Here is a 48,560-nt window from a genome sequence, read left to right on the forward strand (position 1 = left end):
GAGCACGCCACCCGAGCACGTCACCGGGCGCGGTTGGAGCGGGCTCGGATGAGGTGATCCCGGTTGGGCCGGGCTCAGTTGGGCAGGGCTCGGTTTGATGGGTTCGAAGCACCTGGGCGCGGACATGAACCTCGCCTGGCCGACCGCCCAGATCGCGGTGATGGGCGCCCAAGGTGCGGTGAACATCCTGTACCGGCGTGAGCTGGCCGGTGCCGAAGACCCCGAATCCCGCCGGCAGGAGCTGATCACCGAGTACGAGGACCAGCTGGCGAACCCGTACATCGCGGCCGAACGCGGCTACATCGACGCCGTCGTCAAGCCGAGCGAGACCCGCGCCGAAATCGTCCGCGGCCTGCGCCTGCTCCGCACCAAACGCGACACCCTGCCCCCGAAGAAACATGGGAACATTCCCCTGTGACCACCATTCGCGTCGTCAAGGGCGATCCGACGCCTGAGGAGCTCGCCGCGCTGATCACGGTCATCGCGGCCCGGGCCGCCGCGCCCGCTCCTGCCGCTGCGCCAGACCGGGCCAGCAACTGGGCGACGTACTGGCGAAACGCGCGAACCCCGTTCCGCCCCGGCCCGGGACAGTGGCGCGCAAGCGCTCATCCGTAAACACTGGCCCCATGGCTGACTACGCGGTCAACAAAGCAGCGGTCGAGTACGCACGAAAGCTGATCGACGGGCGGCAGTACGTCCTGGACAGCGACTGGGGTGAGGTGCAGCCGCGGGCGGACGACCAGAACGCCTTCCTGGAGAAGCACAGCTGGGAGGAGTACGGCGCCTGGCACCTCGGCCTCACCGACGGTCCGGGCGACGAGACCAAGGCCCGCTACGCCTTCGTCTTCGGCGACTTCCGGCGGATCCACCGCGTCGGGCTGATCGCCTGCGTCTACCGCGCCGCGGAGTGGCGCCACAAGGCGGTCGAGCTCGCCGCCCACGACCTACTCCAGCAACTCGACGCCAAGACCGGCCTGAAGGCCTAGTGCCCTCCGACGCAGGGCACTAGCTCCGCCGGAACCGGACGAGCGGGTAGACCGGGGTCTCGTCGTTCGTACGGCGTGGGCCCGGGAAGGTTGTCGCGCCGTCGAGGACCAGCCCGTGACGGGCTGCCGCGGCGACCAGGTGGGTCAGAGCGTCCTGGGACCGGAGCTCGTTCGGGCCGCGGCCGTCGGCGTACCGACCGGCGTCGCTCTTCTCGGTGGTGGTGATGAAGACACCGCCCGGCCGGAGGACGCGCGCGACCTCGGCGACGATCGGCTCGCTGTCCTCCAGCAGGTGCAGCAACCAGATCGCCACGACGGCATCGCACCGCCGGTCAGCGATCGGGAGCGTCTTCGCGTCCGCTGCCGCAACGTGCCCGGGCAGCCGGACCCGCGCCCGCTGCAACATCGCCGCCGACAGGTCGACCCCGTGCACTAGGTTGCCCAGAGCAACAAGCTCCGCGCCGACACTTCCCGTCCCGACGGCCAACTCCAGCAGCCGTCCGGCGGACGGGAGGAGGGACTGGACGGCATGGGCCGCGGCCTCGGCGCGGGCTTCTCCGCCGCGGGTCTCGTCGTACGTGGAGGCGACGGTTTCGTCGTACTCGTAGGTGTTCGACAGCTGCCAGAGGGCCGGCCACGGAATGTCCACCTGGGCGAGCATGCGGCGCAGCAACGGTAGGGAGAGGCCGACCACGTTGTGATAGTCGCCTTCGACGCCCGTGACGAACGGGCCGCCCAGGCCGTCGACGGTGAACGATCCGGCGACGACGAGCGGTTCTCCGGTGGCGACGTACGCGTCGATCTCATCGTCGGTCAGGTCGGCGAAGTGGACCGTCGTCGACGCGAGCTCGCGCTGCTCGACCTTCGCGTTGGTGTCGATCAGGCAGTGGCCGGTGTGCAGCACGCCGCTCCGCCCGCGCATCGACCGCAGTCGCTCCCGCGCCGCGTCCGGCGTACCGGGTTTGCCGTACGCGACGCCGTCGAACTCGAGCACCGAGTCGCAGCCGAGGATGGTCGCGTGCTCGGTCAGGTTCGCCATCACCGCCCGCGCCTTCAGCGTGGCCAGCAACCGGGCGAGCTCGCCCGGGCTCTCCGCGGTGATGTTGTCCTCGTCGACACCGGAGACGATCACCTCCGGCTCGACGCCGGCCGAGCGCAACGTCTGCAACCGGGCCGGCGACGACGAGGCAAGGACGAACCTCACGGGATCGGGCTTCACAGCTTCGCGAGGGCTCGGCGCAACGGGTCGAGACCGATCGACCCGAGGTTCAGCGCGTCGGAGTGGAACGTGCGCAGGTCGAACGCGGATCCCTTGCGCTGCTTGGCCTCCTCGCGCGCCTGCAGCCAGATCCGCTCACCGACCTTGTACGACGGTGCCTGTCCGGGCCAGCCGAGATAGCGGTTCAGCTCGGCCCGCAGGAACTCGACCTCCATCCGGCAGTGGGCGCGGAGGAACTCGAACCCGAGCTCGGCGTTCCACCGCTCACCCGGGCGCCAGCCGAACGGGTTGTCCCGCGGGACCTCCAGCTCCAGGTGCATGCCGATGTCAACGATCACCCGCGCCGCCCGGAATCCCTGCGCGTCCAGCATGCCGAACCGCGCGCCCGGGTCCTCGAGATACCCCAGTTCCTCCATCAGGCGTTCGGCGTACAGGGCCCAGCCCTCGCCGTGGCCGGAGACCCAGCAGGCGATCCGCTGCCAGCGGTTGAGCAGGTCCGTGCGCAGCATCGTCTGCGCGCACTGGAGGTGATGCCCAGGCACACCCTCGTGGTAGACCGTGGTGACCTCACGCCAGGTGGCGAAGTCCTGTACGCCGTTCGGCACGGCCCACCACATCCGGCCGGGCCGCGTGGTCAGGTCCTCGCTCGGCGGGGTGTAGTAGATCGAGCCGTCCGAGGTCGGCGCGATCATGCACTCGAGGGTCTGGATCTCGGCCGGGATGTCGAAGTGCTTGCCGCCCAGCTCGACCACGGCCGCGTCGGACATCTGCTGCATCCAGTCCCGGAACGCCTCCTTGCCGTGGATCTTGCGGGCCGGGTCGTTGTCGAGCAGCGCGGCGGTCGCCTCGATGCTGCGGTCGCCGCCGTTCAGACCGGCCGCGATCGTCTGCATGTCGGTCTCGATCCGGGCCAGTTCCGCCCAGCCCCAGGCGTACGTCTCCTCGAGGTCGACCTTCGCACCGAGGAAATCGCGCGACGCCAGCTCGTACACCTCGCGACCGCACGCGTCCCGCTCCGGCGCCCGCGGGGCGAGCTCGGCGGTCAGCCACGCACCGAACTGCTCGTACGCCTTCCGCGCTGAGGCAGCCGCAGCCTCGACGGTCGCCTTGACCGGGCTGTCCGACGCCTGCGCGGCGAGGCCGGCGAAGAAGTCGTCACCGTCGGCGCCGGTCCAGCTGGCGATCCGCGCGGCCAGGTCATTCACCTGGCGCAGCGCCGAGACGCGGCCCTGACCGGCCTGCTCGAGGACGGTGTCGCGGTACCCGTCCAGCGCCGTGCCGACCTGGTTGAGCCGGATGGCGACCGTCTCCCAGTCGCTCTCCGTTGCCGTCGGCATCAGGTCGAACACCTGCCGGATCTCGGCCGGGACCGAGGCGATCGCGTTCAGTTGGTGCTGTGGGACACCGGCCTCGTAGCGCTCGAGCTCCAGCCCGAGGCGCTCCAGGAACGCGTCCTTGGCGACCTCCTCGCGCGGGCTGCCGGTCTCGGTCGCGCGGGCCTCAGTCACCGCGCGCTGGGTCAGCTCGATCAGGCCGTCGAACCCGGACGGGGAGTAGTCAGGTAGCTCGTGATCGTGGCCGGCGATCCCCATGAAGGTCGCGGAGGCCGGCTGGAGGGCGACGTACTCCTCGAGATAACGCTCGGCGAGCTGGTCGATCGGGCTGTTCGGCGTACTGGCCGCGGTGGTCGCTTCGGTCACGTGACCGACCCTATCGCGCGGGGTCCGCGCGACTGACCCGATTTGTTGCCGATACTGTGCAGGTCGCTGTCCAGTCGTGAGGCAGCCCATTTCCTGGAGGAAGGGCACGGCGTTGTCCCAGCCACCGTTCGGCGGTCCCCCCGGCCAGAACCCGCCGTACCAGCAGCAGCCGGGGCCCTATGGTCCGCCGCAGGGCCAACCCGGTCCTTACGGTCCTCCGCAGGGGCAGCCGGGTCCGTCCGGTCCGTCTGGTCCTTATGGTCCTCCGCAGGGGCGTCCTGGGCCTGGGCCTTACGGGCCGCCGCAGGGGCAGTACGCCGTACCTCCGCAGTACGGACCGTCCTCGATGGCGCCGCAGCAGGGGCAGGGGTTCGGCTGGGGACCCAACTTCGGGCCGCCGGGTCCGGGTGGGCCCGGGTTCCAGCCGGGCTGGCAGCCGCAGCGGCCGCGGAAGAAGTCGAAGGGACCGCTGATCGCGATCCTCAGCGTCGTCGGTGTGGCCATCGTCGGCGCGTGGATCTTCGGCGTGATCAAGAAGAACGCCGACAACGACTACACGCCGCCGGTCAGCTCCCGCCGCTACACGCCGGAGCCGACCACCACGTCGGAGCCGACCTCGGGGCCGACTTCGGAGCCGACCGAGGAGCCCACGGAGCAGCCGACCTCGACGTCTACCTCGACCGAGTCGCCTTCCGAAGGTCCGTCGGACGCGACGATCGTGGGCAAGAACGCGCTGTACAAGGTCGGCCAGATGCGGACGGTGAACTGCAAGGAGCCGAACGTCCGGCCGACCACGACCCGCCTCGCGGCCGAGTACTGGGCCAGGATCAAGCCCTGCCTGGACAAGTCGTGGGCACCGCTGGTGGCGAAGGCCGGCTACACGTTCAAGGCGCCGGCGATGACGTACTGGTCCGGCACGAGCACCACCACACCGTGCGGCGACGGCCCGGTCAGCGTGCCGTTCTACTGCCCGAGCAACCACATGATGTACATGAAGGTCGACGTGTTCGCGAAGACCTACAACGAGTACCCGGACGCGGAGTCGAAGGCGTACGCACGGATGTGGTACTCGCGGTCGATCGCTCACGAGTACGGGCACAGCGTGCAGAACATGACCGGGATCCTGGCCGCGTCCAGCCGGCTCCGGTACGAGCAGACCGACTACGCGGGTCAGATGCGGATGACGCGTCGCTCGGAGCTGCAGGCGAACTGCTTCGCCGGTGTGTTCCTGGCCGCGAACAAGCGCAGCTACCCGATCAACGGCCTGATGCTCGCCGTCTGGAAGAAGTGGGTCGTCACGGCCGGCGACAAGCCCGAGCAGGGTGACCACGGCAGCGTGGCCAGCCAGGCGCGCTTCATGGGCAAGTCCTTCACCAATGCGAATCCGGCGTCCTGCAACACGTACTCGGCCTCACCGGCCAACGTCAGCTAGGTCAGCTCGGGCGGTCTGGGCAGCGCAGGCGGTCCAGGTCAGCTCGGGCGGTCTAGGTCAGCTCGGGTGGGGCGACCTGCCGCCAGGAGTCGACGAGGATGTCGTGCAGTTCGTCGGCGTCCTCGAGCGCGTCGAGGCGGGCCCGAACCCAGTTCGAACCCGCCTCGTGCGGCGGAACCCAGAACTTCCCGGGTTCCGCCGCGATCAGCTCTTCGCGCTCCAGCCGCGGACACCGCACCGCGAACGAGGTCTGGTCGTCCGGCACAGTGACGAACATCCGTCCGGCCACATCGAACGTCGGGTGTCCCCACCGCTTCTTCTCCACCGTCTCCGGAAGAGACAGCGCAATCCGTCGTACGTCGTCAGCGTCCAGCACCCCGATACCTTAAGCGGCGCGCTTCCGGCCCGGTAGCAGGAGCGCGACGATCGCGCCGACGGCGACAATCGCCGCACCCGTCCAGACCGCGGGGACCAGACCGGCGGCGTACTCCGTCGGCGACTCGTAGGACCCGGCCGACGCGAAGACCGACGCCAGTACGGCGACGCCCATCGCGACTCCCACCTCGCGGATGGTGTTGTTCGTACCCGACGCCACCCCACGGTCCGCGTCGCTCGCACTCGCCATCACCACGCTGGCCGCCGGCGCGAAGGTCAGTCCCATGCCGACTCCCGCGAGTACGAACGGCAGGACCATTTCGCCGTACTGCGTTGTCGCGGTCGTGATCAGCGCGAGCCAGCCCAGCGCCACTGCCAGGAGGACCTGACCGGTGGCGATCAGTGCGCGCGGTCCGACTTTGTCAACAATCAGACCAGCGATCGGCGCGACCACCATCGGCGCCATCGTCCACGGCATCGTCCGGATGCCCGACTGCAGCGGGCTGTAGCCCTGCACGACCTGGAAGAACTGCGCCAGCAGGAACACCGAGCCGAACACGCCGACCGAGAACGTGAACGAGGTGATGTTCACGACGCTGAACGCCCGTACGGAGAACAACCGCAGCGGCAGCATCGGAGCGGCGGTCCGCCGCTCCCAACCGACGAACGCGGCCAGCAGGGCCACACCGGCAACCAGCGAGCCCAGCACTCCACCGGAGGTCCAGCCGTCGTCAGCACCGTGCACGACGCCCCAGACGATCGACAGCACGCCGGCAGTCGCCAGTACCAATCCGAGCAGGTCCAGGCGCTTCGCCGTACCCCTCGACTCCGTCAGGACGCGCGCGGCGAACAGTACGGCGACCACGCCGACCGGCACGTTCAGCCAGAAGATCCATTGCCAGTTGAGGCCGTCGACAACGGCTCCACCGACCACTGGACCGACTGCCACGCCTAGTCCGGAGATGCCACCCCAGATTCCGATCGCGGCGCTGCGCATCTTCTCGGGTACGGCGCCGGCCAGCAACGTCAGCGACAGCGGCATCACGGCCGCCGCACCTACGCCCTGAATCGCGCGGGCGCCGATCAGCATCCACGGCTCGGTCGCCAGCGCACAGGCCGCCGAGGCCAGCGTGAACAACGCGATCCCGGCCAGGAAGATGCGCCGCCGGCCCAGCTTGTCGCCGATCGCCGCTGCGGTCAGCAGGAGGGCGGCGAAGGACAGCGTGTATGCGTTCACGAACCACTGCAGGTCGGACAGCGACGCACCCAGCTCGGTCTTGATCACCGGCAGCGCGTTCGTCACGACCAGGTTGTCCAAAGTGACCATAAAGGTGGGAATCCCCACCGCGGTCAGGACGGCGCCGAGCCCAAACTTCCGGGTCCGCACAGCCCGCGTTTCCAGCTCATCAAGAGCGGTCGACGTCATCTCTACTCCTAGTTGTAATCCACTGATAACAAGTTCGTGAGACCAAAGTATGCATCCACTGATAACATGTCAAGTGAACAGTCGGACGAACCGAGGAGTGAGCATGGCGACCAGGGTGCGGCTGACGGCTGCTGAGCGCGGCGAGGAGGTGCTGCGGGCGGCGGTCCAGGCCTTCGGTGCGTCCGGCTACGAGGGCACGAAGACCGACGAGATCGCGCGGATGGCGGGCGTCTCCCAGCCGTACGTGATCCGCCTGTTCGGTACCAAGCAGCAACTCTTCCTTGCCGCGGTCCAATCCGTCTGCGAACGAATCGAGCAAATCTTCCGCGAGGCCGCCGCCGAGTCCCCCGAACTCCGCAGCCTCGGCCACAACTACGAGCGACTTCTCTCCGAACCAGAACTCCTGCTGGTCCTGCTCCACGGCTTCTCCGCCAGCGGCGACCGCACCATCGGCGACTGCGTCCGAGAGCGCTTCGGCGCCATCTACACACTGGTCCGCGAACTAACCGGCGCAACTCCACAAGAAGCCCGTGAGTTCCTAGCCACCGGCATGCTCCTAACCGTCATGTCAGCCATGCAAGTCCTGGGCCCCAACGCCATCCCCCTCCCCTGGGCCCAAGAACTCCAATCCACCTTCGGCAACGACAACGAGTAGCACCGGGTCCACCCCACGCGTGCTCCCGCAGTCGCTCCTTCGTCGCGCCTACTCCGCACGCTCCCACCCACCCTCGAGCGCGCGCTGCCGCGCTTCTTTACGCGCTGTCGCGCTTCGTCGACTGCACCGCACTCCCGGCAACTGCGGTCAGTTGAGCCACACCAGATGAGCCGTGGCCACAGGTCCTCACACAGCCGCCCAACGGATACCGCACGCTAGCAACGGCTGGCCAGATTGAGCGCCCGGAAGGCTGGCATGATGTCAGCCATTTGGCTGGGTGAACTGGGCGTATTTCGGTGCGGCGATAGCGAGGATTTCTCTGCAGGCGTCCGTTACTGGTTGGGGGCCGGTGAGGGCTTCTCCGACAAGGAGCCAAGCTCCTGCGGCAGCGTTCTGGAGGCAGCGCTTGCCTAGGTCGTCGGCTCGGTAGCTGGCGCCCTGCACGAGGTGGAAGAGCAGGTCCAGTACTGCGATGCGTACGTGTTGAGGGCGTTCGTCGATCAGCGCTGCCAACAGCACGGAGATGCTCGGCTCAGCGGCGGTGAAGATGTCGTCCTGTGCAAAGACCTGATTCTCCAAGCTCGACCAGACACTCTGCATCGCACTCGGCGGCCAGCTGGCAACGAACTCGGCCAGGACTCGACCGAAGTCCGAAGCAGGACCACCGGCCAGCTGATACGTCGGCCAATCCACCCCCTCGATGACCAAGTCTGCGACGGTCAACGCATCCTCCTCCGAACACCTGACAGCCGGCCGCAACCTGCGCCAGCCGGCCAACGCCACGGCCGCTGCCACCGCTTCAAACCGTTCTCCTACTGTGGCTCGGGCTCTCGTCGGCGATGAACCCATTCTTCGCCAGGACCAAGTTCGCGCGCGCGGTCTGGTGGAACCAAGACTGCGGTGAATCGGACATCGACCGGTGGACGGAAGTCTGCGAGCACGTACGTTTCAGCTTCAGCTGGGACGAGAAGTTCCTCATCTCCTGCGGACTCGTAGATGAATCGAGCTTCGGTCAGTGGGTAGGACGGCCGCACCGCGACCGCCCGGAGTCCTGGCGTAACCAAGTCCCAGAGCGCCCTCTGGAACGACAAGAGCACCTCGGTACGGAACGCGGCGAGATCGGTTCTCATTGCCCGCCCCGGAATGAAGCCAACGCTTCTGTCGTCACGACCACGCTTTGATGGTATTCCGGCTGCGGGCTCGACACCCATGCCCCTCCAGCTGGGCGGAGATGACTATGGCTAGCAACTCGGCTGCGAGTTCCAAGGCGGGCCGGAACAACTCCACCGGGTCGAATCCGGCGCGATCTACGACAGTGGCCGTTAGGGTTGTTGGGGTGGTGGGGTCGACTGTGGGGAGGGTCGGGGCTCGTGGGTGGAGGTCGGTCGGTTGCCGAGGTTTACCGGGGGTTTGGGGAAGGTGAGGCTGCGAAGGGTTCGCCTTTGTATGGGCGGATTGCTGTTGCGGTGAGCGAGTCTGAGGTGGCGCTGCGAGCTATTGAGAAGGTGCCGGTGCGGAAGCGGCGGCCTGGGGTGGTGTTTGCGGCTTTGTATTACCTGGCGCTTGCTGGGCGGGCGCCGGAGTTGGCTGCGGCGTACGCCGCTGGGGATGGGGATGCTGCTGTGGGGGCGGCGATTGAGGCGTTGGTGGGGATGACTGACGCTGTTGCGGAGGTCGCTGTACGTCGGCCGTTGCGGGGTAACGAGGTTGGTCACGGGGCCGTGTTGTATCCGGCTGTTGCTGAGGTTGCGTGGCGGGCGGGGGCGGGGGCGGTCGGGTTGATTGATGTGGGGTGTTCGGCTGGGCTGAATCTCTGCGTGGATCGGGTTGGTGTTGCCTATGGCAACGGACAGTCGTTGGGGGATCCGTTGTCGCCGGTGCAGGTGGTGGCTTCGGTTGTGGGTGATCGGGCCATTCCGACGCGGGCGATGCCCGAGGTCGTCGTGCGGGTGGGCATCGATCGTGGGCCGGTTGATGTGACCGACTCGGATGAGGTGCGTTGGTTGCGGGCGTGTGTGCCGCCGGATCGGGTGGAGCAGGCTGCGCGGCTCGACGCGGAGTTGGCGTTGGCGGCGGCGGATCCTCCGGTTCTGTTGCAGGGTGACGCCGTCGAAGTGTTGCCTGAAGCGCTCGCTCGGGTGCCTTCGGACGTCCTGCCGGTTGTCACGACTACGTGGGCGTTGTCGGCGTACTCGCTTGAGGATCGTCTGCGATTTCTGCAGCGCCTCGATGAGGCGGCGACTGATCGGGCGGTGGCGTGGGTTTCCGTGGAGGGGGTTGGCGTGGCGCCGGCGGTGCCGACGTTTGGGGATCGGCGTGCTTCTGGGCACAGCATCATCGGTACGGCGGTGTTCGATCATTCGACGCTGCGGGTCGAGGGCGTTGGGCGCAGCTGGTCGCAGGGCCGGATGCTGTCGTGGCTGGCGGACTCAACTGTCCGAAGCTGTTGAAAGGGGGTTGAAACCACAAGCCCCTATGGTCGCTACAACCGGCGTACTGGATTTCCTCGAAGGAAGCCCTGGGGCGATGTCGGATCGGGGCCGGGGTGTTCGTAGCAAGAGTGTGCGGCTGCTAATACAGCGCTGCAACCTACTCGAGGAGAGCATCATGACCGCGACCTACACGTTCGACATCTTCTGCACGCTCGACGGCTTCGGCTCGTACAACGAGAAGGGCGACTGGGGCGGCTACTGGGGCAAGGCGGGCCAGGACTTTCTCGATCGCCGCGTCGCCCTGTACGCCGGGGAGCAGCGGGTGGTACTCGGCGCCAACACGTACCGGCAGTTCCTAGAGATCCTCGGCCCGAACCCCGGGGAAGCCAACGTCGACGACCCGGTGAATCTGCGGATGATGAGCGTCCCGACGACGGTCGTGTCGACCACACTCGACGGACCCCTCGACTGGCCGAACGCGACCCTCGCCAAAGGCGACGCCGTCGAGGTAGTCGCCCGCCTCAAGGAGGAGTCCGACGTACCCCTCCGCTCCCTCGGCAGCGTGTCCCTCAACCGCTCCCTGATGGCCGCGGGCCTGGTCGATCAAGTCCAGGTGACGATCTTCCCGGTGATCTCCGGCCAGACCGGAGTGGACCCAATCTTCGGTGGGGCAGCCGACTTCGACCTCGAACTACTCGAGACCCGCACCCTGGACGGCAACACCCAAGAACTCATCTACCGCCCAACCCTGCACGCCTGACTAGTTGCGGGTCAGTTTCTGGCCAGCGGCGAACCAGATGGTGAGGGTTGTCAGGACCAGGGCTCCTACGGTGACCAGGAGGGAGCCCTTGATGGCTGCGCCTTGGACCAGGGCGGCGGCTACTGCTACTACCGGGACGATCAGGACGGCGATTGCTGTGGGCAACAGCCAGCGGCGGAGGGCTTCTCGGTGGATCTGGGCGTACGACGGGACCTGGGCGGCGAATGAGGTTGCCAGGTGGAGCACCAGCAACGCGATCGCGGTGAGGGCGAGGCTCCAGGTGATCTCGGCGGGGGCTCGCAGGAACCAGCCGAAGGTGACGATGAGCATGAACACCAAGCCTGCAAGGGAATCCGGCAACACCACCGTGGCGGCGAGCATTGGTACGCCGATGATCGGGATGAGATCCATTTGGTCCCACGACTGTAGTGGTGGCACCACCAGAGCCACGGTCCCCGCGAAGGCGATCACGAACCGGGCGAGCAGCGCGGCCCGCCCCGAGGACCGCGCCTCCACCAACCACTGACTGATCTTCTCCGCCGCCGTCACGACACCACTCCCCGGTCCGCAGCTGTCACGTGTCTCGCGGTCATGAGCGCATCCTGGGGGCTGAGGCCAGGCGGGAGGCGTCTCGGAGGACTTCGTCCAGGGTGCCGGCGCCGCGCCAGCGGACGGTGGGGACGCCTAGGTCGCTGAGGCGGTCCAGGTCTCGGCGGCGTTCCAGGAGGCGGAGGCGCCAGGCGAGGGGCCACGTGCGGGCGTCGTGTTCGTCGAGGTCGATCACCGACGCGACGTCGGGTGGCAACGTGTCGACGGCGATCACAGTGCAACCCGAGTGGACGAGGGTGACGACGTACCCGAGCATCACCTGGCGGAGGAGCGGGCTGAGGACCAGGACCAGGCTGTCGGACCTGATGCGGTTGCGGCGGGCCAGTTGGTTTTCGTCTTGCTGGCGACCTTTGCGGTCCGCGTGGACGAGGGTGTCGAGGATGCGGCGCAGGTGGCCGCGGCCGCTGCCGGAGCGGACGCCACGGACGAGGTTGCCGGTGTCGATCAGTCGAACGCGGTCGCCGTGGCGCAGGTAGTGCTCGGCGATCGAGGCAGCCGCGCGTACGCCGGTATCGAGGCTGCTCGACCGTCCGTCGATTCCTTCGCTGATCCCGATCTCGCCGCCGGTGTCGAGCAGGATCACCACCTCGGTGTCGCGGTCCGACCACGTCGACGTGACGTGCAGTTCGCGGGTCCGCGCGGACACGGACCAGTTGATCCGCCGCAACCGGTCGCCAGTACGGAACGGCCGAACCCCGGCCAGCTCCGTCCCCTCACCCGGCCGCCGTGACCGATGCAGTCCCACCAGACCAGCCGGACGAGGTACGGCGTCAACCGCCTCGAACCCTTCACGCAAAGGCAACGTGGTCACGGCCAACGGCTCAGCCGACGTCACCTGAATCCGATAAGCGCCGAGCACCGAAGTCGCCGCAACCGCAGGCTTCTCCAACGCCCGCAGACCCCAGCGCTTCGAACGCAGACCGACCTCGAGCGTGACCGCACCATCCGTCACCGGCTCCGCGATCGCAGCCTGCGGCGGGTCGTACTGGAACCATTGGGATCGGGGCAGCGCCGCCACAATCAGGTCGATATCGGGATCGACCGACCCGGACACCCGCAGCCGGTACGTCGTCGCCTGGCCCTCGAACAGCACGTCCGCATCGAGCTCGGTGTGCACCTCGGGCCGCTCCCGTGGCCGGAAGTACCGCCCCCAGACCGCAACGAACGCCAGCGGCAATCCAAAGACCGCCGCATCCGGCCGTCGCCAGAGCACCGCAATGCCGAGCAGCACCGCGGCCACGCAGATCCCGCGGATCTGCGCATGGGTCGGTTGCCACTTCATCAGCGGGATGCGCCGACCACGGTCGGCGGTGCCGCGACCGTACCGAGGACCGTGCGGACCACGGTCGCACCAGTGACCTCATGCAGCCAAAGCTCCGGCCGCACAGTGATCCGGTGCGCCAGAGCCGGTACGGCGACAGCCTTCACATCCTCTGGTACGACGTAGTCCCGGCCCTGGATCACGGCGTACGCACGAGCTGTCAGCAAGAGCGCGAGTGAACCACGCGGGGATGCGCCGACGAGGACCTGCGAGTCGCGACGGGTCGCTGCTGCGAGCTCAACGCAGTACTGCCCGACGGTGTCGTCGACGGTGACTGTCTCGACCGTGCGTTGGGCTGCGCGGAGACCGGCTGCGTCAGTGACGGCCTCTACGGTCTGGTCTTCGGTCCGGCGGCTCATCCGGCGACGCAACACCTCCCACTCTTCCTCGGCGCTCGGGTAGCCGAAGCCGATGCGGAGCATGAAGCGGTCGAGCTGCGCCTCAGGAAGGGGATAGGTGCCTTCGTACTCGACGGGGTTCGCAGTGGCGAGCACGTGGAACGGAACGGGCAGCGGGAAGGTCTGGCCCTCGACGGTGACCTGGTGTTCCTGCATCGACTCGAGCAGCGCCGCCTGGGTCTTCGGTGGGGTCCGGTTGATCTCGTCGGCGAGCAGCAGGCCGGTGAAGATCGGGCCGGGCCGGAAGACGAACTCCGAGTCCTTCTGGTCGTAGACGAACGCACCGGTGACATCGGACGGCAACAGGTCAGGGGTGAACTGCACCCGCCGGAACTCGAGCCCGAGCGCCTGCGCGAACGACCGTGCCGCCAGCGTCTTCGCCAGGCCCGGGTAGTCCTCCAGCAGCACGTGCCCGCCCGCGAGGATCCCGGCCAGCACCAGCTCGAGAGCGTCGGCCTTGCCGACGACTGCCTGGCTCACCCGCTCCAGCACCCGCTTGCTCAGGTCGGACACCTCATCGAGCGTCAGCTCGCGATCAGTCACAGTTCCTCACAGGTTCTCGATGGTGTGGATGGCGGCCTCGATCTCGTCGAGGGACGCGGTGCGTTTGTCGTCGCCGGTGATCAGGTCCCAGAGCCGGTCGCCGGTCATCGCGCGCGCACGGTCCGGCTCGAGCGCCGGGTCGATGCCGTGGCGATGGACGAGGCGATCGGTGCACAGCTCCAGCAGCAGCGGCCGGATCCGCCGGATGAACGTCTGCGAACCCTCACCGGCCCGGCGCTCGCGGCTGGACTCCTGCAGCCAAGTGGCGATGAACTGGGTCCGGTTGTCGTCGCTCCGCGCCCGCAGCGCGGCCAGATGCTCGTCGTGCCGGGTCGGCCAGTTGGTCTCCAGCACCTGCGGCGAGATCAGCCGGATCGCCAGCGAACCGAAGGCGATCGCCAGCGCCGCCGCGACGAACCACAACGGCCGTGGCGCCATCCCCGCGGCCGCGAACACACCGACCAGCAGCAGACTCGCGAGCACGGTGATCCCGACATGCTGCAGCAGCACCTTGTTCCGCAGCCTCGACCGGATCCGGCGCTCTTGCGGATCCGGTGGCGGCCCCTTCTCCTCCAACGGCGACCACCGGTACGACGTCATTGCTCCGCCCCCGCACTATCCGCGGTCACGGGGGCCAAGGCTTCGTCGCGCACCCGTCTGGCCACGGCCAGCTCGTCGCGCAGGCGAAGGAGAGCAGCGCGCGCCTCAGCCCGGGCCGGCTCGGTCGAGCCGTGGGTGGAGTAGCGGGCCTCGCGATACAGCTCGCCGAGCCGCACCAACTGCGGCTCGGAGATGCCGCCGACGCCAAGAACGCGCACGGTGAACTCGCCCGGCGTCTCCGACGGATCGCGTGCGATCCCCGCCGAAGCAGACGCGTCCTCCAGTGCGACCCAGCAGGCGATCACCGCATCGGTCGCGGTGCCGGAGTCGATCCGGGCCAGGCCCGTGTCGACGGCCTCCGCGAGCCGGTCGGCCTTCACCCGCTCCCAGTCGGCCTCCTGGTCCTCGGGCTGCGGGAGCTCGACCGCGCGAAGGACGCGGTAGATCAGCCAGCCGACGAGCACCGCGACGGCCGCGATCGCCATCCAGATCAACGCCTGCCAGAGCGCCTTCACCCAGTCCGGGACCGGCCGCGGCTTCCGCTGTTGCTCGGGCGGCGGTCCGACCGGTGTCGGCGCTTGCACGGACTCGCTCGGGGTGATGGTGGGCAGCTCACGCGGGCTGGACTTCAGGGTGCTCTCGCTGACCGGCCGGACCGAACCACCGGCCGACGCGAGCACCACGAACCCACCCGCCGCGACCCCGACCAGCAGGATCGCGGCCAGTGCCAGTGCACCCCGCCGCTGCGTCTGCATCTGGGAAGGCTAGCCGATCAGAAACCCGTATCGAGGAACGGGAGGCGGTCGGTGGAAAACGCTTGCGAGGTCGTGGCCAGCGCGCCGGCCGTGTGTTCCTCGACGAGTCCCGCACGGCCGAGGCGAACCAGGGACGGCCTGCCGAGGTAGATCGCGCCGAGCTCGCGGACGTCGATGGTCAGGTCAGGCGACCGCGTTGTCGTCGAGCACTCGGCGCCGTCCGGCCCACCGGTCAGGTGCCAGCTGCCCGCGTTCCACGGGAGGAAGTTGTCGGTGACCGCGAGTACGACATCGAGATCCCGCGCGTACGTCCGGGCCGCGAGTGCTCGTGCGACGTCGACCGGGCGGATCCAGACGCCGTCCCGGGTGATCGCTGACGGGGCACGGGGATCGACGAGCAGGTCCAGCAGCGGGTCGTCCGACGCGAGCGTGTCGCAGTGCGTCTCGCTCAGCAGGTCAGGATCGAGCAGGTAGCGCCAGAGCGCGGCATGTGACGCGAGGTCGACGGCATGCACGCGGTCGACGTCCACAAACCCCTTGTCGGCCCGTTTGGTCCGGTAGTACGCGAACCCGGTCACCTCACCGTCGCGCTCGGCCACCACACACCGCCGCTTCGATCCGTTGGCCGGATTGGCCGTCACGGTGTCGCTGATCGCATACCCCTGGAAGCGCTCGTCGTGGTGGAACATCCCGGGCCGCTCGGCCGCGAGCTTGTTGCGCAGCGCCGCACACGTCGCGAGCGACTCCTGCACGTCGACCCACCGGATCCGTACGTCGTCGATGCCCGCGACCGCCCGCATCTCCCGCGACTTCTTCGGTACGGCGATCTCTTGAGCGTCGCTCGCAAGTCCGTACCCGAAGCGGCCGTAGATCACCGGCTCGCTCGCGGTCAGCGCGGCCAGTGGCTCCCCGGCCTCGTGGACCGCGTTCAGTTGGGTACGCATCAGATCACGCAGGATCCCCCGCCTCCGATGGGTCGCCACAACGCCGACCATCGTCACCCCGGCCACCGGCACCCCGGCCACCCCAGGCACAGTCATCCGCAGCGAGAACGTGCCGGTATGACCGACCAACTGCCCGTCGTTGAGCGCGACATAGCTCCGCTCCGGCTCCCACACCTTCCGCTCGGCCTCGTACTGCGCGTCGGTCCACGGCGCCGAGAACGCCATGTCCAGGAGCCCCAGGAGCTCCTCCCACCCACCCTTGTACTGCCCGATCTCGATCGCCATACCCCCTTACCTACCAGACGATCCGCGTCAACCGCTCGGGATTTCCTCAGGAGTGCCGGAAGAATGCGCACCCAGTTCCTGATGAGGGCGCCGGCCGGCCCTGCCCCGGGGCCGGCCGGCGCCCGCTCGCGGACTACCGGCGTGCTCGACCAGCGGGCTACCCGCGTGATCGGACCAGCGGGCTACAGCGTGATGGACCAGTTCGTCAGCGCTCCGGTGTCCCCATAACCGTTGTCGCCGATCCGGAGCGTCCACGTACCAGCCGCAGTCTCGTCGGCAGGCACGTCGTACGTCTTCGACGTAGGCAGCGGGTGGCAGGTGTTCCCGCCGTACCGCTGCAGGTAGTACCACTTGCCGCTCGGGGAGACGACGCTGATGTTGAGGTCCTCCAAGCAGGTGTGGTTGCCCTCGACCTTCACCTTGACCGGTGACGTCGTACGTCCGGACGCCGTCGACCGGACCTGGCTCACGGCCACCTGGAAGTCCCGGATCGGGTAGTCGGTGCCGTTGGCGTAGGTCCGCTCACCCGGGTCCGGGTCGCCGGGATCGCCCGGGTCGCTGGAACCGGTCAGCAGGGTGAGGTTCCACTTGGCCAGGGCCTCGTTGACCGGCTGGAAGATCGAGTTGTCCTCGTTCGGCGTGCAGGTCGAGTTCCCGCCGGAGTGCAGGCCGACCGCCTTGTCACCACGCAGCCAGGCACCGCCGGAGTCACCGCCCTCGGAGCAGGCGTCGGTCGTGGTCAGGCCGTCGATCACCACGTTGCCGTAGTCAATGGACTGGTTGACCGCGGTGACCTTGCCACACTCCCAGTTCGGCGCGGTGTTGCCCGAGTGGCAAACGGTGTCGCCGACGATCGCGTCGGCCGAGCCGGTGACCGTGACGGCCGGTTGTCCCCAGGTATTCACGTTCGGGGAGATGGTCCAGCCTGGCTCGGTGACCGCGACGACACCCATGTCACCCTCGCGGGCGTTCACACTGCGGGTACCACCGACGTTCGACGTACCGATCCGGTTGGACTGCCCACTCGCGCCGTACGCCGCCTGGCTGGCGTCGTTGGTGCAGTGGCCCGCGGTCAGGAAGTGCTTGTTGCCCGCAGAGTCGGTCGCCGGGAAGCCGACCGAACAGTTGCTCTCACTGCCCGGCCACCACGGGTCACCCGGGTTCACCTCGCCGGACTGCTGCCGGAACGTCGTGTGCACCTGCTCGACCCGGACGCCGGCACCAAGCGAGGCGAAGGCAGAGGTCGTACGCCGAGACTTGACGACAACCTGGTTGCTGATCGGGTCGATCCCCCAGCTCTGCAGGTCAGGTTGCGTGCGCGCAATCGTGTCCACCTGCGCGAGAAGGTGATCGAGCTGAGCTTGAGACCGACCGACGTACTGCGGAACCGCACCGGCGGCTCGTACCTGCGTAGCGGCCGCATCGTTGACCACGGCCACTGTCAGGCGGCCGTGGTCGATCCAGCGCCCGGCCTGACCAGGTGACGGGGCGAGGCGAGCGGAGACCTGGTGTGGGTCGGCGGAGGGGGCGGCATCGGAGTAGGCGGCCGCGCGACCTGGTATCACCACCAGTGCACCGCTCAGAAGAACTGCTGCCAACTGCCGTTTCATGGTTGTACTCCTTGCGTTCGGGCGGGGACGGTGGACCCGAACGTAGGAGGTGATTCAGCGGCACGGAATCGGCAGAAGCCCTTTCACAGTTAAGTTTCCGGGCCTTAACGGTTCACTTCTCCCAGCTCCACCGGAAGCCGTAGCGGCCCGGCCCGAAGTTGAGTACGACGCCATGCACCTCGTCGTCGACGTCGACCGTACGGGCGACCTCGTCCGCGTCGTCCAGCTGGGAGAACGCGGTGCACGTCACCGGCAACCGCGCGGGATCGAAGCAGATCTCGAGCACGAACTCCCGCACCGGCAGGCGGAACTTCCGCTCGTAGTTCGTCGCCGGCGGGTACGGCGCAACGTTGACGAGCTCGTGCTCCGTGATCACGGTCTCGCCCTTGCGCAGCGGACGGTCGAAGAGCAACTCGGCAACCAGGAGCCCGTCCGCGGGACGCCGTACCGTCCGACCGAGGCGGCAATGCCGGAGTGGACGAATCACCGGGAGCGCGCGGTCGTGCTCGTCGAGGTGCATGATCACGACCCATCGATCCGGACCGTCGGCCTCCGCCCGCAGCACCTGACGGGAGTGGTACGAGCGTTCGCCGCGATCGGGACCGATGAACACCCGGTCGTGCTGACTGATCCGGGTCAGCCGCTCGTCCCACCGCAGATCCACCTCGCTCACCGCGGCCTCGACCGCGTCGGGGCGAGGCCAGAACGCTGCTACATCGGGCCGATTGGGCACAGTGCTCAGCCAACGGCCGCGCCGGCGCGGTGGCCCCAGCGACGCGGACAGTGTCCCGGCGGGCAACTCCAGCACTGCCTCCAGCAGCTCAACCGCCGCCCGCGAGTCACGTCGCTCGGGTTGTGACCGCCCCGACTGCCAATAGCTCAAGGTCGCCAGACTGACCGACACCCCGTTCGCCAGCAGGCGCTCCCGGATCCGCTCGAGTCCCAGCCCGCGCGCCTGGATGGCCGCACGCAGCACGTCCGCGAACTCGGGCTCACCCATGCTCCGGACCCTAGGCAACGACTCCGGCCGCGGCCAGCCCTCGGCCCTTTAACTGTTAACTCCGGCGATGAGACACGGGACACGTTGAGGGAGCGCGAAGGGCGGAAAATGCCGCCATACTAGGAAAACCGGGCTTTTCCCGGCGCTGGACTGATGAAAACCGTTTTCATATACTGTCGATTGTGACCGCCCACATGAAGACTCCGTTGACCCTGCTCACCGGTCTCTCCAGGACGCTCCGCGAGCCGGTGCTGGAGGCAATGACGGACGCCACCACGGTCGCCGTGGTGGTCGACCAGGACGAGCTGCTCGCGCGCGGCGTGCTGTCGTGGCGAGTGCAGGACGCCTCCGGTCCGATCGACGCGGGTGAGTTCGCAGTCGGGGACGACTGCGGTGCGTGCCAGCTGATCGAGTCACTGGTCCCGCTGCTCGAGGCTCTGGTCGCACGCGCGCAGTGGGATCACGTCGTACTCGCGGCGCCGCCGGCGATGGAGGCGCGTCCGCTGGTGACCACACTGCTTGCGGCACTGCCTGAGCTGCGGGTCGACACGGTCACGTGTGTGGTTGACGCTGTACTGCTGGTTGAGCAGTTGTCCGGTGATGAGTTGCTGGCCGAGCGTGGACTCGCGCTCGGGCCGCCGGACCGGCGCAACGTCGCAGAGCTGACCGCGCGGCAGATCGAGTACGCCGATGTCTGCGTGCTCGCCAACAGCCATCGCACTCCGACACCAGAGCGGCTGCACAACCTGCTGCTGCACCTGAACCCGCGGACCACAGTTGTTGCCGCCGATCCGGCAGGTGTTCCGACCGGACCGGTCGCGCGGACCGAGCTCTTCGACTTCACCGCGGCAGAGGCGTGGGCCGGTGAGCTCGCGTCGTCCGACCGCGTACAGCCCAGCGGGGATGGTGTGACGACCGTGCTGTGGCGATCGACGCGACCACTGCACCCGACCCGGCTGAACGACGCACTCGAGGACATCGTGAACGGCGTAGTCCGCAGCCGCGGCGTGGTCTGGCTGGCCAACCGCCCGACCCAACGGGTCCGGTGGGAGTCCGCCGGCTACAGCGCCTCCCTGGGCATGCTCGGCGAGTGGTCCGAGACCGAGCACCTCGCGGAGTGCACGGTCGTTGCGACGGGCATGGGACTGGACCCAGCGCGCCTGCAGTCCATCCTCGACGCCTGCCTACTGACTGAGTCCGAGCTGGCCAGCCTGGATTGGAAGGACCTCGAAGACCCCTTCGCCGGTGTCCTATAGCCGCATGTTCAACCACGAGCCGCCGCGGTACGACTGCCCGTTCTGTCACCTTGCGGCCGGCGGCGAGGACGGCTGGTCGAAGCAGCAGGACATCGTGCTGCGCACCGACCTGGCGATGGCCTTCACCAGCGCGCGGTGGTGGCCGAACAACCACGGCAACGTTCTCGTCGTGCCCACCGAGCACCACGAGAACCTCTACGACCTACCCGCTGCTGCCGGTCATGCCGTCCACGACGCCGTCCGCGAGATCGCGATCGCGATGCGGCACACCTATGGCTGCGACGGCGTCTCCACGAGACAGCACAACGAGCCGGCGGGTAATCAGGACGTGTGGCACTACCACGTGCACGTCTTTCCGCGGTACGACGGCGACGAGCTCTACGCGAGGGCTCCGCTCGCCGAGATCGCCACCGACGCCGAGCGCGAGCCCTATGCGCGGAAACTGAAGGAGTACTTCGCCTCAGCCCAGCAGGGGTAGCCGATCGGCGTGCGCGCCGAGCATGTCCAGGTCGTCGTCATCCAACCCGAGGCGTCCGGTGGCCTTCAGGATGTACGTCGTGGTGTCCCACCCGATCACGTCCCACGCTTCAGGCCCGAAGAGACCGTCCAGGGTACGAGCGGTGACCTGGAGCGCCTCGGGGTCCGGCTCAGGAGCGTCCGGAAAGTTCAGCGTCAGGTCGAGGTGATGGATGGTTGCCTCTAGCACCAACGTGGCGACGAAGTCGGTCGCGGGCAGCACGTGGCCCTGCGTCTCGATCCGGTGCCCCTTCGTAGCCAGGCCCGCCGCGGCCGCTCGCACCGCCGCCTCGGAGACCTCGCGCCAGTACTGCACGAGTACGCCGGGCTTCCGGTAGGCGGCCGCAACACCCCGCACGAAGCTCGTGTCCGGCTCGGAGTCCTGCGGCGGAAAGTCCCGCCAGTAGCTGACGAAGTCTCGATCCGGCTCAGCCACCGCCGGGCTGGCGAACGCGATCAGTGCCCGCTGGGCGTCGTACAGGAGATGCACGAGCAGTGGGCCGACCGGCATGCCGGGGCATCTGGTCTCGCGTTCGAAGTCCGCGTCGCTCAAGCCCTGCACGGTCTCGGTCAGCCGGCCGTACGAACGCCCCAGCGTCGCCGCCAGCGCGTGCGGCAAGGCCCCTCGCTCGGGTGCCTTCATCCCGGCCTCCTCGGTGTGCTCCTTCCGAACCTAACCCCGGAGACTGCCGCGATGTTCCTAGCCCCGGGCAACCCGCAGGTGCTCGGCCGCGATCGCCTCGAGGTGACTGAGGTCGGACGACACCGTCGCGAAGCTGTAGCCCTGGGCCAGCCGGGCCTGCGCGCTCTCGCCGTCGAAGGTGTGGATGCCGGCCGCGATCCCCGCCTCCTGAGCCGTCCGCGCGATCAGCTCGAGCGCCTCCTCGAAGGGCTCGGCGATCTCCGGGTCGCCCGGGAACCGAGCACCCAGCGCCAACCCGAGGTCCGACGGACCGACGTACACGCCGTCGAGGCCGGGCGTAGCGCAGATCTCGGCCACGTTCTTGAGTCCGAGCGGCGTCTCGATCATCGCCAGGACGACGGTCGCCGCGTTCGCCTCCGCCGGCACCGAATTGATCCGCAACGAGGCACGCAACGGGCCGAACGACCGTACGCCGGTGGGCGGATACTTGGCCGCCCGCACCGCCCGCGCCACATCGTCCGCCGTGTCGATCAACGGCACGATCACCCCGGCCGCACCCGTGTCCAGCGCGCGCCCGATCGGCGTCGGGTCGTTGGCCTCGACCCGGACGAGCCCGACCGTCCCACCGGAGCCGATCGCCGAACCCGCGTCGATGGCCAGCAGTCCGTGCAACAGACCCGTCGTACTGATCAGACCGTGCTGCCCGTCCAGTACGACGTAGTCGTAGCCCAGCGCCGCGATCCGCTCGGTCGCCGGCGGCGCGTCCAGCGTCACCCAGTAACCGACCAGCTTCTCCCGCGAACGAACCCTGTTGGCGAACTCCCGAGCAGTCACCCGACCGAGCCTAGTGCTACACCGGTGGGACTCCGTGGCGGCGGTGGGAGAATGTTCGGTCCTTGGACTGGGCTGCGGCGAGGCGGGCGATCAGGTCGTCGCGGAGGTTCTCCGGCTCGACGATGGCGTCGATGACGAGGTCCGCGGCGAGGCGGAGGATATCGATATCGGTCTCGTACTCCTCGCGGAGCTTCGACACGTACTCGACCCGTTCGCCCTCGTCGGCGATCTCCTGGATCTTGTTGTAGTAGACCGCGTTGATCGCCGCCTCCGGCCCCATCACCGCGATCTTCGCGGTCGGCAGCGCGATACACGCGTCCGGCGAGAAGCCTGGTCCACACATCGCGTAGAGGCCGGCGCCGTACGCCTTGCGGACGATCACCGACACCGTCGGGACGGTCGCCTCCGAGACCGCGGTGATCATCTTCGCGCCGTGCCGGATGATGCCGGCCCGCTCGACCTCGCTGCCGATCATGAAGCCCGGTACGTCGCACAGATACACCAGCGGCACGTTGAACGCGTCGCACAGCCAGATGAACCGCGCCGCCTTGTCCGCCGAGTCCACGAACAGCACGCCGCCCTTCACGGCCGGCTGGTTCGCGACGATCCCGACCACCTGACCGGCCAGCAACCCGAACCCGGTGACAAGCTCCGGCGCGTACGACGGCTTGACCTCGAAGAAGGTGTCCGCGTCGATCAGTGCGTCGATCACGTCATGGATGTCGAACCCGACGCTCTCCTCGGCCGGCACCAAATCGCGGGTGAAATCGCGCGCCGGCAGGGAGGCGTCGTACGACGGGGGCCGCGCCTGCCACGAACCGGGGAGGTAGGAGAAGTACTGCTTGGCGAGGTCGATCGCCTCGGTGTCGTCGGCGGCGAGCAGGTCACCGCAGCCCGAGACGCTGGTGTGCATCCGGGCGCCGCCCATCTCCTCCAGCGTCACCTTCTCACCGACCACCATCTCCGCCATCCGGGGCGAACCCAGGTACATCGAGGCGTTGCCGTCGACCATGATCACGATGTCGCAGAACGCCGGGATGTACGCACCGCCGGCGGCGGACGGGCCGAACAGGCAACAGATCTGCGGGACCTTGCCGGACAGCGCGACCTGGTTGTGGAAGATCCGCCCGGCGCCACGACGGCCGGGGAACAGGTCCACCTGGTCGGTGATCCGTGCGCCGGCCGAGTCGATCAGCCAGAAGATCGGCAGCTCGTCGCGGAGCGCGACCTCGGTGATCCGGACGATCTTCTCCACCGTCCGCGCGCCCCACGAGCCGGCCTTGACGGTCGGGTCGTTGGCGACGAGCAGCGCCGGGCGACCGTCGACGAGCGCACGGCCGGTGACCACGCCGTCGGCAGGCAGGCCGGGGTTGAGCGCGTTCGCCAGCTGCGCCTCCTCGACGAAACTGCCCTCGTCGACGAGCAGCGCGATCCGATCGCGAACGTAGAGTTTGTTCTGCGACGCCAGCTTGGCCGCAGCCTTCTCGGGCGGGCCGAGCGTCGCCTCGCGAGCAACCTTGACCTCTGTCCAGTGATCCCGCGTCATGCGGCCATCATTCCACCGGGAGGCCGAGCGAACGGGCGATCAGCATGCGCTGCACTTCCGATGTCCCTTCGCCGATCTCTAGGATCTTGGCGTCGCGGTAGAAGCGGGTGACCGGGTACTCCTCCATGAAGCCGTAGCCGCCGAAGACCTGCGTGGCGATCCGCGTCGCGGTCACCGCCGACTCGGTCGCGTACAGCTTCGCCACCGACGCGGCCTGCTTGAAGTCGGCGACCGACGCACCGGCATCCTTGAGTGCCGCGGCCCGGTAAACGAGCAGCTCGGCCGCGTCGGCCATCACCTTCAGGTCGGAGATCTGGAACGCGACGCCCTGCTTCTTGCCGATCGGAACACCGAACGTTTTCCGCTCACCGGCGTACTGCACCGACAGCTCCAGGCAGGCCTTGATGCACCCGAGCGCAACCGCGGCGATCGCGACCCGACCGTCGTCCAGGGTGGCGAGGAACTGGCCGAACCCCTTGCCACGGGTCCCGAGCAGGTTCTCGGCCGGGACGCGTACGCCGCTCAGCGACAGCGGATGCGTGTCACTCGCGTGCCAGCCCAGCTTGTCGTACGCCGCTTCCGCGACGAACCCCGGCGTACCACTCGGGACGATGAGCGTGGAGATCTCCGGCTTGCCGTCGGCCCGCTCACCGGTCCGCGCGGTCACGGTCACGCAGCTCGTGATGCTCGAGCCCGAGTTCGTGATGAACTGCTTCGAGCCGTCGATCACCCACTCGTCGCCGTCGAGCACCGCACGGGTCTTGGTCGCGCCCGCGTCCGACCCGGACTCCGGCTCGGTCAGCCCGAAGCCGGCCAGCTTCTGGCCCGCGACCAGGTCGGGCAGCCAGGTGGCCTTCTGCTCGTCGGTGCCGTAGGTGAGGATCGGGTTGATCCCGAGCCCGACCGCCGCCTCGAGCGTGATGCCCATCGACTGGTCGACCCGGGAGATCTCCTCGATCGCCACACACAAGCTGGTGAAGTCCCCGTCCGCACCGCCGTACTCCTCCGGCGCGGTCAGCCCGAACAGGCCGAGCTTGCCCATCTTCTGCACGACCTCCACCGGGAAGTAGTGCTTGCGGTCCCACTCGGCCGCATGCGGCGCGATCTCCGCCTCGGCAAAGTCACGAACACTACGCCGGAACTCGCGATGCTCCGCGGACAACTCGAACATGAGGGTCTGCTCCTTGTGCTTGACGCTTACGTAAACGTAAAGCAATCTGGGGTGTGTGCACAATACTCGGGTGCCTGAGACCTGGTCGATCGCCGAACTGGCGGCCGAGTACGACGTCACGCTGCGAACGATCCGGTTCTACGAGGACCGCGGCCTGCTCACGCCCGAGCGCCGCGGCACCGTTCGCGTCTACCACCCCCGCGACAAGGTCCGCCTCGGCCTGATCCTGCGCGGCAAGCGGCTCGGCTTCTCCCTCGACGACATCGCCACGATCGTCGACATGTACGACGCCGAACCCGGCGAGGAAGGCCAGCTCGTCTACCTCCTCGACCAGATCACCCACCGCCGCGCCGACCTCGAACAACGCCGCCGCGACATCGACGAAACCCTCCGCGAACTGGCCGAGGTCGAACGCCGCTGCCACACCGACCTCGCCGCGCTCCGCAGCCGCTGACTGTCGATCCGGCGGGTTCGCATTCGTGTAGGGGGTGAGAACTGACCTACTCGAGGAGGACGTCATGGGTGCGATCACAGTTGTCTGCAACCTCACGCTGGACGGTGTCATGCAGTCGCCGGGCCGGCCGGATGAGGACACGCGGGACGGCTTCCAGCACGGCGGCTGGGGCGTGCCGTACAGCGAGGACGCGATGGGGCGCGTGCTGGGCCGGCGGGCCGGGGCAAGCGGCGGAATGCTACTCGGCCGCCGGACCTACGAGGACTTCGCGGGGTTCTGGCCGAAGCAGCCGGACAACCCGTACACGGACGCGCTGAACAAGCAGCAGAAGTACGTCGTCTCGTCGACCCTGACGGACCCGGATTGGGTCAATACGCACGTGCTCGGCCTGACCGACATCGCAGAACTCAAAGCCGAGCAGAACCTGATCGTCCTCGGCAGCGGCGAACTCGTCCGCTCGATCCCCGACCTGGTCGACGAGTACATCCTGCTCATCCACCCGCTGGTCCTCGGCACCGGCCATCGGTTGTTCGGGGACCTGCACCAGCCGCTCACCCTCACCCACTCCGAGGCGACCACGACCGACGTGGTGATCAATACCTACCGGCCGGGCACCGTACCGAAGGACAGGTAGTAGTCCGGGGTCGGAGCGCTCTCACACCGTGGCGGCGTACTCGATCTCGCCGGATCGGCCACTACTACCTGTCCTTGGGTACAGCGCAGCCTCGTAGCGGCGGAGTGCCAAGGCGGCCAGACGGGGGTCGGCGCCGAGGGGCGGGCTCACCGGACGACCGGCGGAGAGGCGGAGCACCCGGTCGGCGAAGGCGCCGGGGGCTAGGAGGTAGGTGGCGATGGCTAGGCGGCCTGGGGTTCGGCTTAGGACGGATGGGAGGCGTTCGCCGGCGCCGGAGACGTGGCCGACGGTTACCGGGCGGTCGATGCGCTCGGACAGGAAGCTAGCCGTGGAGGCGCAGTCGGCTAGGGCGCGGGGGTCGGAGGAGCCGGCGGCCGCGAGGACCACGTGGTCGATGCGGCGGAGGTCGCCCAGGCGGTCGGCGAGGATTTCCGCCAGGACGGGATCGGGGCCGAGGGCCGGGGCGCTCTGGACCCGGCCGGGGTAGCGATGCACCTCGGCGGCCAGGTCGACGTGGACGTGATAGCCGGAGCTTAGTAACAACGGCACGACGACAGCCTCGTTGCTGTCAGCAACCACGCGCCGAACCAGCGACGGAAGCGCCGGCAGGTCGACGTCCACGAATCCCAACGACATCGGGATGTCGGGACGTTGTCGCGCCATCAACCGGACCAGGTCATGAACAACCCGGATGCCCCGCGGATCCGCCGTCCCATGGGCCGCCGCAATCAGGTCGACCGCGCCGGTCGGCCGTCGGCGCGGCAGGTGCGGCGTCATGTCGGGACCCCGGCGGGTTCCACTGCCAGGCGGTAGCCGCGGCGGACTACTGTGCGGACGAGCTCCGGACGGCCAACCGCCGTACGCAATCGGTTGACCGTGACCTCTACCGCATGCACGTCTTCCGCACCGGGCAGCACCGCGAGGAGCGCGGGCCGCGAGACCACATCGCCACCGGCTGCGACCAGAGCGGCCAGTACGGCGCGAGGTCCAGGACCGAGCGGCAACACCACCCCATCCAGCACTGCCGCACCACCCCGGATCACCAACTGACCGAACTCCGTCTCGATCGACCGAGCGTTGTCCTCAGTCAGCCGATCAGTCACGATCCGAATCAGCGCCCCCAACCGATACCGATCCGGAACCAGTGGCTCCAATCCCAACGCCGCAAAGGGTCCTGCGGTGATCGGACCAACACACGCGTTCAACACCCGCCCCGTCCGCAACGCCGACACCAACGCGTCGTACTGCCCGGTCAACGCCGCAGCATCCAACATCGCCTGCGCACCGGGAGCCGACGTGTGCACCACCGCATCCACAATCCCCGTGCAGACCTGATTGATCATCCGCTCGACCACAACCGGATCAGGCGCCGGACCCCACCGATAGACCTCCAACCCGCGCACGGACGCCCCGGCGGACCGCAACGCATCCTGCAGCGACGGATCCGACAGCCCATGCAGTTGTACGACGATCTTCCGCCCGTGCACGCCTTGGTCGCGCAGCCACTCCACCACCTCGGCCGTCGTCTCCGACCGAGCCGACCAGTGCTCGACGAGCCCGGCCGCCCGGATCGCACCACGAGCCTTCGGCCCGCGGGCGAGCAGACGCGACTGCTCCAGCGTTCCGAGCAGGTCCGCCGCCAGGCCGGCCGTATCGGCCGCCTCGACCCAGCCGCGGAACCCGACCGCAGTGGTGACCACAACGTCGTCCGGCGGGTTGGCGATCACCCGCCGGGTCGCCTCGATCAGCGCGTGGTCGTCGGCGACCGGCACGATCTGCAGCGTCGGCGCGTGCATGACCTTCGCGCCGCGCCGTTCGAACGAAGCGATCAGGTCATCCGCCCGTCGATGCGCGCTGATCGCGATCGTGCATCCACTGAGTGGTCCGGTCCTAGTCACCGAGGTTCACCGCAACCTGTCCGTCGACGACTTCAATCCGGTACACCGGCAGTGACACCGCCGGATCGTCCAGGCACATACCGGTCCGCAGATCGAAGACCTGCTTGAACATCGGCGACGCGACCGTCGGCACCTCGCCCCGGCTGCCGACAATGCCCCGCGACATCACGTTCGCGCCACTGAACGGATCTTGGTTGCCGATGGCAAATACAGAGCCGTCGTGAGTGCGGAAGAGGGCGATCTGTACGTCGCCCATCAGCGCGGCGACTCCACGCTCGGGCAGCAGGGCGTCGTACTCACACACCACAACGGCGGTCGCTACGCTCATCGGCGTACCTCCAATCGAGGGCCGGCCAGCAGCACCGGCTCGAGCTGTCCGCGTTCGGCCGGGGTGGCGGGGCGCGGTTGGTTGCGTTCGACCACGTACCGCAGGTCGGCGTCGGGCTGATCCGGTGCGTTCACGAACGAGACGAACCGGGCCAGCTTCTCGGGATCGTTCAGGGTCGCCTGCCACTCGTCGACGTACGCATCGACGTGCTTGGCCATCGCGGCGTCCAGGTCGGCGGCGATGCCGAGGCTGTCGTTCAGTACGACGTCGCGGACATGATCCAGTCCTCCGTCGAGCTCGCGCATCCAGACCGCGGTCCGTTGCAGGCGGTCGCCCGTACGGACGTAGTACATGAGGAAGCGGTCGATCGCCCGGAACAGCTGCTCGTCCGTCCGGTCGGACGCGAGCAGCTCGGCGTGCCGGGGTGTCATGCCGCCGTTGCCACCGACGTACAGGTTCCAGCCCTTCTCGGTCGCGATCACGCCGACGTCCTTGCTGCGCGCCTCGGCGCATTCCCGCGCACAGCCGGAGACACCGAGCTTGAGCTTGTGCGGCGATCGCAGTCCGCGGTAGCGCAGCTCCAGCGCGATCGCCATCCCGACCGAGTCCTGTACGCCGTACCGGCACCAGGTGGAGCCGACACACGACTTCACGGTCCGCAAGGCCTTCCCATACGCGTGACCGGACTCGAAGCCAGCGTCGACCAGGCGCTTCCAGATCGCCGGCAGTTGCTCGATCCGGGCGCCGAACAGGTCGACGCGCTGACCACCGGTGATCTTCGTGTACAGGCCGAAGTCGCGGGCCACCTCCCCGATCGTGATCAGGCCTTCCGGCGTGATCTCGCCGCCGGGGATCCGCGGGACGACGGAGTATGTGCCGTCCTTCTGCATGTTGGCCATCACGTGGTCGTTGGTGTCCTGCAGCGTCGCCCGCTCGCCGTCGAGGACGTGACCGGCCGGGTCCACGCTGGCCAGGATCGACGCGACCACCGGCTTGCAGATGTCGCAGCCGCGGCCGGTCCCGTGCCGTTCGACGATCTCACTGAACGTCCGCAGCTCGGTGATCCGGACGACGTCGAACAGCTCGGCTCTCGAGAGTGCAAAGTGCTCACACAGGGCCTTGCTGACCTCGACACCGGCCTTGGTGAGCTCGGTGTTGAGCAGGTTCTTCACGATCGGCAGGCATGAACCACAGCTGGTCCCGGCGCGCGTCTTGCCACAGACCGACTTGATGTCCGAGCAACCCTCATCGCGGACGGCGCACCGGATCGTGCCCGCAGACACGTTGTTGCACGAGCAGACTGGTGCGTCGTCCGGCAGCTCCAACTGCACCGGGCCCGCACCCTCAGGCAGCAGGAACGCGGCCGGGTCGGCGCCGAGCTCACGGCCGACCATCGGGCGAAGACCGGAGTACGCCGAAGCGTCGCCGACCAGGATCCCGCCGAGCAGGGTACGGGCGTCATCGGACAGCACAAGCTTCTTGTACACACCCGCGACCGGGTCGGCGTACACGATGTCCAGCGCGCCCTCGGTTGCGCCGAACGCGTCGCCGAAGCTGGCGACGTCGACACCGAGGAGCTTCAGCTTGGTCGAGGTGTCGGCACCGGGGAACGTCGCCTCACCGCCGAGCAGCCGGTCGGCAACGATCTCGGCCATCGTGTATCCCGGGGCAACCAAGCCCCACACGCGCCCTTCGATACAAGCGACTTCGCCAATCGCCCAGACACCGAGAATCGATGTACGGCAGGCCTCGTCGACAACGACGCCACCGCGTTCACCGATGTCGAGGCCGGCGGCGCGACCCAGTTCGTCCCGAGGGCGTACGCCGGTCGCGAACACGACCACGTCGGCCGGGAGATCAGGGCCCTCGGCAACAGCCATGGCCCGGGCCGAACCCTGGGAGGTGAGTTTGACGCGGGTTGTCTGGGTCGACGTCATCACGTCGACGTCGAGACCGCCGATCAACCGGGCGAGCGCACTTCCACCACCTTCGTCAACCTGCAAAGGCATCAGGCGGGGCGCGAACTCGACGACCTTGGTTGCCGCACCCAACGCACGCAGCGCACCGGCCGCCTCCAAGCCGAGCAGGCCGCCGCCGACAACCACGCCGCTCACGTCGCGGCCCTCGGACTTCAACCGCTCCACATAGACCCGGAGTGCGGCAACGTCATCCACAGTGCGGTAGACGAAGCAGCCTTGCGCGTCGCTGTTCTTCACCGGTGGGACGAAGGCGGACGAGCCCGTCGCCAGCACGAGTTCGTCGTACGCGATCTGTTCACCGCGAGCGGTGGCGACGGTCTTGGCGGAGGTGTCGAGTGCCGTGACCTTGACGCCTTTGCGGAGCAGTACGGCGGGGTCGTCCCAGAGTTCGGGGTCGCCGAGGGCGAGGTCGTGCGGGTCGCGGCCGGAGAAGTAGCTGGTCAGTGCGACCCGGTCGTACGGGAGCCGTGGCTCCTCGGCCAGCACGGTGATGCGGTACTGGATGCCGGTGTCGCGTTGCCGCAGCGCCTCGACGAGCCGATGGGCGACCATGCCACCGCCTACCACCACCACGTGCCGGGCCTTGTTCAGCTCTGCCATCGTCGCCCTCCTGCTCGGGACTGGTTCGGTCTCGCCGCGCCGGAAGCGGTCGAGCAGTTCGCCGACGGCGCCGGTGCAACTGCCGCACCCGGTCGTCGCCCGCGTCGTGGCGGCGATGCCGGCGACACTGTCGGCACCCCCACGCCAGGCCGCCTCGAGCGCGGCCCGGGTGACGCCGTTGCACCTGCACACGGTCGCCACCTTCTTCTTCGGTACGTCGCGTGCCGCCAGCAACCCGTCCGCCACCACTGGCGTCCCGCGGTCCGCCAGCAACACCAACTCCGCGGCCACCTCGGGTGCACCGACCGCCACCGCCGACCGCACGACACCGTCCCGCAGGACGGCGCGCACATACCGGCCGCCGTCCTCCAGCCGCACCACTTCCCCATCCTCGGCTTGGTTGCCCAGGACAAGTACGTCGAGCCCACCCGCCGTTAGCCGAACCACCTCGAAGTCAGGCAACTCGGCCGGCTCACCGTTGAGCTGGCGAGCCAGGACTTCAGCCTGAGCCCACGCAGCCCCGACGGTCCCGGTGAGCTGACCGTCGATCTCCGCGCAGTCCCCGATCGCATGCACCCTTGGGTCGTCGGGGCTGGTGAGAGTCCGGTCCACCACGATCCCGGTCCGAACCGTCAGCCCTTCGGCCAGCTCGGTGCGGGGTCGCACTCCACACGCGACGACGAGCATCTCGCCGTACACCTGGCGTCCGTTGCGCAGGTTTAGCGCTCGGAACTGCCCGTCGCGGATATCTGTCCCGTCGAGGCTCGTGTTGAGCAGCACCTCGACGCCCAACTCCCGCACCGCGCGGGTGACCCGACGACCGGCCGAGGGCCGAATACTCTTGTCCAGCAGGGCTTCCCCGTCGTGCACCAACGTGACCGCAATCCCGCGCTCCCGCAACGCACAGGCAGTCTCGACCCCCAGCACACCGCCACCAAGTACCACCGCCCGCCGAACCCGCCCGGCCGCCTCAACCACTGCCCGCGCATCCCCAACTGACCGAAGGCAGTACGCATCGGTGAGTTGGTTGGGGATTACCGGGCTGGCGCCGGTCGCGTAGACCAGGTGGTCGTAGGGCCACTCGCATCCGTCGGCGTCCGTCACCGCCCGGCGAACTCGGTCAACGGCAATCGCTGTCCTGCGCGGCTCATCCCCGATCACGGGTTCCGCGCGGCCGGCGACGTACTCGGTCAGGCGACTGCGGTTATAGGACGCCTCGTCCCCCAGAACCACGGACCCCGGCAGCAGTTCAGCGAGTCGACGACCCGCCATCCCGCCGCCGATGATCACCACGCGCGGACTCATGCGGGCACCCCCGTCGCCGGGAGTGCCGCGGCCGTGACCTCGACCGCGCAGACCTTGAACTCGGGCATCCGGGACACCGGGTCGAGCGCGTCATTAGTGAGCTCGTTGACCGCACCGGCACCGCCGTAGTGGAACGGCACGAAGACCGTGTCCGGCCGCACGTCCGCCGTCACCCGGGCCGGCAGCACCATCGACCCACGCGCGGTCCGCAACCGAATCGGACGGCCGTGCGAGATCCCCAACTGTGCGGCCACGCGCGGGTGAATCTCGGCGTACACCTCAGGCTCGGCCTCGGCCAGCTCCGGCACCCGCCGCGTCTGCGCACCACTCTGGTAGTGCTGCAACAGCCGACCGGTGATCAGGTAGATCGGCGCCTCGGCATTCAGATCGTCCGCAACCGGCCGGTGATCCACCGGTACGACGTGCGCCCGCCCGTCCGGCGTAGCGAACCCATCCGCGAACAACCGCGGCGTCCCCGGATGCCCCTCTGACGGCACTGGCCAGAACAGCGCCTCCCCCGCATCGATCCGCTCCCACGTGATCCCCGAGTAGTCCGCCTTCCCACCCTTGCTGGCCAGCCGCAGCTCCTCGAACACCTCCGCAGGATCGGTGGAGAACATCACCGGCGAGAGCCGCTCGGCCAAGCCTGCGAAGATCGCGAGGTCACTGCGCGCCTCTCCCGGCGGCGCAATCGCAGCCTGTCGCCGCAACACGCGCCCCTCGAGGGACGTCATCGTCCCCTCTTCTTCAGCCCACTGCGTCACCGGAAACACGACATCCGCCAGCAAGGCAGTCTCGGACGGTACGACGTCCGCCACCACCAGCAGATCCAACGCCGCAAGCCGTTCCCGTACGGACGCCAACCGCGGAGCCGACACCACCAGGTTGCTCCCATGAACCAGCAACGCCCGCGGCCCACCAGGCTCACCAAGTGCGTTGATCAGCTCAACCGCGCTCTTCCCCGGCCCTGGCAGCTCATCCGGATCCACACCCCACACACCAGCCACGTACGCGCGCGCGGCCGGATCCGTGATGCTCCGATACCCAGGCAGCTGGTCGGCCTTCTGACCGTGCTCCCGACCACCCTGACCGTTCCCCTGCCCGGTAATGCAGCCATACCCACTGCCCAACCGACCAGGGAGCCCAAGCGCCAACGCCAAGTTGATGCACGCAGTCACCGTGTCGGTGCCCTTGCTGTGCTGCTCAGCACCACGCCCCGTCAGGATGAATGCACCAGCCCCACCCCACACCGGCGCAGCAGCCGCCAACACCCGAGCAGCCCGCCGGATCGTTGCCGCCGGCACGCCAGTCACCCGCTCGGCCCGCTCCGGCCACCAGGACGCCGTCGTCCGGAACAACACCTCCGCGTCGTCGACCCGCTCACTGAGGTACGCCGTATCCGCCAGACTTTCCTGCAGTACGACGTGAGTCAACGCCAGCACCAGCGCCAGATCTGACCCAGGAGTCGCCTGTAGGTGAATCCCCGCATCATCCGCAGTCAGACCGGCCGTAGCCGAGCGACGCGGGTCGACGACCAGAAGTCCACCCGCGTCTCGTGCTCTCTGCAGATGCTTGATTGCCGGTGGCATCGTCTCGGCGATGTTGCTGCCCACCAGCAACACCGCACCCGCCCCACCGAGATCGGCCAGCGGGAACGGCAAGCCTCGGTCGATGCCGAAGGCCCGATTCGTCGCGGCCGCCGCGGACGACATGCAGAACCGGCCGTTGTAGTCCACGTTCGCCGTCTTCAACGCCACCCGCGCGAACTTGCCCAACGCATAGGCTTTCTCGTTGGTCAGTCCACCGCCGCCGAACACCGCGACCGAATCATTGCCGTAGGCACTCTGCAGCGATCGGATGCGGTCGGCAACGAAGTCGAGTGCTGCGTCCCAGCTCGTCTCCACCAGGTTGCCCGCGCCGTCGCGCACCAGCGGCATGGTGAGCCGATCGGGCACCGTGAGTACCTCTGCTGCTGTCCATCCCTTGCGGCACAGTCCGCCCTCGCCGCGCGGGCGGACCTCCACCGCACCCGGCCGGCTGACCGGGTGCAGTGTGGTGGCGCACTGCAGCGCGCAATACGGGCAGTGCGTGGGGACAGCCGTCACACGCGCTCCTGGCTGAGCGGTCCACCCTTGCGGAGGTAGGCGAAGTACGTCACGGCCAGGCAGAGCACGTAGAAACCACAGAATACGTACAGCGCCGGGATCAGCGAGCCGAAGTGACTCGTCGACATCGCGAACCCACGCGGCACCAGGAACCCGCCGTACGCACCGACCGCCGAGGCGATCCCGATGCAGGCCGCCGCCTCGCGCCGCGCCCGGCCCGGGTCGCCCGGCGTCGTCAGCCGGAACACCGCCGGGATCATCCGGTACGTCGAACCGTTGGCGGCCCCGCTTGCGACGAACAGGACCAGGAAGCTGATCAGGAACGCCGCGAAGCTGTCCGCGTTCAGGGACACGATCGCGGCCAGGATGCCGAGCCCCATCACCACGAACGAGCACACCGTCACCCAGGCGCCACCGACGCGGTCGGACAGCTTGCCGCCGAACGGGCGCGCGACCGACCCGACCAGCGCGCCGAGGAAGGCGATGTGGGCCACGGTGATCTCGGGGAACGTGGTCTTGATCAGCAGCGGGAACGCCGCCCCGAACCCGATGAACGAGCCGAAGGTACCGATGTAGAGGAACGAGATGATCCACGTGTGCGGCCGCTTCGCCGCCGCGATCGAGGTCCGGAACGACGAGGTCGCGACCGACAGGTTCGCCATCACCTTCCAGGCCAGTACGGCGGCCAGCAGGATCAGCGGGATCCACAGCAGGCCCGCCCGGTTCAGCGTCAGCCCGGCCCCTGCAACGATCACGATCGGCACGAGCAACTGCACCACCGCGACACCCAGGTTGCCGCCGGCCGCGTTGATGCCGAGCGCGAAACCCTTCTCCTTCTCCGGGTAGAAGAACGAGATGTTCGTCATGCTGCTGGCGAAGTTGCCGCCGCCGACACCCGCGGTCGCCGCGACCAGCGCCATCACCCAGAACGCCGTGTCCGGCTGGGTCATGAAGTACGACAACCCGATGGTCGGGATCAGCAGCATCATCGCCGAGACGACCGTCCAGTTCCGCCCGCCGAACCTCGGTACGGCGAACGTGTACGGCAATCGCAATGTCGCGCCGACCAGGCTGGGCAGCGCGACCAGCCAGAACAGCTGGTCGGTGGTGTAGGTGAACCCGGCCTTCGGCATCGAGACCACGACGATGCTCCACAGCTGCCAGACCGAGAAGCCGAGGAACTCGGCGAAGATCGACGGCCAGAGGTTACGCCGCGCGACCGCGCGGCCCTTCGTGGCCCAGAATCCCGCGTCCTCCGGGTCCCAGACGTCGATCCAGCGTCCGCGCCGCGGTGCCTCGACCGTACCGACCGCGCCGGTCCGGTCGCGGTGAGTGACGACCTTCGGCCCTGCCTCGAGCGTCATCGCGTGTCTCCGATCATCCGACCTGTTCGATTAGGCCAGGACGCTATGACCGGGGTGTTTCCACGTAGTCATCTTGTTGTTACGCCGCCGAAACGGCTCCCGCACACCCACCGCGGGGTGGTGAGAGAAGGTGGGTACTGTGCCCGTACCTACGGCGAGGGGAAGACGTTGAACCGGTGGACGTGGCGCGCGGGGATTGCCGCCGTACTGATCGCTTGGCTCGTACTGGGCGCGCTCGGTGGGCCCGCGGTCGGAAAGCTCAGTGAGGTCCAGGAGAACGACAACGCGAACTTCCTGCCCAAACAGGCGGAGTCGACGCTGGTCGCGAACGAGTCGGCGAAGTTCGTCGACTCCAAGGCGCTGCCGTACTTCGTCCTGATCCAGCGCGAATCCGGGATCACTCCGGCCGACCTCGCCAAGGCCAACGCGTTCCTGGCGAGGGTCCCGACGCTGGACCTTGGCAACGGGAAGACGATCGGCGACTACCTCGCCGCGCCGGCCAAGACCGTGATCCCGTCGGAGGACAAGAAGGCGCTGCTGATCACGGTCGAGCTCGACGGCGACCGGGCCGACGAGGTGGTCAAAGAGGGCGAGACCGTGCTGTACGCCGTCGCCGACACGATGCGCACCGACATCAAACAAGAACTCACACCGACTGGTCTCTCGGTCTACGTGACCGGACCCGGCGGGGTCTTCGCGGACTTCGTTGTCGCGTTCGGCGGCATCGACGGGATCCTGCTCGGGGTGGCGCTCGCGGTGGTGTTCGTGATCCTGCTGATCGTGTACCGCAGTCCGATCCTGCCGATCGCGGTACTGCTCACCGCAGTCTTCGGGCTCGCGTTGGCTGCGCTCGTCGTCTATCCGCTGGCGAAGGCCGACGTACTCGAACTGAACGGGCAGAGTCAGGGGATCCTGTTCATTCTTGTGGTCGGTGCCGCGACCGACTACTCGTTGTTGCTCGTCTCGCGGTACAAGGAAGAACTGCACGACTACGAGAGCAAGTTCCAGGCGATGAAGGTCGCCTGGCGGGCCGCCATCGAACCGATCGTCGCCAGCGCGGCGACGGTCATCCTCGGCCTGCTCTGCCTGCTGCTGTCCCAGCTCGGCAGCACCAAGGGCCTCGGCCCGGTCGGCGCGATCGGCATCGCCGGTTCGCTGATCGCCGCGATGACGTTCCTGCCCGCGATCCTGCTCGCCTTCGGCCGGCGGATCTTCTGGCCGTCGATCCCACGGCTCGACCACGTGCATGCCAGCGACCAGGTCGGCGGGAAGAAGCTGTGGGGCCGGGTCTCCGGACTGGTCGGACGCCGGTCTCGCCGGGTCTGGGTGATCACGGTGCTGGGTCTACTGGCGTGTGCGGCGTTCCTGCCGACCTTCCAGGCCAGCGGCACGTCGCAGGAGGACCTCTTCCTGAACAAGGTCGAGTCGGTCACCGGACAGCAGGAGCTCGCCAAACACTTCGATGCCGGCGCCGGTACGCCGGTGCAGATCCTGACCCCGACCGGTCAGGCCGACCAGGTGGTGCAGACCGCGACCTCCGTCGACGGCGTCGGTACGGCGTCCGCCTCGACGGCTCCCGGCGTACCGCCGAAGGTTGTCGACGGCAAGGTCCTTGTCCAGGCCACCTTGAAGGTCCCGGCCGACTCGCCGGAGGCGACCAAGGTGGTCGAGCACCTGCGCAGCGAGCTGGACAAGGTCAGCCCGGACATCCTGGTCGGCGGCAACACCGCGATCAACCTCGACGTACTCGACGCGAGCAAGCGCGATCTCCGGGTGATCATCCCGTCCATCCTGGCGGTGATCTTCATCGTGCTGACGCTGTTGCTGCGCTCGCTGGTCGCGGCGGTTCTGCTGGTGGTCGCGAACGTGCTGTCGTTCGGTGCGACCGTCGGGGTGAGTGCGCTGGCGTTCAACCACATCTTCGACTTCCCGGGAGCGGACCCGAGCATCCCGCTGTACGCCTTCGTGTTTTTGGTTGCCTTGGGCATCGACTACTCGATCTTCCTGATGACGCGAGTGCGAGAGGAATCCCAGGCACAGGGGACCAGACCGGGCATCCTCGTCGGTCTGGCGGTCACCGGCGGCGTGATCACGTCCGCAGGAGTAGTGCTCGCGGCGACGTTCTCCGCCCTGGCCGTCCTCCCCATCCTCTTCCTGGTCCAGATAGCCTTCATGGTCGCCTTCGGCGTACTCCTCGACACCACCATCGTCCGCTCCCTCCTGGTCCCCTCCCTCGCCCACGACATCGGCAAGAAGGTCTGGTGGCCGAGCAAGCTGGCCTCCTAGGGTGCAGAACATGGAGACCTTCGAGGGGACGATCGTGGTCAACGACGGAGGCGGCGCCTGGGTGGAGGTGCCCGGGGAGGTCGTTGCCGCGTTGGGTGGGGGTGGGCGGATTCCGGTGCTGGCCACGTTTGACGGCGTGGCGTATCAGGGATCCGTCGCGTCCATGGGCGGGTGTATGGCGCTGGGGATCTTGAAGGGGATCCGGACCGAGCTCGGGAAGGGCGCCGGGGACCCGGTGACCGTGACGGTCGAGCGGGACGACGCCGTACGGACTGTGGAGGTGCCGGACGATCTGGCGGCTGCGCTCGAGGGGGCGGGGTTGCGGGAGGCGTTCGACGGGCTGAGTTTCAGTCATCGGCGGGAGCATGTAAACGCGATCATTGACGCGAAGAAGCCTGAGACGCGGGCCCGGCGGATTTCGAAGGCTCTGGAGATGCTCAAGGGCTCCTGAAGTTCGTGTCGGGTCGCCTATGTCGGCGGTATTCGCTATCGTCCGGACAAAGGTGGGGGCTTCGACGAAGTGAGGAGCCAATGGCGGACACCCGATCGACTGCCCATGGCACATTCGCGCTACCGACCAAGAACCTGCCCGCACCGCAGGTTCGTGACCTCCCCGAGCCACCGACCACGACCTGGAAGATCATCGGTCCGGGCATGGTCGGCGCCGGCGTCGGGCTGGCCTCCGGTGAGTTCATCCTCTGGCCGTACATCTCCAGCCAGGTCGGACTGGTGTTCCTCTGGGGCGCCGTCGTCGGCGTGGTGGTCCAGTGGTTCCTGAACATGGAGATCGAGCGGTACACGCTGGCAACTGGTGAGACAGCGTTGACCGGCTTCAACCGGTACGGCAAGCACTGGGGCCTGTTCTTCGCGATCATGACGTACTTCGCGAACCTCTGGCCCGGCTGGGCGACCAGTTCGGCCTCGATGCTCACGTACCTGTTCGGTGCCGGCGATCCACGCTGGATCGCGATCGGCATCCTGGTGCTGATCGGGGTGATCCTGACCCTCGCGCCGGTCGTCTACGTGATGCTCGAACGCCTGATCGCGGTGAAGATCGCCGCCGTCGCGCTGCTCGTCATCCTGGCACTCATCTTCGCCATCCGCGGCAAGACGTACGGCGCCCTCGGCGACGCGGTCACCCACCCGCAGTTCCCGGCCGACCAGCTCGGCTTCGCTCTCATCATGGGTGCGATCGCGTACGCCGGTGCCGGCGGCGGCCAGAACCTCGTGCAGAGCAACTGGATCCGGGACAAGGGTTTCGGCCAAGGCGTGCACGTACCGCGGCTGACCTCACCGGTCACCGGTGAGACCGAGGCCGACCCGACCGCGAACGGGTACACGTTCCCGCCGGACGACGCCAACATGGCCCGCTGGAGGCGTTGGTGGAAGTTCGCCAACCTCGAGCAGGCGATGACGTTCGTCGCGATCACCGTGCTGACGATCATCTTCACCTCGATGCTCGCGCACGCGACCCTATTCGGCGATCCCAACGTCAAGAACAGCATCAGCTTCCTCAAGATCGAGGGGACCACGCTGCAGTCGCTCGTCGGCGGCTGGTTCGGGTACCTGTTCTGGGCGATCGGCGCGTTCGCGCTGTTCGCCGCCGCGGCCGGCATCGTCGACTACACCTCGCGGCTGGCCTCGGACATGATCAAGGCCCGGTACCTGCGCGAGTCGAAGATGACCGAGTCCAAGCTGTACTTCTGGCTGGTCTGGGGATTGGTTGCCTTCGGCATCATTGTGCTGCTGGCCGGCGTGACCCAGCCCCTGGTTCTGCTGGTCATCTCCGCCTGCACCGCGGGCACGATGATGTTCGTGTACTCCGGCCTGCTCTGGTGGATGAACTCCCGCAGCCTGCCGACGGCGATCCGGATCACCCCGTTCCGGACCGCCGTGATGGCGTTCGCCTTCCTGGCGTTCGGCTTCCTGGCTGTGTTCACCGTCATCGACCAGATCCAGAAGAACTTCTGACGTCTGCTAGCCGAGGAAGTCGATAGCGGCTTCCTCGGCGGCAGTACGGCGTACGACCTGGACACCACTGCTCTCGCGGACCTTGCGATAGAGGGCCACGGACGCCTTCAACGCCCGCAGGCAGTCGTCCCGGTCCACGGTTGCCACAGTCTCCCGGAACTCGGACAGCAACTCCGGCGCCAGCGTCTCCAACCGTCGTACGCCGGACGGTTTCGACGTCCGCCCGTACGTCGCCAACGGGGCGATCGAGATCGACCGGATCGCACCGAGTGAGTCGATCGCCTCGAACAGCTCACCCCGGGCGATCTTCACCGCGACGTAGTGCACCCAGACCCAGAACCGGTCCTCGATCCACTGCGGATCGGGTTGCGGGTACGACGCCGCCGACTCGGCGTACGCCCGATCGACGCTGTCGTCCCGCTGCCAGAGCACCACGCCGTCCTCGACCCGGTCGTGCAGTTGCTCCGGCGTGACGAACTTCAGATCCACGTGAGCCAACGGCGGTCCGTACAGCGCGATCAGCAACCGCGGCTCACCGACGTGCTCGCCGGTGAATGCCGCCAGCAACGGATCCAGCCGGGCGGCGAACTCCTTCGCGCCGGCGATGCACTCCTGGTGGGCCTCCGGCGTACAGACCAGGACGAGATCCAGGTCGGAGTACTCGTCGCTGGTGCCGGTGGCAATCGATCCCCCAGCGACGACGGCGAGCAGCCGCGGATCGGCCGCCGCCGCGGCGACAACGGCCTCGGCGAGCTGGCGAAGATGCGCTGGAACCTGCTCGATCACGGTGGTCACGAAGTCCTCCTCGGGCTGTGGTCAGCAGGCCATCATCGCAAATCGGCCAGCGTGAGTCGACCAGATTTCCCGACCACCACGCCACCCCACTGTGGGGCGTAGGAGGGGACGACCGACCGGCAGTCCGCGACCTCGGAAACCCCGGCGGACCAGCCGACGCGGTCGATCTTGCCGTCTTTCAGCGAGAACGAGACCGGCTGACCGACCCGGGCCGGGTCCGTCGAGCTGGTCACCACGCCGGTCGTAATCGCGACCGGACCACCTGTGGCCAGGCACGTGAGCCGCCCATCGATCCGGGCCCCCTTGGAGGTGAAGCGGAATCCGCCCTGGACCTGCGTCGGATCTCCGCCGGCAGGCACATGGGCTGCGAGCTCGAGGCGCAGAGTTCCACCCGGCGATCGATCCGGACCACCGAGCACGGCCGCGACCGTCGTACCAGTGTCGTTGGCCGCCGTCACCGCGACCTTCGGGCCGGCCTGCTGCGGCGAGCTCGGACCGCGATGCCGCCCGTCGCGGACCTGGAATCCGCCGTCGGTCAGGGCGAACGACGGCGCGGTGCCCTGCAGCGGACGCACCGGCGCGCCGAAGAAGCCCCACATCCAGCCGATCCGGTCCTGCTTGCCACCGTCGTACACCGTGAAACTCACCGGCTTCCCGACCAGCTCCATCGGTATGCCGGGGTGGTCGGCGACGTCGATCGTGCCGGTCGCCATCGCGACCTCGTCGACGACCGACAGACTGGTGATCCGGCCGCTGAACTCGGCCAGCAAGCGGCCGTCCGGTTCGCGGTGGACGACGTGGAAGGTCCCGGACGGATGCAGCGGGTCGGTCGCTCTCGCGTCGATCTCGAAGCGGACCGGATCGCCGTCGTACGGCTTCCACTCGGGCCCGAGCTGCCCACCACCGGATCCGGACAGGCTCACCTCAGGCCCGGCCTCGTTGCCCGCAGCAACCGACGGTAGGGCGGCGGCTCCCGTTGCCACCCCAACTGCCACGACCCACGGCAACAGCCGCGCGACCCACATACGTAGTCCTCCTCGCTCCGGCCGCCCGTTACGGCCGATCGGAACGAGGCTGTCATCCGCGCCCACGCGGGCGCCTCCCTCGCGGGAGCGAACAGGATCCCTCCGCCGAGGGAACTCAGACGCGCGGACTCACACGCGGGGACCGAAGGGCAGGGGTGCTCCGTTGGCGGTGGTGAAGAGGGAGTAGATCGAGGTCGTCGCCGTGAGGAAGAGGCGGTTGCGCTTCGCGCCACCCCAGACCAGGTTGGAAACGGTTTCGGGGACGAGCAGCTTGCCGAGCAGGGTGCCGTCCGGGTGGTAGATGTGGACGCCGTCGGCCGCGGAGGCCCAGACGCGACCCTCGGTGTCGAGCCGGAAGCCGTCGAAGATCCCGTTGCCGCACTCGGCGAACAGTTCGCCGCCGGACAACTTGTCGCCGTCGACGGTGAAGACGCGCAGCGTGCCCTCCTCCGAATCGGAGATGTACAGCAACGACTCGTCCAGCGAGAAGGCCAGCCCGTTCGGCCGGTTGAAGTCGTCCGCGACCCGGGTCAGCGCACCGTCGGTCCCGACCCGGTAGACATGGCAACCGCCCGTCTCGATCGCGCCCTTGTAGCCTTCGTAGTCGCTGTCGATCCCGTACGCCGGGTCCGTGAACCAGATCGAGCCGTCGCGCTTCACCACGACGTCGTTCGGGCTGTTGAACCGCTTGCCGTCGTACTCCGAGGCGATCACCGTGACCGCACCGTGGTGCTCGGTCCGGGTCACGCGCCGGTTGCCGTGCTCGCAGCTGATCAGGCGACCCTCGGTGTCGAGCGTGTGCCCGTTGGTGTTGCCGGCCGGGTGCCGGTAGATCGAGACCTGGTACGACGTCTCGTCCCAGCGCAGGATCCGGTCGTTCGGGATGTCGCTCCAGAGCAGGTACCGACCGGCCGGTGAGTAGACGGGGCCTTCGACCCAGCGCCCGCCGGTCCACAGCCGCTCGAACTGCGAGTCACCGCGGATCCCGTCGAAGCGGTCGTCCTGCTTCTGCCAGACGGCTGGTGCGGTCCCTGCCAACGGTTCGAGAATGCCCGTCATCACCACTCCTCGCGAACTCGGCTGTACGTCATCCGCGAGCCTATGCCCGTTCCCTCCGTCCGCGCGCCTGTCCGCCCACCGCTCGGACGGCCGGATCCGGACGCCTGCCCCCGGGGGTCAGGCGCCTGTTGCTGTGAGCAACCAGGACCAGACTGTGGTGGTGGCGGTGATGAACAGGCGGTTCCGTTTCGGGCCGCCGAAGGTCAGGTTGGAGACGATCTCCGGCAGGAGCAGCTTGCCGATCAGGGTGCCGTCCGGATCGAAGCAGTGCACGCCCTCGTGCGTCGCCGCCCAGACCCGGCCGGCCCCGTCCAGCCGGATGCCGTCGAACATCCCGGCGGTACAGGGCGCGAACACCTCTCCCCCGGTCAGCTTCTCGCCGTCCACATCGAACCGCCGGATGTGCTTGGCCGGTGTGTCGACGACGTACAACTGGGTCTCCTCGACGGAGAAGGCGAGGCCGTTCGGGCGGATGAAGTCGTCTGCGACCACGGTCAGCGCACCGTCCGGGGCGATCCGGTAGACGTTACAGCCGTCGAGCTCCTGCTCGCTGGCGTGGCCCTCGTAGTTCGACATGATCCCGTACGGCGGATCCGTGAACCAGATCGAGCCGTCGCTGTGCACGACCACGTCGTTCGGACTGTTCAGGCGGCGGCCGTCGAGGTGGGAGGCGAGGACCGTGCGAGTCCCGTCGTACTCGGTCCGGATGACGCTGCGCTCACCCTGCGAGCAGCTGATCAGGCGGCCGGTGCGGTCGATCGTGTTGCCGTTGACGTTGCCGGACGGCTGGCGGAACACGCTGACCTGTCCGGACACCTCGTCCCAGCGGAGCAGCCGGTCGTTCGGGATGTCGCTGAAGATCAGGCAGCGCCAGGCGGGTGAGTACGCCGGGCCTTCGAGCCAGCGGCCGCCGTCGTACAGGCACTCGAGATACTCGTCTCCGGCGACGGTGAAGCGGTCGTCGAGTTTCACCAGCTCGGCCCGGAGCCGTGGCGGAGGTGGTTCCAGCGTGATGGTCATATCCTGAACTGTATCCTGCTATTCTCGGTTTTGACAGAATGAGATTCTGCGAAGGGCGACGATGACCATAGACGATACCGACCGGAAGCTGCTGGCCGCCCTGCAGGAGGACGCCGGGCAGTCGTACGCCGCTCTCGGCCAGGCGGTCGGGTTGGCGGCCGGGTCGGCGCACGAGCGGGTCCGGAAGCTGAAGGCGGCCGGGGTGATCAAGCGGACGACCATCGAGGTCGACCAGGCTGCGCTCGGACACGGCGTACTGGCGTTCGTCCTGCTGGATGCGGACGCCTGGATGGGTGACGCGCCCACGCTGCACGCACTCGAGGCGATTCCTGCGGTCGAAGAGGCCCATATCATCGCCGGCCCGGCGTCGGTGCTGGTGAAGGTCCGGACGGTCACCACCGAGGACCTGCAGGCGACCTTGCGCGCTCTGCACGAGGTGGCCGGGGTCACCAGCACGCAGACGATCGTCGTACTGGAGTCCTACTTCGAGCGGTCCCCCGCAGTGATGTGACGCGAGATGTGACGCGGGGTGTGAGGAACGCCCTCCCCGCGGACCGGCCTGTTCACCCTAGACTCGGGCTGGCCGAAGGGAGTCAGCTGTGTCCGACAGCAAGCAGATCACCAAGGTCCTGGTCGCCAACCGGGGCGAGATCGCCGTCCGGGTCGTCCGGGCCGCCGCCGACGCGGGGCTGGGCAGCGTCGCGATGTACGCCGATCAGGACCGGGACGCACTGTTCGTCCGGCTCGCCGACGAGGCGTACGCGCTGGACGGGTCGACACCGGCCGACTCCTACCTGAACATCGCCAAGATCCTCGACGTCGCGGCCCGCTCGGGCGCTGACGCCGTACATCCTGGCTACGGCTTCCTGGCCGAGAACGCCGAGTTCGCGCAGGCCGTTCTGGATGCCGGGCTGATCTGGATCGGGCCGCCGCCGTCGGCGATCGATTCGCTCGGCGACAAGGTCAAGGCCCGGCACATCGCGGACAAGGTCGGTGCGCCACAGGTCCCCGGTACGCCGGATCCGGTCGCGGACGCATCCGAGGTGGTCGCCTTCGCTCAGGAGTACGGTCTGCCGATCGCGATCAAGGCGGCGTACGGCGGTGGTGGGCGCGGGATGAAGGTCGCGCGCACGATGGAGGAGATCCCGGAACTCTTCGAGTCGGCCACCCGTGAGGCTGTCTCGGCGTTCGGGCGCGGCGAGTGCTTCGTCGAGCGATACCTGGACAAGCCCCGGCACGTCGAGACGCAGTGCCTGGCCGATGCCCACGGCAACGTCGTGGTCGTGTCGACGCGGGACTGCTCACTGCAGCGTCGGTACCAGAAGCTGGTCGAGGAGGCGCCGGCTCCGTTCTTGTCGGACGAGCAGATGGCGACGCTGTACAAGTCGTCGAAGGCGATTCTGCGGGAGGCCGGGTACGTCGGGGCCGGGACGTGTGAGTTCCTGGTCGGACAGGACGGGCTGATCTCGTTCCTCGAGGTGAACACGCGGCTGCAGGTCGAGCATCCCGTGTCCGAGGAGGTCACCGGGCTGGATCTGGTGCGGGAGATGTTCCGGATCGCCAATGGTGAAGAGCTCGGGTACGACGATCCTGCGGTGTCGGGGCACTCGATCGAATTCCGGATCAACGCTGAGGACGGTGGGCGCGGGTTCCTGCCTGCGCCCGGCACGCTGACCCGGTGGCATGCGCCGTCGGGTCCCGGCGTACGGCTCGATGGTGGGTACGACCAGGGCGAGACCGTGCCGGGGGCGTTCGACTCGCTGGTTGCCAAGCTGATCGTGACCGGCCGGGACCGGACGCAGGCGCTGGAGCGGTCGCGGCGGGCGTTGCGGGAGTTTGTGGTTGAGGGGATGCCTACGGTCATTCCGTTCCACGCCGCGGTGGTGTCGGATCCGGCGTTCGTGGGGGCGGATGGGTTCAAGGTCCACACGCGATGGATCGAGACCGAGTACGACAACCAGTTGACGCCGTACGAGGGTCCGACGGCCGAGGCGCCGGAGGATGGCGAGCGGGAGAAGGTCACGGTCGAGGTCGGCGGCAAGCGGCTGGAGGTCGTGCTTCCTGCGGGTCTTGGTGCTCTTGCTGGGGCTGGGGTTGGCGGTGGTGCTGGGGCTGGCGCGAAGAAGAAGCCGTCGCGCCGGGCCGGCAGCTCGGGCAAGGGCGCTGCGGCTTCGGGCGACTCCCTCACCTCCCCCATGCAGGGCACGATCGTGAAGATCGCCGTCGAGGAAGGCGCAACCGTTGCCGAGGGCGACCTGATCGTCGTCCTGGAAGCCATGAAAATGGAGCAACCCCTCAACGCCCACAAATCCGGCACCATCACCGGCCTAACCGCCGAAGTAGGCGCCACAGTCTCCGCCGGCGCCCCCCTCTGCGAAATCAAAGACTAAGCACCCCACTCCCCGGCCGCGCGTCCCGGGATCCAGTCCGCGCACGACAACCAGCAAGCCGACGACCACCGGGGGACGGGTGACAGTCGCCGCGTGACGGGTGACCGGTGACCGGGACCGGTGACGGGTGACAGTCGCCGCGTGACGGGTGACCGCGGGGACCGGTGACGGCTGACCCGGTCACGGGTCACGGGTCGCGGGGGGGATCGGCGACGGGTCACGGGTGATGGGTGACCCGGCGACCGGTGACGGATGGGTGACCCGGTGACCGGTGACCGGTGACGGCTGACCGGTGACGGGGCACGGGGTGACCGGTGACGGGGCGCGGGGTGACCGGTGACGGGGCACGGCGTGACCGGTGACGGGGCACGGCGTGACCGGTGACGGGGCACGGCGTGACCCGGCGACCGGTGACGGGCGACCTGTGACCGGTGAAGGGATAACCGGTGACGGGGTGACCTGTAGCCGGTGACGGGTGACGGGTGTGATCATCCATCTGCGCCCTCACCGTGTGGGACCTCGTCGGGTATTGCTTTGACGGGGCTGGTGGAGGCCCGCTTAGGGTCGGGGTATGGGTGATGTGGTGCGGCTTCCTGGTTTGGGGTTGGAGGACGCGGACTGGTTGGTGGGGGCCGCGTTGGAGGTTCGGGTGAAGCGTGGGTTTCCGCCGTTGGCGGTGGCGGTGATCGATGTCGCGGGCGAAGTCGTCGTGCTGCGCCGGGACGACGGTGCGATGCCGATGACCAGCCGGATCGCGGTCGCCAAGGCACGTACGGCGTTGTTCTCCTTGCAGTCGTCCGGCGAGATCAAGTTGCCCGGCGCAATCGTCGACAGCATCCAGCACCTGTACGACGGCGACTTCATACCGTTCGCCGGCGGGATCCTCGTCACCGACGGCAATGTGGTTCTCGGCGCGATGGGTGCATCCGGCGCCCATGCCCTTGAGGACGAGGAGGCCGCACAAGCCGCCGTACAACGATGGCACGACCAGCATCACCTCGGTTAGCTTGACCGCAGCCATTCAGTTGCCTATAGCAACGATCGCTGTGCTGGGTCCAACGGACTGCCACCCTGTGGACGATTGGCAGCCTGTTGTGGATAACTAGATCCCTTGGAAATAAGGGGTTTCTGGGTTTTGAAAACTGTCGGTGGCGGTGTCTATCGTTATGGGCATGGAGATCCCGGACGAGCGACCGATCTGGTCGATGAGCGGCAACGAACTGCTGACCGCTCTCGACACGAACGAAGCCGCCATCGCCCGCCTCCAAGCCGACCGGATCCGCATGATCGCCCGCCTCGACGAAATCGGCCACGCCCAACACCTCGGCGCCACCACCACCGCCGAACTCCTCGCGATGCGGTACCGCCTCGACCGCCGAGACGCCCACCGCGAAGTCAAACTCGCCCGCACCCTGCCCCGCTACACCACCGTCTCCGCCGCCCTCCCCAACCCGGCAGGACCGCTAGAGACGCCGGTCCTGCGGCCCGCACAAGCCCAGGCCATCGTGCTCACCCTCGAAACCGTCCCCGACCGGGTCCCGGTGGAGAACATCGTGGTGGCCGAGCAGCAGTTGGTGAACCTGGCCCAGCACCTGAGCCCCGGCGAACTGCGTAAGGCCGGCAAAGAGATCCGCGACCTGCTGGACTCCGACGGCCCCGAGCCGGCGGAGGAGAAAGCCTACGAGCGCGAGTCGCTCACCCTGACCGACGCCGACCACGGCGTGGCATTCCGCGGCTTCGTCGCCAACGAAAACGCCGAACTGCTCCGTTCACTGGTCCATGCCCACGCCCGCCCCCACAAGACTGCTGATGGTGAACTCGACCCCAGGTCCCGCGAAAAGCGCCAGGCCGACGCCCTCACCACCACCCTGACCATCGCAGCGGCAGCCGCCGAGTCCGGCGCCGTACCTGGTGTGGGTGCGAAGGCAAACATCACGGTGACGATCGATCTACAGGATCTGACGGCGGCCACTGCGGACGCGATCGGCCACGTCGTGTACGGCGACGCCCTCTCAGCGGCCACGATCCGGAGACTGGCCTGCGACGCCAAGATCATCCCGCTGATCCTCGGCTCCAACTCCGAGCCCCTCGATGTCGGTCGCGCCGAACGACTCGTGACGCCCGCGATGCGCCGCGCGTTGAACGCCCGAGACAAGGGCTGCGTCATCTGCGCCGCCCCACCGATCAGCTGCGACGCCCACCACCTCCGCTCGTGGATCGACGGCGGCGAAACCAGCATCAACAACCTCGCCCTCATCTGCCGCCGCCACCACACCGCCCTCCACGCCGGCCACTGGACCATCACCATCACCAACGGCAAAGTCCACGTCA

At 68.0% G+C, this 48,560-nt stretch carries 44 protein-coding genes and 1 pseudogene; 18 read left to right on the plus strand and 27 right to left on the minus strand.

Going from position 1 to position 48,560, the window contains the following annotated elements:
* Positions 1-94: 94 nt before the first annotated feature.
* The 3 genes and pseudogenes from AB0L70_RS39690 to AB0L70_RS39700 form a co-directional block, all read left to right on the plus strand.
* Positions 95-418, plus strand: a pseudogene (locus tag AB0L70_RS39690) (carboxyl transferase domain-containing protein); the annotation flags it as partial.
* Complete coding sequence (locus tag AB0L70_RS39695) at positions 415-615, plus strand: acyl-CoA carboxylase subunit epsilon (RefSeq protein ID WP_363692070.1); 201 nt, start codon at positions 415-417, stop codon at positions 613-615. The pseudogene AB0L70_RS39690 and the gene AB0L70_RS39695, both read left to right, overlap by 4 nt.
* A gap of 11 nt (positions 616-626) precedes the next feature.
* Positions 627-986: a hypothetical protein gene (locus AB0L70_RS39700; protein ID WP_363692071.1), complete on the plus strand. Its 360-nt coding sequence runs from the start codon at positions 627-629 to the stop codon at positions 984-986.
* Positions 987-1,005: 19 nt separating this feature from the next.
* On the opposite strand, the gene AB0L70_RS39705 is transcribed toward AB0L70_RS39700, so the two are convergent.
* Both AB0L70_RS39705 and AB0L70_RS39710 read right to left on the minus strand, forming a co-directional pair.
* Positions 1,006-2,190, minus strand: coding sequence for a Maf family nucleotide pyrophosphatase (locus AB0L70_RS39705; RefSeq protein ID WP_363692073.1), 1,185 nt, complete (start codon positions 2,188-2,190; stop codon positions 1,006-1,008).
* An 11-nt stretch (positions 2,191-2,201) separates the two neighbouring features.
* Positions 2,202-3,905 (minus strand): DUF885 domain-containing protein, encoded by a 1,704-nt coding sequence (locus tag AB0L70_RS39710; RefSeq protein WP_363692074.1) that lies wholly within the window; start codon positions 3,903-3,905, stop codon positions 2,202-2,204.
* A 346-nt stretch (positions 3,906-4,251) separates the two neighbouring features.
* Between AB0L70_RS39710 and AB0L70_RS39715 the strand changes: the two genes are divergently transcribed.
* Positions 4,252-5,337 (plus strand): neutral zinc metallopeptidase, encoded by a 1,086-nt coding sequence (locus tag AB0L70_RS39715; RefSeq protein WP_363692075.1) that lies wholly within the window; start codon positions 4,252-4,254, stop codon positions 5,335-5,337.
* Positions 5,338-5,389: 52 nt separating this feature from the next.
* On the opposite strand, the gene AB0L70_RS39720 is transcribed toward AB0L70_RS39715, so the two are convergent.
* Together AB0L70_RS39720 and AB0L70_RS39725 are read right to left on the minus strand one after the other, a co-directional pair.
* Positions 5,390-5,713, minus strand: a complete 324-nt coding sequence (locus AB0L70_RS39720; protein ID WP_363692076.1) for an MmcQ/YjbR family DNA-binding protein — start codon at positions 5,711-5,713, stop codon at positions 5,390-5,392.
* Positions 5,714-5,722: 9 nt separating this feature from the next.
* On the minus strand, positions 5,723-7,138 hold the full coding sequence (locus AB0L70_RS39725; RefSeq protein ID WP_363692077.1) for a DHA2 family efflux MFS transporter permease subunit: 1,416 nt from the start codon (positions 7,136-7,138) through the stop codon (positions 5,723-5,725).
* Positions 7,139-7,241: 103 nt separating this feature from the next.
* Between AB0L70_RS39725 and AB0L70_RS39730 the strand changes: the two genes are divergently transcribed.
* Positions 7,242-7,793, plus strand: coding sequence for a TetR/AcrR family transcriptional regulator (locus AB0L70_RS39730; RefSeq protein ID WP_363692078.1), 552 nt, complete (start codon positions 7,242-7,244; stop codon positions 7,791-7,793).
* Between the two features lie 261 nt (positions 7,794-8,054).
* Here AB0L70_RS39730 and AB0L70_RS39735 read toward each other — a convergent pair whose 3' ends face one another.
* Complete coding sequence (locus AB0L70_RS39735; RefSeq protein ID WP_363692079.1) at positions 8,055-8,516, minus strand: hypothetical protein; 462 nt, start codon at positions 8,514-8,516, stop codon at positions 8,055-8,057.
* 647 nt (positions 8,517-9,163) lie between these two features.
* Here AB0L70_RS39735 and AB0L70_RS39740 point away from each other — a divergent pair.
* Positions 9,164-10,243: a DUF2332 domain-containing protein gene (locus AB0L70_RS39740; RefSeq protein ID WP_363692118.1), complete on the plus strand. Its 1,080-nt coding sequence runs from the start codon at positions 9,164-9,166 to the stop codon at positions 10,241-10,243.
* 157 nt (positions 10,244-10,400) lie between these two features.
* Positions 10,401-10,985, plus strand: a complete 585-nt coding sequence (locus AB0L70_RS39745) for a dihydrofolate reductase family protein (protein WP_363692080.1) — start codon at positions 10,401-10,403, stop codon at positions 10,983-10,985.
* On the opposite strand, the gene AB0L70_RS39750 is transcribed toward AB0L70_RS39745, so the two are convergent.
* The 8 genes from AB0L70_RS39750 to AB0L70_RS39785 all read right to left on the minus strand — a co-directional run bounded on the left by AB0L70_RS39750 (position 10,986) and on the right by AB0L70_RS39785 (position 19,050).
* The gene (locus tag AB0L70_RS39750) at positions 10,986-11,534 is read right to left on the minus strand and encodes a hypothetical protein (RefSeq protein ID WP_363692081.1); all 549 of its coding nucleotides are present in this window, start codon (positions 11,532-11,534) and stop codon (positions 10,986-10,988) included.
* Between the two features lie 40 nt (positions 11,535-11,574).
* On the minus strand, positions 11,575-12,876 hold the full coding sequence (locus AB0L70_RS39755; protein WP_363692082.1) for a DUF58 domain-containing protein: 1,302 nt from the start codon (positions 12,874-12,876) through the stop codon (positions 11,575-11,577).
* Positions 12,876-13,856, minus strand: coding sequence for a MoxR family ATPase (locus AB0L70_RS39760; protein WP_363692084.1), 981 nt, complete (start codon positions 13,854-13,856; stop codon positions 12,876-12,878). Before AB0L70_RS39760 ends, AB0L70_RS39755 begins: the two co-directional genes overlap by 1 nt.
* 6 nt (positions 13,857-13,862) lie before the next feature.
* Entirely contained in the window at positions 13,863-14,456 is a 594-nt protein-coding gene (locus AB0L70_RS39765; RefSeq protein WP_363692085.1) for a hypothetical protein, read from the minus strand.
* A complete protein-coding gene (locus AB0L70_RS39770) occupies positions 14,453-15,211 on the minus strand; it encodes a DUF4129 domain-containing protein (RefSeq protein ID WP_363692086.1) in 759 nt (252 codons plus the stop codon). The genes AB0L70_RS39765 and AB0L70_RS39770 overlap by 4 nt, the downstream gene beginning before the upstream one ends.
* A 17-nt stretch (positions 15,212-15,228) precedes the next feature.
* A complete protein-coding gene (locus tag AB0L70_RS39775; RefSeq protein ID WP_363692087.1) occupies positions 15,229-16,440 on the minus strand; it encodes a GNAT family N-acetyltransferase in 1,212 nt (403 codons plus the stop codon).
* A gap of 182 nt (positions 16,441-16,622) precedes the next feature.
* A complete protein-coding gene (locus AB0L70_RS39780; RefSeq protein WP_363692088.1) occupies positions 16,623-18,050 on the minus strand; it encodes a proprotein convertase P-domain-containing protein in 1,428 nt (475 codons plus the stop codon).
* 112 nt (positions 18,051-18,162) lie between these two features.
* Entirely contained in the window at positions 18,163-19,050 is an 888-nt protein-coding gene (locus tag AB0L70_RS39785) for an XRE family transcriptional regulator (RefSeq protein WP_363692089.1), read from the minus strand.
* A gap of 182 nt (positions 19,051-19,232) precedes the next feature.
* Between AB0L70_RS39785 and AB0L70_RS39790 the strand changes: the two genes are divergently transcribed.
* Together AB0L70_RS39790 and AB0L70_RS39795 are read left to right on the plus strand one after the other, a co-directional pair.
* A complete protein-coding gene (locus AB0L70_RS39790; RefSeq protein ID WP_363692090.1) occupies positions 19,233-20,306 on the plus strand; it encodes a GTP-binding protein in 1,074 nt (357 codons plus the stop codon).
* Between the two features lie 4 nt (positions 20,307-20,310).
* The gene (locus tag AB0L70_RS39795) at positions 20,311-20,784 is read left to right on the plus strand and encodes an HIT family protein (protein WP_363692092.1); all 474 of its coding nucleotides are present in this window, start codon (positions 20,311-20,313) and stop codon (positions 20,782-20,784) included.
* On the opposite strand, the gene AB0L70_RS39800 is transcribed toward AB0L70_RS39795, so the two are convergent.
* The 4 genes from AB0L70_RS39800 to AB0L70_RS39815 are packed head-to-tail and all read right to left on the minus strand — an operon-like array spanning position 20,767 to position 25,016.
* Entirely contained in the window at positions 20,767-21,465 is a 699-nt protein-coding gene (locus AB0L70_RS39800; protein WP_363692093.1) for a maleylpyruvate isomerase N-terminal domain-containing protein, read from the minus strand. The two genes, AB0L70_RS39795 and AB0L70_RS39800, sit on opposite strands and share 18 nt — an antisense overlap.
* A gap of 57 nt (positions 21,466-21,522) precedes the next feature.
* Positions 21,523-22,299: an aldolase/citrate lyase family protein gene (locus AB0L70_RS39805; RefSeq protein ID WP_363692094.1), complete on the minus strand. Its 777-nt coding sequence runs from the start codon at positions 22,297-22,299 to the stop codon at positions 21,523-21,525.
* Between the two features lie 16 nt (positions 22,300-22,315).
* Positions 22,316-23,845: an acyl-CoA carboxylase subunit beta gene (locus AB0L70_RS39810; RefSeq protein ID WP_363692095.1), complete on the minus strand. Its 1,530-nt coding sequence runs from the start codon at positions 23,843-23,845 to the stop codon at positions 22,316-22,318.
* Between the two features lie 7 nt (positions 23,846-23,852).
* On the minus strand, positions 23,853-25,016 hold the full coding sequence (locus AB0L70_RS39815; protein WP_363692096.1) for an acyl-CoA dehydrogenase family protein: 1,164 nt from the start codon (positions 25,014-25,016) through the stop codon (positions 23,853-23,855).
* Between the two features lie 70 nt (positions 25,017-25,086).
* On the opposite strand from AB0L70_RS39815, the gene AB0L70_RS39820 reads away from it, so the two are divergent.
* Both AB0L70_RS39820 and AB0L70_RS39825 read left to right on the plus strand, forming a co-directional pair.
* The gene (locus AB0L70_RS39820) at positions 25,087-25,470 is read left to right on the plus strand and encodes a MerR family DNA-binding transcriptional regulator (RefSeq protein WP_363692097.1); all 384 of its coding nucleotides are present in this window, start codon (positions 25,087-25,089) and stop codon (positions 25,468-25,470) included.
* Between the two features lie 64 nt (positions 25,471-25,534).
* Positions 25,535-26,104: a dihydrofolate reductase family protein gene (locus tag AB0L70_RS39825; RefSeq protein ID WP_363692098.1), complete on the plus strand. Its 570-nt coding sequence runs from the start codon at positions 25,535-25,537 to the stop codon at positions 26,102-26,104.
* Positions 26,105-26,125: 21 nt separating this feature from the next.
* On the opposite strand, the gene AB0L70_RS39830 is transcribed toward AB0L70_RS39825, so the two are convergent.
* From AB0L70_RS39830 to AB0L70_RS39855, 6 genes are read right to left on the minus strand one after another with little or no spacing between them, the layout of a single operon-like run.
* Positions 26,126-26,881 carry a CbiX/SirB N-terminal domain-containing protein gene (locus AB0L70_RS39830; RefSeq protein ID WP_363692099.1) on the minus strand — a complete coding sequence of 252 codons (756 nt, stop codon included), beginning with the start codon at positions 26,879-26,881 and terminating at the stop codon, positions 26,126-26,128.
* Entirely contained in the window at positions 26,878-28,002 is a 1,125-nt protein-coding gene (locus AB0L70_RS39835) for a uroporphyrinogen-III synthase (protein WP_363692100.1), read from the minus strand. Before AB0L70_RS39835 ends, AB0L70_RS39830 begins: the two co-directional genes overlap by 4 nt.
* Positions 27,995-28,330, minus strand: coding sequence for a nitrite reductase small subunit NirD (gene nirD / locus AB0L70_RS39840; protein ID WP_363692101.1), 336 nt, complete (start codon positions 28,328-28,330; stop codon positions 27,995-27,997). Before nirD ends, AB0L70_RS39835 begins: the two co-directional genes overlap by 8 nt.
* Entirely contained in the window at positions 28,327-32,214 is a 3,888-nt protein-coding gene (gene nirB / locus AB0L70_RS39845; protein ID WP_363692102.1) for a nitrite reductase large subunit NirB, read from the minus strand. Before nirB ends, nirD begins: the two co-directional genes overlap by 4 nt.
* On the minus strand, positions 32,211-34,319 hold the full coding sequence (locus tag AB0L70_RS39850) for a molybdopterin oxidoreductase family protein (RefSeq protein WP_363692103.1): 2,109 nt from the start codon (positions 34,317-34,319) through the stop codon (positions 32,211-32,213). Before AB0L70_RS39850 ends, nirB begins: the two co-directional genes overlap by 4 nt.
* A complete protein-coding gene (locus AB0L70_RS39855) occupies positions 34,316-35,683 on the minus strand; it encodes an MFS transporter (RefSeq protein ID WP_363692104.1) in 1,368 nt (455 codons plus the stop codon). Before AB0L70_RS39855 ends, AB0L70_RS39850 begins: the two co-directional genes overlap by 4 nt.
* Positions 35,684-35,851: 168 nt before the next feature.
* Between AB0L70_RS39855 and AB0L70_RS39860 the strand changes: the two genes are divergently transcribed.
* From AB0L70_RS39860 to AB0L70_RS39870, 3 genes are all read left to right on the plus strand, one after another.
* Complete coding sequence (locus tag AB0L70_RS39860; RefSeq protein ID WP_363692105.1) at positions 35,852-37,969, plus strand: MMPL family transporter; 2,118 nt, start codon at positions 35,852-35,854, stop codon at positions 37,967-37,969.
* A gap of 10 nt (positions 37,970-37,979) precedes the next feature.
* Complete coding sequence (locus AB0L70_RS39865; protein ID WP_363692106.1) at positions 37,980-38,420, plus strand: YdeI/OmpD-associated family protein; 441 nt, start codon at positions 37,980-37,982, stop codon at positions 38,418-38,420.
* Positions 38,421-38,500: 80 nt separating this feature from the next.
* The gene (locus AB0L70_RS39870; protein ID WP_363692107.1) at positions 38,501-39,940 is read left to right on the plus strand and encodes an Nramp family divalent metal transporter; all 1,440 of its coding nucleotides are present in this window, start codon (positions 38,501-38,503) and stop codon (positions 39,938-39,940) included.
* Positions 39,941-39,946: 6 nt separating this feature from the next.
* Here AB0L70_RS39870 and AB0L70_RS39875 read toward each other — a convergent pair whose 3' ends face one another.
* The 4 genes from AB0L70_RS39875 to AB0L70_RS39890 form a co-directional block, all read right to left on the minus strand.
* Positions 39,947-40,735 (minus strand): hypothetical protein, encoded by a 789-nt coding sequence (locus tag AB0L70_RS39875; protein ID WP_363692108.1) that lies wholly within the window; start codon positions 40,733-40,735, stop codon positions 39,947-39,949.
* 32 nt (positions 40,736-40,767) lie between these two features.
* Entirely contained in the window at positions 40,768-41,760 is a 993-nt protein-coding gene (locus tag AB0L70_RS39880; RefSeq protein ID WP_363692109.1) for a hypothetical protein, read from the minus strand.
* Between the two features lie 129 nt (positions 41,761-41,889).
* The gene (locus AB0L70_RS39885) at positions 41,890-42,819 is read right to left on the minus strand and encodes an SMP-30/gluconolactonase/LRE family protein (protein WP_363692110.1); all 930 of its coding nucleotides are present in this window, start codon (positions 42,817-42,819) and stop codon (positions 41,890-41,892) included.
* Between the two features lie 117 nt (positions 42,820-42,936).
* Positions 42,937-43,839: an SMP-30/gluconolactonase/LRE family protein gene (locus AB0L70_RS39890; protein WP_363692112.1), complete on the minus strand. Its 903-nt coding sequence runs from the start codon at positions 43,837-43,839 to the stop codon at positions 42,937-42,939.
* 61 nt (positions 43,840-43,900) lie between these two features.
* Here AB0L70_RS39890 and AB0L70_RS39895 point away from each other — a divergent pair, with 61 nt between their 5' ends.
* The 4 genes from AB0L70_RS39895 to AB0L70_RS39910 all read left to right on the plus strand — a co-directional run.
* Positions 43,901-44,350, plus strand: coding sequence for an Lrp/AsnC family transcriptional regulator (locus tag AB0L70_RS39895; RefSeq protein ID WP_363692113.1), 450 nt, complete (start codon positions 43,901-43,903; stop codon positions 44,348-44,350).
* Between the two features lie 88 nt (positions 44,351-44,438).
* Positions 44,439-46,229 carry a biotin carboxylase N-terminal domain-containing protein gene (locus tag AB0L70_RS39900; RefSeq protein ID WP_363692114.1) on the plus strand — a complete coding sequence of 597 codons (1,791 nt, stop codon included), beginning with the start codon at positions 44,439-44,441 and terminating at the stop codon, positions 46,227-46,229.
* A gap of 571 nt (positions 46,230-46,800) precedes the next feature.
* Positions 46,801-47,235 carry a heme-binding protein gene (locus tag AB0L70_RS39905; protein WP_363692115.1) on the plus strand — a complete coding sequence of 145 codons (435 nt, stop codon included), beginning with the start codon at positions 46,801-46,803 and terminating at the stop codon, positions 47,233-47,235.
* Positions 47,236-47,401: 166 nt separating this feature from the next.
* On the plus strand, positions 47,402-48,560 hold a 1,159-nt coding region (locus AB0L70_RS39910), incomplete at its 3' end, for a DUF222 domain-containing protein (RefSeq protein WP_363692117.1).

Source organism: Kribbella sp. NPDC051952 (assembly GCF_040680855.1).
GTDB lineage: Bacteria > Actinomycetota > Actinomycetes > Propionibacteriales > Kribbellaceae > Kribbella.

Excerpts from the sequence above, each read along its gene's own strand:
- AB0L70_RS39700 (WP_363692071.1), top strand. The coding sequence starts at position 627 with ATGGCTGACTACGCGGTCAACAAAGCAGCGGTCGAGTACGCACGAAAG.
- AB0L70_RS39715 (WP_363692075.1), top strand. The coding sequence starts at position 4,252 with ATGGCGCCGCAGCAGGGGCAGGGGTTCGGCTGGGGACCCAACTTCGGG.
- AB0L70_RS39725 (WP_363692077.1), bottom strand. The coding sequence starts at position 7,138 with ATGACGTCGACCGCTCTTGATGAGCTGGAAACGCGGGCTGTGCGGACC.
- AB0L70_RS39730 (WP_363692078.1), top strand. The coding sequence starts at position 7,242 with ATGGCGACCAGGGTGCGGCTGACGGCTGCTGAGCGCGGCGAGGAGGTG.
- AB0L70_RS39745 (WP_363692080.1), top strand. The coding sequence starts at position 10,401 with ATGACCGCGACCTACACGTTCGACATCTTCTGCACGCTCGACGGCTTC.
- AB0L70_RS39755 (WP_363692082.1), bottom strand. The coding sequence starts at position 12,876 with ATGAAGTGGCAACCGACCCATGCGCAGATCCGCGGGATCTGCGTGGCC.
- AB0L70_RS39765 (WP_363692085.1), bottom strand. The coding sequence starts at position 14,456 with ATGACGTCGTACCGGTGGTCGCCGTTGGAGGAGAAGGGGCCGCCACCG.
- AB0L70_RS39770 (WP_363692086.1), bottom strand. The coding sequence starts at position 15,211 with ATGCAGACGCAGCGGCGGGGTGCACTGGCACTGGCCGCGATCCTGCTG.
- AB0L70_RS39775 (WP_363692087.1), bottom strand. The coding sequence starts at position 16,440 with ATGGCGATCGAGATCGGGCAGTACAAGGGTGGGTGGGAGGAGCTCCTG.
- AB0L70_RS39780 (WP_363692088.1), bottom strand. The coding sequence starts at position 18,050 with ATGAAACGGCAGTTGGCAGCAGTTCTTCTGAGCGGTGCACTGGTGGTG.
- AB0L70_RS39785 (WP_363692089.1), bottom strand. The coding sequence starts at position 19,050 with ATGGGTGAGCCCGAGTTCGCGGACGTGCTGCGTGCGGCCATCCAGGCG.
- AB0L70_RS39795 (WP_363692092.1), top strand. The coding sequence starts at position 20,311 with ATGTTCAACCACGAGCCGCCGCGGTACGACTGCCCGTTCTGTCACCTT.
- AB0L70_RS39800 (WP_363692093.1), bottom strand. The coding sequence starts at position 21,465 with ATGAAGGCACCCGAGCGAGGGGCCTTGCCGCACGCGCTGGCGGCGACG.
- AB0L70_RS39810 (WP_363692095.1), bottom strand. The coding sequence starts at position 23,845 with ATGACGCGGGATCACTGGACAGAGGTCAAGGTTGCTCGCGAGGCGACG.
- AB0L70_RS39815 (WP_363692096.1), bottom strand. The coding sequence starts at position 25,016 with ATGTTCGAGTTGTCCGCGGAGCATCGCGAGTTCCGGCGTAGTGTTCGT.
- AB0L70_RS39825 (WP_363692098.1), top strand. The coding sequence starts at position 25,535 with ATGGGTGCGATCACAGTTGTCTGCAACCTCACGCTGGACGGTGTCATG.
- AB0L70_RS39830 (WP_363692099.1), bottom strand. The coding sequence starts at position 26,881 with ATGACGCCGCACCTGCCGCGCCGACGGCCGACCGGCGCGGTCGACCTG.
- nirD (WP_363692101.1), bottom strand. The coding sequence starts at position 28,330 with ATGAGCGTAGCGACCGCCGTTGTGGTGTGTGAGTACGACGCCCTGCTG.
- nirB (WP_363692102.1), bottom strand. The coding sequence starts at position 32,214 with ATGAGTCCGCGCGTGGTGATCATCGGCGGCGGGATGGCGGGTCGTCGA.
- AB0L70_RS39855 (WP_363692104.1), bottom strand. The coding sequence starts at position 35,683 with ATGACGCTCGAGGCAGGGCCGAAGGTCGTCACTCACCGCGACCGGACC.
- AB0L70_RS39865 (WP_363692106.1), top strand. The coding sequence starts at position 37,980 with ATGGAGACCTTCGAGGGGACGATCGTGGTCAACGACGGAGGCGGCGCC.
- AB0L70_RS39870 (WP_363692107.1), top strand. The coding sequence starts at position 38,501 with ATGGCGGACACCCGATCGACTGCCCATGGCACATTCGCGCTACCGACC.
- AB0L70_RS39880 (WP_363692109.1), bottom strand. The coding sequence starts at position 41,760 with ATGTGGGTCGCGCGGCTGTTGCCGTGGGTCGTGGCAGTTGGGGTGGCA.
- AB0L70_RS39885 (WP_363692110.1), bottom strand. The coding sequence starts at position 42,819 with ATGACGGGCATTCTCGAACCGTTGGCAGGGACCGCACCAGCCGTCTGG.
- AB0L70_RS39890 (WP_363692112.1), bottom strand. The coding sequence starts at position 43,839 with ATGACCATCACGCTGGAACCACCTCCGCCACGGCTCCGGGCCGAGCTG.
- AB0L70_RS39895 (WP_363692113.1), top strand. The coding sequence starts at position 43,901 with ATGACCATAGACGATACCGACCGGAAGCTGCTGGCCGCCCTGCAGGAG.
- AB0L70_RS39905 (WP_363692115.1), top strand. The coding sequence starts at position 46,801 with ATGGGTGATGTGGTGCGGCTTCCTGGTTTGGGGTTGGAGGACGCGGAC.